This window comes from Streptomyces sp. NPDC003720, from assembly GCF_042875075.1.
Classification (GTDB): Bacteria; Actinomycetota; Actinomycetes; order Streptomycetales; family Streptomycetaceae; genus Streptomyces.
The window spans coordinates 314,871-371,584 of record NZ_JBIANZ010000003.1 but is presented as its reverse complement, the minus strand read 5'-3'; the positions used below and the strand labels follow the sequence as shown (position 1 = coordinate 371,584).

Annotated in this window: 52 protein-coding genes and 2 tRNA genes (2 of these 54 cut by a window edge); 15 read left to right on the top strand and 39 right to left on the bottom strand. The window is 71.4% G+C overall.

The genetic code is table 11. From position 1 onward, the window contains the following. From obgE to ACFYU0_RS10560, 7 genes are all read right to left on the bottom strand, one after another. Positions 1-202, bottom strand: the beginning of a protein-coding gene (gene obgE / locus ACFYU0_RS10590) for a GTPase ObgE (protein ID WP_389299532.1). Its footprint begins 1,247 nt before the window's first position; the window shows 202 of its 1,449 coding nt (coding positions 1-202); the start codon lies at positions 200-202; the stop codon falls past the left edge of the window. Positions 203-318: 116 nt separating this feature from the next. Beyond that, positions 319-573 (bottom strand): 50S ribosomal protein L27, encoded by a 255-nt coding sequence (rpmA, locus tag ACFYU0_RS10585; protein ID WP_018846648.1) that lies wholly within the window; start codon positions 571-573, stop codon positions 319-321. A 14-nt stretch (positions 574-587) separates the two neighbouring features. Next, positions 588-908, bottom strand: a complete 321-nt coding sequence (gene rplU / locus ACFYU0_RS10580) for a 50S ribosomal protein L21 (protein ID WP_004931419.1) — start codon at positions 906-908, stop codon at positions 588-590. A 232-nt stretch (positions 909-1,140) separates the two neighbouring features. Then, positions 1,141-5,328, bottom strand: a complete 4,188-nt coding sequence (locus ACFYU0_RS10575) for a ribonuclease E/G (RefSeq protein ID WP_389299529.1) — start codon at positions 5,326-5,328, stop codon at positions 1,141-1,143. 262 nt (positions 5,329-5,590) lie between these two features. Beyond that, the gene (locus ACFYU0_RS10570; RefSeq protein ID WP_351659381.1) at positions 5,591-6,367 is read right to left on the bottom strand and encodes a TIGR03936 family radical SAM-associated protein; all 777 of its coding nucleotides are present in this window, start codon (positions 6,365-6,367) and stop codon (positions 5,591-5,593) included. 46 nt (positions 6,368-6,413) lie between these two features. After that, positions 6,414-7,505, bottom strand: coding sequence for a hypothetical protein (locus ACFYU0_RS10565; protein ID WP_389299526.1), 1,092 nt, complete (start codon positions 7,503-7,505; stop codon positions 6,414-6,416). Between the two features lie 36 nt (positions 7,506-7,541). Next, positions 7,542-8,141, bottom strand: a complete 600-nt coding sequence (locus ACFYU0_RS10560) for a hypothetical protein (RefSeq protein ID WP_389299524.1) — start codon at positions 8,139-8,141, stop codon at positions 7,542-7,544. A 238-nt stretch (positions 8,142-8,379) separates the two neighbouring features. On the opposite strand from ACFYU0_RS10560, the gene ACFYU0_RS10555 reads away from it, so the two are divergent. Further along, positions 8,380-8,733, top strand: a complete 354-nt coding sequence (locus ACFYU0_RS10555) for a DUF805 domain-containing protein (protein ID WP_351659373.1) — start codon at positions 8,380-8,382, stop codon at positions 8,731-8,733. A gap of 268 nt (positions 8,734-9,001) precedes the next feature. Here the strand turns inward: ACFYU0_RS10555 and ACFYU0_RS10550 are convergent, their stop codons facing one another. The 3 genes from ACFYU0_RS10550 to ACFYU0_RS10540 all read right to left on the bottom strand — a co-directional run bounded on the left by ACFYU0_RS10550 (position 9,002) and on the right by ACFYU0_RS10540 (position 12,936). Continuing rightward, positions 9,002-11,575 (bottom strand): amino acid permease, encoded by a 2,574-nt coding sequence (locus tag ACFYU0_RS10550; protein WP_389299521.1) that lies wholly within the window; start codon positions 11,573-11,575, stop codon positions 9,002-9,004. Between the two features lie 204 nt (positions 11,576-11,779). Beyond that, positions 11,780-12,055 (bottom strand): hypothetical protein, encoded by a 276-nt coding sequence (locus ACFYU0_RS10545; protein ID WP_351659367.1) that lies wholly within the window; start codon positions 12,053-12,055, stop codon positions 11,780-11,782. Positions 12,056-12,129: 74 nt separating this feature from the next. Next, a complete protein-coding gene (locus ACFYU0_RS10540) occupies positions 12,130-12,936 on the bottom strand; it encodes a hypothetical protein (protein ID WP_389299517.1) in 807 nt (268 codons plus the stop codon). Between the two features lie 479 nt (positions 12,937-13,415). Between ACFYU0_RS10540 and ACFYU0_RS10535 the strand changes: the two genes are divergently transcribed. From ACFYU0_RS10535 to ACFYU0_RS10525, 3 genes are all read left to right on the top strand, one after another. Next, complete coding sequence (locus tag ACFYU0_RS10535) at positions 13,416-13,922, top strand: hypothetical protein (protein ID WP_351659362.1); 507 nt, start codon at positions 13,416-13,418, stop codon at positions 13,920-13,922. Between the two features lie 205 nt (positions 13,923-14,127). Continuing rightward, a complete protein-coding gene (locus ACFYU0_RS10530; protein WP_351659359.1) occupies positions 14,128-14,412 on the top strand; it encodes a hypothetical protein in 285 nt (94 codons plus the stop codon). 120 nt (positions 14,413-14,532) lie between these two features. Next, positions 14,533-14,820 (top strand): hypothetical protein, encoded by a 288-nt coding sequence (locus ACFYU0_RS10525; RefSeq protein ID WP_351659356.1) that lies wholly within the window; start codon positions 14,533-14,535, stop codon positions 14,818-14,820. A 190-nt stretch (positions 14,821-15,010) separates the two neighbouring features. On the opposite strand, the gene ACFYU0_RS10520 is transcribed toward ACFYU0_RS10525, so the two are convergent. The 18 genes from ACFYU0_RS10520 to ACFYU0_RS10435 form a co-directional block, all read right to left on the bottom strand. Beyond that, positions 15,011-15,355 (bottom strand): hypothetical protein, encoded by a 345-nt coding sequence (locus ACFYU0_RS10520; protein WP_389299514.1) that lies wholly within the window; start codon positions 15,353-15,355, stop codon positions 15,011-15,013. Positions 15,356-15,578: 223 nt separating this feature from the next. After that, positions 15,579-15,881: a hypothetical protein gene (locus ACFYU0_RS10515; RefSeq protein ID WP_351659351.1), complete on the bottom strand. Its 303-nt coding sequence runs from the start codon at positions 15,879-15,881 to the stop codon at positions 15,579-15,581. A 159-nt stretch (positions 15,882-16,040) separates the two neighbouring features. Next, on the bottom strand, positions 16,041-16,385 hold the full coding sequence (locus ACFYU0_RS10510; RefSeq protein ID WP_351659348.1) for a hypothetical protein: 345 nt from the start codon (positions 16,383-16,385) through the stop codon (positions 16,041-16,043). Positions 16,386-16,439: 54 nt separating this feature from the next. Then, positions 16,440-16,682 (bottom strand): hypothetical protein, encoded by a 243-nt coding sequence (locus ACFYU0_RS10505; RefSeq protein WP_351659346.1) that lies wholly within the window; start codon positions 16,680-16,682, stop codon positions 16,440-16,442. Between the two features lie 199 nt (positions 16,683-16,881). Beyond that, a complete protein-coding gene (locus tag ACFYU0_RS10500; protein ID WP_351659343.1) occupies positions 16,882-18,294 on the bottom strand; it encodes a condensation domain-containing protein in 1,413 nt (470 codons plus the stop codon). A 208-nt stretch (positions 18,295-18,502) separates the two neighbouring features. Then, a complete protein-coding gene (locus tag ACFYU0_RS10495) occupies positions 18,503-19,048 on the bottom strand; it encodes a DoxX family protein (RefSeq protein WP_351659340.1) in 546 nt (181 codons plus the stop codon). Between the two features lie 365 nt (positions 19,049-19,413). Continuing rightward, entirely contained in the window at positions 19,414-20,331 is a 918-nt protein-coding gene (locus tag ACFYU0_RS10490; protein ID WP_351660164.1) for a DUF5996 family protein, read from the bottom strand. A gap of 90 nt (positions 20,332-20,421) precedes the next feature. Beyond that, complete coding sequence (locus tag ACFYU0_RS10485; protein WP_351659338.1) at positions 20,422-22,350, bottom strand: TIGR03960 family B12-binding radical SAM protein; 1,929 nt, start codon at positions 22,348-22,350, stop codon at positions 20,422-20,424. A 70-nt stretch (positions 22,351-22,420) separates the two neighbouring features. After that, positions 22,421-23,920 (bottom strand): CHAD domain-containing protein, encoded by a 1,500-nt coding sequence (locus ACFYU0_RS10480; protein WP_389299509.1) that lies wholly within the window; start codon positions 23,918-23,920, stop codon positions 22,421-22,423. Between the two features lie 52 nt (positions 23,921-23,972). Continuing rightward, positions 23,973-25,172 carry a rod shape-determining protein RodA gene (rodA, locus tag ACFYU0_RS10475; protein WP_351659333.1) on the bottom strand — a complete coding sequence of 400 codons (1,200 nt, stop codon included), beginning with the start codon at positions 25,170-25,172 and terminating at the stop codon, positions 23,973-23,975. After that, positions 25,169-27,421 carry a penicillin-binding protein 2 gene (mrdA, locus tag ACFYU0_RS10470; protein ID WP_389299507.1) on the bottom strand — a complete coding sequence of 751 codons (2,253 nt, stop codon included), beginning with the start codon at positions 27,419-27,421 and terminating at the stop codon, positions 25,169-25,171. The genes rodA and mrdA overlap by 4 nt, the downstream gene beginning before the upstream one ends. A gap of 116 nt (positions 27,422-27,537) precedes the next feature. Then, positions 27,538-28,212, bottom strand: coding sequence for a rod shape-determining protein MreD (mreD, locus tag ACFYU0_RS10465; protein ID WP_389299504.1), 675 nt, complete (start codon positions 28,210-28,212; stop codon positions 27,538-27,540). 13 nt (positions 28,213-28,225) lie between these two features. Then, positions 28,226-29,170: a rod shape-determining protein MreC gene (mreC, locus tag ACFYU0_RS10460; RefSeq protein ID WP_351659324.1), complete on the bottom strand. Its 945-nt coding sequence runs from the start codon at positions 29,168-29,170 to the stop codon at positions 28,226-28,228. Positions 29,171-29,357: 187 nt separating this feature from the next. Next, entirely contained in the window at positions 29,358-30,377 is a 1,020-nt protein-coding gene (locus ACFYU0_RS10455; protein WP_116151120.1) for a rod shape-determining protein, read from the bottom strand. Between the two features lie 313 nt (positions 30,378-30,690). Continuing rightward, the gene (gene ndk / locus ACFYU0_RS10450) at positions 30,691-31,104 is read right to left on the bottom strand and encodes a nucleoside-diphosphate kinase (protein WP_104780585.1); all 414 of its coding nucleotides are present in this window, start codon (positions 31,102-31,104) and stop codon (positions 30,691-30,693) included. Positions 31,105-31,167: 63 nt separating this feature from the next. Further along, entirely contained in the window at positions 31,168-31,539 is a 372-nt protein-coding gene (locus ACFYU0_RS10445; RefSeq protein WP_351659320.1) for a DUF4233 domain-containing protein, read from the bottom strand. A gap of 10 nt (positions 31,540-31,549) precedes the next feature. Continuing rightward, the gene (locus tag ACFYU0_RS10440) at positions 31,550-33,064 is read right to left on the bottom strand and encodes a folylpolyglutamate synthase/dihydrofolate synthase family protein (RefSeq protein ID WP_351659317.1); all 1,515 of its coding nucleotides are present in this window, start codon (positions 33,062-33,064) and stop codon (positions 31,550-31,552) included. A 116-nt stretch (positions 33,065-33,180) separates the two neighbouring features. Beyond that, a complete protein-coding gene (locus tag ACFYU0_RS10435; protein WP_389299499.1) occupies positions 33,181-35,811 on the bottom strand; it encodes a valine--tRNA ligase in 2,631 nt (876 codons plus the stop codon). Positions 35,812-35,948: 137 nt separating this feature from the next. On the opposite strand from ACFYU0_RS10435, the gene ACFYU0_RS10430 reads away from it, so the two are divergent. Beyond that, positions 35,949-36,914: a hypothetical protein gene (locus ACFYU0_RS10430; RefSeq protein WP_351659311.1), complete on the top strand. Its 966-nt coding sequence runs from the start codon at positions 35,949-35,951 to the stop codon at positions 36,912-36,914. A gap of 71 nt (positions 36,915-36,985) precedes the next feature. Here the strand turns inward: ACFYU0_RS10430 and clpX are convergent, their stop codons facing one another. From clpX to ACFYU0_RS10405, 5 genes are all read right to left on the bottom strand, one after another. After that, on the bottom strand, positions 36,986-38,272 hold the full coding sequence (gene clpX, locus ACFYU0_RS10425) for an ATP-dependent Clp protease ATP-binding subunit ClpX (RefSeq protein WP_389299495.1): 1,287 nt from the start codon (positions 38,270-38,272) through the stop codon (positions 36,986-36,988). Positions 38,273-38,443: 171 nt separating this feature from the next. Continuing rightward, a complete protein-coding gene (locus ACFYU0_RS10420; RefSeq protein WP_351659302.1) occupies positions 38,444-39,109 on the bottom strand; it encodes an ATP-dependent Clp protease proteolytic subunit in 666 nt (221 codons plus the stop codon). Positions 39,110-39,179: 70 nt separating this feature from the next. After that, complete coding sequence (locus ACFYU0_RS10415) at positions 39,180-39,785, bottom strand: ATP-dependent Clp protease proteolytic subunit (RefSeq protein WP_199213517.1); 606 nt, start codon at positions 39,783-39,785, stop codon at positions 39,180-39,182. Positions 39,786-40,071: 286 nt separating this feature from the next. After that, positions 40,072-41,442, bottom strand: coding sequence for a trigger factor (gene tig, locus ACFYU0_RS10410; protein ID WP_351659299.1), 1,371 nt, complete (start codon positions 41,440-41,442; stop codon positions 40,072-40,074). 179 nt (positions 41,443-41,621) lie between these two features. Beyond that, a tRNA-Pro gene (locus ACFYU0_RS10405) sits at positions 41,622-41,698 on the bottom strand. 162 nt (positions 41,699-41,860) lie between these two features. Between ACFYU0_RS10405 and ACFYU0_RS10400 the strand changes: the two genes are divergently transcribed. Then, positions 41,861-41,934, top strand: a tRNA-Gly gene (locus tag ACFYU0_RS10400). A gap of 87 nt (positions 41,935-42,021) precedes the next feature. On the opposite strand, the gene ACFYU0_RS10395 is transcribed toward ACFYU0_RS10400, so the two are convergent. Then, entirely contained in the window at positions 42,022-42,216 is a 195-nt protein-coding gene (locus ACFYU0_RS10395; protein ID WP_143632335.1) for a hypothetical protein, read from the bottom strand. Positions 42,217-42,729: 513 nt separating this feature from the next. On the opposite strand from ACFYU0_RS10395, the gene ACFYU0_RS10390 reads away from it, so the two are divergent. After that, positions 42,730-43,845 carry an acyltransferase family protein gene (locus tag ACFYU0_RS10390; RefSeq protein ID WP_389299942.1) on the top strand — a complete coding sequence of 372 codons (1,116 nt, stop codon included), beginning with the start codon at positions 42,730-42,732 and terminating at the stop codon, positions 43,843-43,845. Here the strand turns inward: ACFYU0_RS10390 and ACFYU0_RS10385 are convergent. Both ACFYU0_RS10385 and ACFYU0_RS10380 read right to left on the bottom strand, forming a co-directional pair. After that, complete coding sequence (locus tag ACFYU0_RS10385; RefSeq protein WP_389299491.1) at positions 43,842-44,324, bottom strand: HD domain-containing protein; 483 nt, start codon at positions 44,322-44,324, stop codon at positions 43,842-43,844. The genes ACFYU0_RS10390 and ACFYU0_RS10385 overlap by 4 nt on opposite strands. 41 nt (positions 44,325-44,365) lie before the next feature. Further along, positions 44,366-45,538, bottom strand: coding sequence for a PP2C family protein-serine/threonine phosphatase (locus tag ACFYU0_RS10380; protein WP_351659289.1), 1,173 nt, complete (start codon positions 45,536-45,538; stop codon positions 44,366-44,368). A gap of 175 nt (positions 45,539-45,713) precedes the next feature. Between ACFYU0_RS10380 and ACFYU0_RS10375 the strand changes: the two genes are divergently transcribed. Continuing rightward, on the top strand, positions 45,714-46,955 hold the full coding sequence (locus tag ACFYU0_RS10375) for a GNAT family N-acetyltransferase (RefSeq protein WP_389299488.1): 1,242 nt from the start codon (positions 45,714-45,716) through the stop codon (positions 46,953-46,955). A gap of 31 nt (positions 46,956-46,986) precedes the next feature. Here the strand turns inward: ACFYU0_RS10375 and ACFYU0_RS10370 are convergent, their stop codons facing one another. Further along, complete coding sequence (locus tag ACFYU0_RS10370; RefSeq protein ID WP_351659283.1) at positions 46,987-47,796, bottom strand: DNA-formamidopyrimidine glycosylase family protein; 810 nt, start codon at positions 47,794-47,796, stop codon at positions 46,987-46,989. A 94-nt stretch (positions 47,797-47,890) separates the two neighbouring features. After that, the gene (locus ACFYU0_RS10365) at positions 47,891-48,376 is read right to left on the bottom strand and encodes a ribose-5-phosphate isomerase (protein WP_389299483.1); all 486 of its coding nucleotides are present in this window, start codon (positions 48,374-48,376) and stop codon (positions 47,891-47,893) included. A 203-nt stretch (positions 48,377-48,579) separates the two neighbouring features. On the opposite strand from ACFYU0_RS10365, the gene ACFYU0_RS10360 reads away from it, so the two are divergent. Further along, positions 48,580-50,004, top strand: coding sequence for an amino acid permease (locus ACFYU0_RS10360; RefSeq protein WP_351659280.1), 1,425 nt, complete (start codon positions 48,580-48,582; stop codon positions 50,002-50,004). 85 nt (positions 50,005-50,089) lie between these two features. On the opposite strand, the gene ACFYU0_RS10355 is transcribed toward ACFYU0_RS10360, so the two are convergent. Continuing rightward, positions 50,090-50,671, bottom strand: a complete 582-nt coding sequence (locus tag ACFYU0_RS10355; RefSeq protein WP_389299480.1) for a biotin transporter BioY — start codon at positions 50,669-50,671, stop codon at positions 50,090-50,092. A gap of 430 nt (positions 50,672-51,101) precedes the next feature. On the opposite strand from ACFYU0_RS10355, the gene ACFYU0_RS10350 reads away from it, so the two are divergent. From ACFYU0_RS10350 to ACFYU0_RS10325, 6 genes are all read left to right on the top strand, one after another. Beyond that, positions 51,102-52,301: an ROK family protein gene (locus tag ACFYU0_RS10350; RefSeq protein ID WP_389299478.1), complete on the top strand. Its 1,200-nt coding sequence runs from the start codon at positions 51,102-51,104 to the stop codon at positions 52,299-52,301. Between the two features lie 241 nt (positions 52,302-52,542). Beyond that, entirely contained in the window at positions 52,543-53,610 is a 1,068-nt protein-coding gene (locus tag ACFYU0_RS10345; RefSeq protein ID WP_389299475.1) for an ABC transporter substrate-binding protein, read from the top strand. Next, positions 53,607-54,455 carry an ABC transporter permease gene (locus ACFYU0_RS10340; protein WP_389299472.1) on the top strand — a complete coding sequence of 283 codons (849 nt, stop codon included), beginning with the start codon at positions 53,607-53,609 and terminating at the stop codon, positions 54,453-54,455. The genes ACFYU0_RS10345 and ACFYU0_RS10340 overlap by 4 nt, the downstream gene beginning before the upstream one ends. Then, positions 54,431-55,165: an ABC transporter ATP-binding protein gene (locus ACFYU0_RS10335; protein ID WP_351659266.1), complete on the top strand. Its 735-nt coding sequence runs from the start codon at positions 54,431-54,433 to the stop codon at positions 55,163-55,165. The genes ACFYU0_RS10340 and ACFYU0_RS10335 overlap by 25 nt, the downstream gene beginning before the upstream one ends. Then, entirely contained in the window at positions 55,162-56,499 is a 1,338-nt protein-coding gene (locus tag ACFYU0_RS10330; RefSeq protein WP_389299469.1) for an LLM class flavin-dependent oxidoreductase, read from the top strand. The genes ACFYU0_RS10335 and ACFYU0_RS10330 overlap by 4 nt, the downstream gene beginning before the upstream one ends. 14 nt (positions 56,500-56,513) lie before the next feature. Continuing rightward, positions 56,514-56,714: the 5' portion of a TauD/TfdA dioxygenase family protein gene (locus tag ACFYU0_RS10325; RefSeq protein ID WP_389299467.1), read on the top strand. The gene runs 690 nt beyond the window's last position; the window shows 201 of its 891 coding nt (coding positions 1-201); its start codon is at positions 56,514-56,516; the stop codon falls past the right edge of the window.

The following is a 56,714-nucleotide window of genomic DNA, read 5'->3' as shown; positions in this document are numbered from 1 at the left end:
CCTTGCGGTGCGGGGAGTGGTGGTAGTCGAGCAGCGTGGTGACCGACTGGTCGACGGTCAGGATCACGTCGCCGCCACGGCCGCCGTTGCCGCCGTCCGGGCCGCCGAGCGGCTTGAACTTCTCACGGTGGACGGAGGCACAGCCGTGGCCTCCGTTACCCGCGGCGACATGCAGCTCGACGCGGTCCACGAAGGTGGTCATGGTTCATGCCTCCAGAACTACGGTGATGTCTCTTGCGTAACACGCGAAAGGCGGACCCGCCTTCCCGCTCGGGAAGTGAGGTCCGCCTCGCGAAAGGTTCGAACGGAACGCTCGGGTCAGGCGACCGGAACGACGTTCACGACCTTGCGGCCACGGTGGGTACCGAACTCCACCGCGCCGGGCTGCAGCGCGAACAGCGTGTCGTCGCCGCCACGGCCGACGCCGGCGCCCGGGTGGAAGTGGGTGCCGCGCTGGCGGACCAGGATCTCACCAGCGTTGACGACCTGACCGCCGAAGCGCTTCACGCCGAGCCGCTGGGCATTGGAGTCGCGACCGTTCCGAGTGGACGATGCGCCCTTCTTGTGTGCCATTTCTCCTCAGTCCCTTACTTCGCAGCCGCGGGGATCTCAGTGACCTTGATCGCCGTGTACTGCTGGCGGTGGCCCTGGCGACGGCGGTAGCCCGTCTTGTTCTTGTAGCGCAGAATGTCGATCTTCTGGCCCTTGTGGTGGTCCACGACCTCGGCCTGGACCTTGATGCCGGCCAGCACCCACGGGTCGCTGGTCACAGCGTCGCCGTCGACAACGAGCAGGGTCGAGAGCTCGACCGTGTCGCCAACCTTGGCGGTGGAAATCTTGTCAACCTCAACGATGTCGCCGACAGCAACCTTGTGCTGGCGACCACCGCTGCGCACGATGGCGTACACGCGGATCTCACTCTCTCGCTCGGGAACGGCACCCCCGCAGTCCAGCCGCCCGGGCATGAACACGGACAGCCTCTCCCGGCCGCCGAGGCACCCGGGAGGAAGAGGTTTACGGGGATGTGGCGTGTCAGTCGACACGCCGACGGTCAAGGTTACGGGGCCACGGCCGAAGGGGTCAAACCGGGCCCGGTGGGTGTGGGGCCGGTCACGTGGACCGGCCCCACTTCCCGGGGCGTCAGCCCTCGTCGCCGGCGGGGACCGTGGTGGTCTTCTTCGCCGTCGTCTTGGCGGCGGCCGTCTTGGCGGTCTTGGCCGCCTTCTTGGCCGTCGTCTTCTTGGCGGCCGTCTTCTTGGCCGCGGTCTTCTTGGTGGCCGCCTTCTTCGCGGTGGCCTTCTTGGCGGTCTTGCGGGCCGCCTTCTTGGCCGGAGCCGGCTCCTCGACGCCCTCCTCGGCCGCCGGAGCCTCCCCCGCCGTCTCCGCGGCGGCCGGGGCCTCCTGCGGCGCGGCCGACGGGACGACCGTCACGGCCGTCTCCTCGGACGCGGTCGGCGCGGTGGCCTTGCGCACCGCACGGCGGCGCGGGCGGGCCGGAGCGGCGCTCTCCGCCTCGGCGGCCGGCGCCGGGGCCTCGGCCTCGGGCTGCTCCACCGGGGCGGCGGGCGCGGTCTCGGACACCGTCACCACGGCGGCCTCGGCTCCCGCGGGGGAGCCGGCGGGCGCCGACACCTTCCGGGTCGCCCGGCGGCGCGTACGGCCCTTGGGCGCGGCCTCCTCGGCGGGCGCGGCCTGCGGCTCCGGGACCGTCTGGTCCTCGGCGGCCGCAGGCTCGGCCAGCGCCTCGGCGGCGGGCTCGGGACGCACCGGGCGCGCCGCCGCCTCCTCGGCGGTGACCTCCTGGGCGGTCGGCGCGGCGGCGGCCACGGCCGCCTCCGGCTCCGGAGCCTGCGCGGCCTTCTCCGCCTTCGGGGCCCGCTCCACCTTCGGCGCACCGGCCGGCGCCGAGGCCCGGCGGCTCGCGCGGCGGCGGGAGCGGCCGCGGCCGGCGGCCGCCTCCGCCTCGGCGACGCTGCTGTACAGCTCCTCGTCCGGCGCGAAGTCCGGACCGGGCAGCGCCACGGGCTCGGCGAGCTCGGCGGCCACCTCGACGGCGGTCTCCACCTCGGGCTCGACGGCCTCGCCGGTCTCCACCGCCACGGCGGCGGTCTCGTGCACGTGCTCCTGGGCGTCACCGCCCCGGCCGCGCTTCTTGCGCTTGCCGCCACCGCCACCGCCGCCGGCCGCGACCGGCTGCTCCATGTGGACGATGACACCGCGGCCGTTGCAGTGGACGCAGGTCTCGGAGAACGACTCCAGCAGGCCCTGGCCGACCCGCTTGCGGGTCATCTGCACCAGGCCCAGCGAGGTCACCTCGGCCACCTGGTGCTTGGTCCGGTCCCGGCCCAGGCACTCCAGCAGGCGCCGCAGCACCAGGTCCCGGTTGGACTCGAGCACCATGTCGATGAAGTCGATGACGATGATGCCGCCGAGGTCGCGCAGCCGGAGCTGGCGCACGATCTCCTCGGCCGCCTCCAGGTTGTTCCTGGTGACGGTCTCCTCGAGGTTGCCGCCCTGGCCGGTGAACTTGCCGGTGTTGACGTCGACGACGACCATCGCCTCGGTCCGGTCGATCACCAGCGAACCGCCGCTCGGCAGCCAGACCTTGCGGTCCAGCGCCTTGGCGAGCTGCTCGTCGATCCGGTAGGTGGCGAAGACGTCGACCTCGCTGGTCCACTTCGACAGCCGCTCGGCGAGGTCGGGCGCCACGTGCGAGACGTAGCCGTGGATGGTCTGCCACGCCTCGTCACCGCTGACGACGACCTTGGAGAAGTCCTCGTTGAAGATGTCGCGGACGACCCGGACGGTCATGTCCGGCTCGCCGTAGAGCAGCGTCGGGGCGTTGCCGCTCTTGGCCTTCTTCTGGATCTCCTCCCACTGCGCCTGGAGCCGCTCGACGTCACGGCGCAGCTCGTCCTCGCTCGCGCCCTCGGCGGCGGTGCGCACGATGACGCCCGCGTCCTCGGGGACGATCTTCTTGAGGATGGTCTTCAGCCGGGCCCGCTCGGTGTCGGGCAGCTTGCGGCTGATGCCGGTCATCGAGCCCTCGGGCACGTACACGAGGTAGCGGCCCGGGAGAGAGACCTGGCTGGTCAGACGGGCGCCCTTGTGGCCGATGGGGTCCTTCGTCACCTGGACGAGCACCGACTGGCCGGACTTGAGGGCGGCTTCGATGCGGCGCGGCCCGTTGCCCATGCCGAGCGCCCCGAAGTTGACCTCGCCGGCGTACAGGACGGCGTTGCGGCCCTTGCCGATGTCGATGAAGGCGGCCTCCATCGACGGCAGCACGTTCTGGACCTTGCCCAGGTAGACGTTGCCGACGTACGAGGTCGACTGCTCCTTGTTGACGTAGTGCTCGACGAGCACGTCGTCCTCGAGCACGCCGATCTGGGTGCGCTCGCCGTGCTGGCGCACGACCATCACGCGCTCGACGGCCTCGCGGCGGGCCAGGAACTCGGCCTCGGTGATGATCGGGACCCGGCGGCGGCCCTGCTCGCGGCCTTCGCGGCGGCGCTGCTTCTTGGCCTCCAGACGGGTCGAGCCCTTGATGGACTGCACCTCGTCGGACGGCTCGGCGGGCTTGCGGGGTTCGCGGACCTTGACGACCGTGCGCTCCGGGTCGTCGGTGGACGACTCGGCCTCGCCGCCGCTCTCACCGGCGCGGCGCCGGCGACGGCGGCGACGGCGGCTGGAGCTGGAGCCCCCGGACTCCTCGTCCCGGGCCTCCTCGGCGTCCTCGTCCTCCTGCTCGGCGGTGTCCTCGGCGTCCTGCGCCGCCTGCTCGGCGGCCAGTTCGTCGGACTCGGCGTCCGCGCCCTCACCGGCCTCGCCCTCGGCGGCGTCACCACGGCGACGGCGACGGCCGCCCCGGCGGCGACGGCGGCGCGAACCGGACTCCTCGGAGCCCTCGGCCTCATCGCCCTCGTCACCCTCGGCGAGGTCCTCGGCGGCCTCCTCGGCCTCCTCCGGTTCCTCGGTCTCGGCGGGACGCGTCTCCTCGGCGGCGGCGCCCCGGCGGCGACGGCGGCGGCGCGCGCCGGCCTCGGCGCGCTCCTCCGCGTACGCCTCGGGCTCCTCCTCAGGCTCCTCGGTCCCGGCCGCCTCGGCCGCGGCCTGGGCGGCGGCCCGCTGCGGGGTCTGGAACTGCGGCTCGGCGAACACCGGCGCCTGGAACACGGCCACGGCGGGCCGGGCCGGGCGGCGCGGCGCCCCGGCCTCGTCGGCCTCGGACTGCGCGGGCGCGGCGAAACCGGTCGCGGCCTGCCGGACGACCCGGCGACGGCGGCGCGGGGCGTCCTCCTGGGCGGGAGCCTCGGCGGCGGGTGCCTTCGGCTCCTCCGGGGCCTTGGTCTCCTCGGCGGCCGCGGGGGCCTCCTCGGCGGCGGGAGCGGCGGCACCGCGGGTGGCGCGGCGGCGGGTGCGGCGCGGAGCGGCCTCTTCGGCCGCCGGGGCGGCCGTGGGCTCCTCCACCGGGGCCTCCGCCTCGGGGGCGGGCTCGGCGGCGGCCGGTGCGACGGCCTCGGCGGTCTCGGCGGCGGCCGGGGCTCCGGTGGGCGCGGACGCACGGCGGGTCGCCCGACGGCGGGTACGGGCGGCGGGCGCGGCCTCCTCCGTCGCCTCGGGAGCCTCGGCGGCGGCCGGGGTCTCGACGGCGGGGGCGGCCTCGGCGGCAGCCGGAGCGGAGTCCGGAGCGGCTGCGGTCTCCGCGGCCTTCGGCGCACCGGCGGGCGCGGCGGCGCGCCGGGTGGCGCGGCGGCGCGGGCGGGCGGGCGCGGCGTCGTCGGGCACGGCCTCGGGCTCCACGGCTGCCTCCGCCTTCGCCTCGGTCTGTGCGGCCTCGGTCCCGGCGGCGGGCGCCACGGCCTCCGCCTCGGCCGGGGCTCCGGCGGGCGCGGACGCGCGGCGGGTCGCCCGACGGCGGGTACGGGGCGGTGCGGGTTCCTCAGCGGCCTCGGGGGCCTCAGGGGTCACGGCAGCCTCGGCCGGCGCGGCGGACCCGGCGGCCTCGGCGGCCGGTACGACCGTCTCGGCGGCCTCGGCGGCGGCCGGCGACCCGGCCGGTGCGGCGGCACGCCGGGTGGCCCGGCGGCGCGGCCGGGCGGGAGGTGCGGGCTCTTCCGCCGCGGCGGGTGCCTCGACGGCCTCCGCCTCGGCGATGTCGTCGACTTCCGCGGCCGGTATGGCCGGCACGGTGACCTCGGCGGGGGCCTCGGCCGCGCCGGGCGGGCCCGCCGGGCGGGAAGCGGCACGGCGACGCCTGCGCGGGGGCAGGGTGTCGCTCGGCGTGTTCAGTTCGGAACCCTCGTTGGGTTCGGTCGGTTCGAGCATGCGGGCGTTTCTCCCGTCAGGCTCCCGGGCGCCGCGCCTGGTCCGGTGCCGGTCCCGGGGAACCGGTCACCGTTGACGTCCGCGGTCCGCGTGATACGCGGTGACCGCCGTCCGGGGCGCGGGCGCCGCACGGGAGCACTCTGTGTCCTGTCTCGCCGGTTCCGTACGCCTTGTCGGTACGGCCTGGCGAAAGTCTTCTGGTCGGTGCGCTGCCCGACCCAGGTGGCTCCCGAGTACCAGGGCGGCGCTACGACGTCCGTCCCTACGCGGAACCTTCCGGCGTCGGCGCCGTCGCGGCGGCGGCCGGTGCGGCCGTCAGGGCCTCGGCTGCCTCGCGGTCGGGCGCGAGCGGGTCGGTCACCGTGCCGGTCTCTTCATCGAACAGCCCCTGCGCCAGCCTGGTCACCGCTGCGGGGACCGGCGGCGCCAGGTCGGCCACGGCGCGGAGACCGGACAGGACGTCGTCGGGTCGTACGGCAGGCGTCACGTGCCGAACAACCAGCCGCAGTATCGCACAGGGCTGGTCGGTCGGCCCATCAGCGCGCGAACTGTGCGTTTCCAGGTTCGCGACCGCCGGGCGTGCGTCGAAGGTGCGGACGCCGTTCTTGGTCATGCGCTGCACCTCGACGGTGTCGGCCTCGATGAAGGCCTCCACCGCGCGCCGGGCGTCGACCGGGTCGACGCCGTCCAGTCGCAGCTCCCACACGGAGGCCGTGAGCCGGTCGGCGAGTCCCGAGGTCCGCGCCTCGACCGCGTCGACGATGTCGAGCCCGGTGGGCAGCGACTCGTCGAGGAGGACGCGCAGCGTCTCGGGGTCCCGCGCCGCGGTCAGCGCGATCTCCAGGTACTCCGCCTCGCTGCCCGTGCCGGTGGGTGCGGCATTGGCGTACGACACCTTCGGATGCGGTGTGAACCCCGCCGAGTACGCCATGGGCACCTCGGCGCGGCGCAGCGCACGCTCGAAGGCGCGCTGGAAGTCACGGTGGCTGGTGAACCGGAGGCGGCCGCGCTTGGTGTAGCGCAGTCGGATGCGCTGCACCGCGGGTGCGGGCGGCGGGCCTTCGGGCTGTCGCTTGCCCAGTGTCCTAGTCCTTCGTGAGTGCGGTGGTACTCCCACCAAGAGTACGTGTCCCGCGGCCTCCGGGTTCCCGCCGGTCTCCGGCCGCCGGCGGGCCGGGTTCGCCGAGCAGCGTCCGCCTGAGGTCGGCACGGGCCTGCCGTACGGTGGCGCGCGCGGCGGCCAGCGCCTCCCGCACCCCGCGCCCCACCGCGCGCGCCGCCTCGGCGGCGGGCCGCAGCACGAGGTCCCGTACGGCGTGCCCGACGGGGGTGAGCACCGTCCGGTACACCCAGCGCACCGGCTCCACGAAGACCCACCGCAGGACGGTCCCGAGCACCCGCCCGACGGCGCGCGATATCCGTCCGGCGATCCGCCAGGCGTGCCGGAAGGCCTCCGCGGTCTCCCGGGCGACGACGGCCAGGACCCGGCCCACGGGCGCCAGCACCCAGCGCCACAGGGAGAGGGCGGGCAGCACGAGCAGGACGCGGGCCGTCCAGTGGAGGACGGCGCCGACGCCCGTGACGACGGCGGTCGCGAGCCACGCCAGCGCCCGCCCCACGGGCGCGAGCACCCATGCGAACAGCAGGCGCGCCGGGACGACCAGCAGGAACCGCGCCAGCCAGGCCACGGCGGCGAACACCCCGGCCCCGGCCGCCGCGAGCAGCAGGCCCGCGCCCTTGAGCAGCCAGGCGATCCCCCGCCCGACGGGTGCCAGCACGCGCGCGTACAGCCACCCGAGTGCGGCCCCGATCGCCCGCGCGACCTGGGCGAGCCCATGCCCGAGGGGCGTCAGCGCGTACCGGTACAGCCATCGCGCCGGTACCACGACGAGTACGTTCCCGAGCCACCCCAGCGCCTTCCCGGCGGGCACCGCGACCCACCGCCACAGCGCGAGGAACGGCCAGACGAACAGGGCCCGTCCGAGCCACCGCACAGCCCGGCCGAGCGGACGCAGCACCGTGCGGGACAGGAACCGTCCCGCGACGGTCAGCGCGTCCCACGCCAGCCGCACGGGCACCACCAGCACGAGCACGACGATCCGCACGGGAACGCGGATCGCCACGGTCAGGCAGCCTTGCGGATGCTGCGGCCGGGCGGGCGGCTTGTCGAGGTCCATACCCGGGTAGACGCGGCGGACGCCCCCGCGGATGCGCTAGACCGCGCGTGCCTTGTACGACTCCGGGTAGCGCTCGGTGAACCTGACGACCCCGACCAGCAGGACGATCGGGACGACCCAGTTGAACCAGTCGTCCATGGACGGGTTCCGGACGGCCAGCCAGGTGGAGAGCGCCATGAGGGCGAAGACGACGCCCCAGGCCGCGGTCAGCACCCGGTTGATGTGCGCGAAGACCGGCGAGTCCCAGTATTCGCGGGGCGTCTGCTGCCGGGCGTACTGCGCCGTGAAGGGATCGGCGAACAGCGACCCCAGCGCGACGACGGCCACGACGCCGTTGGAGATGACCTGGGCGTAGGTCTCCAGCCAGAGGAGCTGCGAGCGGTCCAGGGCGAGCGCCAGGACCGTGAGGACCGCGAAGAACACGATGCCGACCATGTCCAGGAGGAAGAACCTGCCCCGGAGCATGTCCTTCCCGGACAGCACGATCGCGGCGATCAGCGCGGCGAGCGCCGCGTACTCCCAGGTGCTCGGGCTCGCGACCACTCCGAAGATGATCCAGGGGGCGAACGAGAAGAACACGCCACTCGTGCCCACGGGCTTCTGCGTCGGTGCCTTCGTCGCCGTCTGCTGCGCCATCGGAGTCCTCCCGTCGGCCGTCGGGCCCCCTCCCCCATCGTCCCGTGACCGGGCGCCCGCCGCCCGTCGTGCGCGGCGGGCGGCGGGCGTCCGCCGACCCGGCCCACCAGGCCTCCTGTCACCGAACGACCACAGCCGGGTAACACATTGACCCGCGCACGCCAAAGACATGGTTTCCGGTCACCGTGACTGGTTCGATGGGGAGGACAACTGAGCTTGAGCACCTGGGGGGACAACCATGCACTGGTACATCGACGTCCTGAAGAAGTACGCCGTTTTCAGCGGCCGCGCGCGGCGGCAGGAATACTGGATGTTCTTCCTGTTCAACATCATCATCAGCATCGTGCTGGCGATCATCGACGCGGCCATCGGTTCGAGCGTCCCGGCCGTCATCTACTCGCTGGCCACCCTGCTGCCCGGCCTCGGCGTCGCCGTCCGCCGGCTGCACGACACCGGCCGCTCGGGCTGGTGGATCCTGATCGCCCTGATCCCGCTGGTCGGCACGATCATCCTGATCGTCTTCCTGGCCACCGAGGGCAAGCCGGAGACCAACCAGTACGGCCCGAACCCGAAGTACGCCCAGGCCGCCTGAGCGGACATCAGCCGTTGAAAGGCCCGCCGGAACCCTCCGGCGGGCCTTTCCCGCGTGCGGCCTCGGTGCGGCCCGGGCGAACAGCGCGGAAGCCGCCGGCGGGCAAGCCCGGTACGGCCATCGGACGCACGACACGGGACCACAACAACTGCGCGACCAGCCCGACCCCGGTCCCCGGCTGCTTCAACTGACCGGCGACGTCGGCACGGGACGCCCCGAGACGCCCCCTCTGGTCGAGAAGACGGCCGGCGGGGGCGTCCGCATCCGCTCACTCCCCCGCGGTCCCGGCCGGCCCGCCGTCCGCCGGCGGCAGGTCCTGCTCGGTCCAGAGGGTCTTGCCGGTGGGGGTGTACCGGGTGCCCCAGTGGTGGGTCATCTGGGCGATGATGAACAGGCCCCGGCCGCCCTCGTCGTCGCTCGCGGCGTGGCGCAGGTTGGGCGTGGTGTGGCCGGTGTCGGAGACCTCGCAGATCAACGTCCGGTCGCGGATCAGGCGCACCTGGATCGGGCCGCCGACGTAGCGGATGGCGTTGGTGACGAGTTCGCTGACGATGAGCTCGCTGGTGAACGCCAGGTCCTCCAGGCCCCAGTCCCGCAGCTGCTTGCCGACGGCCGTGCGGATGCCGGCCACCCCCGCCGGGTCCGGCGGCAGCTCCCACTGGGTGAACTGGCTCCGGTCGAGCAGCCGGGTGCGGGCCACGAGCAGCGTGGCGTCCACGTCCACCGGCCCGGGCAGCAGGGCGGTCACCGCGCGGTCGCACAGCTCGTCCAGCGACGCCCGGTCCTGGTCACCGGCGAGGACCCCGGAGAGCCGCGCGAGCCCGGCGGCACGGCCGGGGGCGGCCTGCAGCAGGCCGTCCGTGCACAGGGCGACGAGACTGCCCGGCGGCAGCCGCAGTTCCATGCTCTGGTAGGGCGCACCGCCGACGCCCAGCGGCGGTCCGGGCGGCAGCTCGGGATAACCGACCACTCCCGTCCCCGGTTCCACGACCGCCAGCACCGGGTTCCCGGCCCGCGCCAGGCTGCACTGCCCGGAGACCGGGTCGTACACCGCGTACAGGCAGGTCACGCCCCTGGCCTCGTCGGCCTGCGACCTCGGGGGGCCCGGGCCGCCGTGGCCGTCCCCGCGTTCGTGCGCGGTCTGCTCGACCAGGTCGTCGAGCCGGGACAGCAGCTCGTCCGGGGTCAGATCGAGCCGGGCCAGGACGCGCACGCCCGTACGCAGCCGGCCCATCGTGGCGGCGGCGCGCAGGCCGTGCCCCAGCACGTCCCCGACGACCAGGCCGACTCTGGTGCCGGACAGCGGGATCACGTCGTACCAGTCGCCGCCCACCCCGGAGCCGTTGTCGGCGGGCAGGTAGCGGCTCGCCGAGGCGAGAGCGGTGTGCGACGGCAGGCGGCGCGGCAGCAGGCTCCGCTGGAGCTTGAGGGCGACCCCGTGTCCGCGGGTGACCACCGGCATCAGCAGCAGACCGAGCAGCAGGGCGCCCAGACCGATGACGGTGACCCCGCCGGTCGGCCCGAAGAGCGGCAGGTCGACGCTGGTCGCGCCGTAGTCCGGGGCCGCGTAGACATAGGTGGCGTAGAGGAACAGGGCGAGCATGATCAGACCGCCCAGGCCCGGCAGCACGCCCTTGAAGACGAGGTCCTTGGTGCTGCGGTCGAGGATCTTGCGGTAGTACCAGAGGCAGGCGAAGCCGGTCAGGCCGTAGTGGAAGGTGATCGCGAGGCCGACCGAGTCCACCGAGTCGGCCAGCGCGTTTCCGCTGAAGGACGTCAGTAGCAGGAGGAAGGCGATCGAGACCGCGCCCATCCCGACGGTCGACCAGGTCGGGGTGAGGAACCTGCGGTGCACCCGGGCGAACCGGGCGGGGACGGCCTTGTGGACCGCCATGGAGAAGACCGTCCGGGCCAGCGGCAGGATGGTGGTCTGGGTGGACGCCAGTGCCGAGGTCAGCACCATCAGGATCAGCAGCCTGGACAGCACGAGGCCCGTGTCGCCGCTGCCGAAGACGGCCTCGCCTAGCCCGGAGAAGACGTCGTCCGAGTTGTCGGCGTTGCCGAGCCCGATCCCCGAGCCGCCGGTCCCCGCGAAGGCCTGCGCCGACGTGGACACCAGGGCGTACATGATCAGCAGCAGTACGGTGGACATGACCGCCGCGCGGCCGGGGATGCGGGTGCTGTCGACCGTCTCCTCGTTGATCGAGACCGCGGTGTCCCAGCCCCAGTAGATGAAGACCCCGGCCAGCAGACCCGAGGTGAGGGCCTTGACCGAGGTCACCTCGAAGGGGTTGAACCAGGAGGCGGAGACGTGGAGCGCGGTGGGCGGGGGGTCGGTGTAGACCCTGACCAGCGCGGCCACGGCGAAGACGACCAGCATCCCCACTTCCATGCAGAGCAACCAGCGCTGCAGGGCGGCGGAGAGCTCGATGCCGACGTAGCAGACCGTGGTCATCACCGCGATCCAGACGATGCCGGCCACGGTGGTCCACAATCGGTCCTCCGCCAGCCCGTCCTGGCCCACCAGCCGGAAGCTGTACGTGCCGGCGATCTCGGCGAGGCTCGCCATGACGATGACGTTGGCGACGACGATGCCCCAGCCGCCCATCCAGCCGGTGCGGGGGCCGAAGGCGCGGGTCGCCCAGGTGAAGGTCGTCCCGCAGTCGGCGTTGCTCGCGTTGAGTTCCCGGAAGGCGTACGCGATCAGCAGCATCGGTACGAACGACAGCATGATGACGATCGGGGCCTGCAGGCCGACCGCCGCGACGATCAGGCCCAGGGTGGCGGCGAGGCTGTAGGCGGGGGCGGTGGAGGCAAGCCCGATGACCACCGAGGAGAACATGCCGAGCGCGTCGTTCTTGAGCCCTTTGCGGCCGGCGCCCGTCCCGGGAGCGGGGCGGCCGGCGGACTCTGCGCCGCCAAAATGCCACACACTCGATTCCAACGCCGGGCCACAGACCCCGCAACAGCGCGGGGCGCCCGCGGATCCCTGATCCGCGGGCGCCCTCCGGCCGGTTCGAGCCGGTCCGCCGCTGGGCGGGGCCGGTCAGAACGCCTGGTTGTTGCAGCCCATGTCCGAGCCGAGGTGGCTCTGCTGCGCGCCCGGGTTGCCCTCGCCGTTCAGCAGGTTGCCCGCGAGGCCGGTGAGGGCGCCGACGCTGCCGAGCACCTCGATGTTCATGTCGTGCGAACGGCACTCGACACCCTGCGTGACGTCGATGTCGTGGCCGGGCTCACCGTGTGCGGACGCGGTGGTGGCGCCGAACGAGCCGACGGTGCCGAGCATGGCGCCGACGAGGACGGCCTTGTGGAGCTTGCGCATGGGTTCTCCGTTGTTTCGGGGGGATCTACGACGGGAGTGGATCGGTGGCGCCGCGGGCGTCCGCGGCGGGGCGGTCAGCCGAGCCGGGGAAGCCCGAGCTGGCCGACCGGCGGCGCCGCGACCTGACCGAGGCCGACCGGAGACAGCCCAGGGCCGCTCGGGGGCGCGATGATCGGGTTGACGAGCGGGTTCACCTGCGGGTTGACCTGGGGGTTCACCTGCGGGGCGACATGCGCCGGGGGCTCCTGGGCGGCCTGGGGCATGGCCACCTGCGGGGCGACCTGGGGCATCACCTGGGGCATGACCTGCGGGACGACCTGCGCCGGCTGCGCGGGAGCGGCCTGCTGGTACGGCGCCGGCTGCTGGTACGGCTGCTGCTGCGGGTACGGCGCCGGCTGCGCGTACGGCTGCTGCGGGTACTGCTGCGGCGCGTACGGCGCCGCCGTGGCCTGGGCCGAGCCCTGCGACACGGCCGACGCCGAGGCGTACCCGGTCTGGGGCGCCTGCGGAGCCGGGGCCGGGGCGTAGACCTGGGGGGCCGGCTGCGGAGCCGGGGCAGGGGCGGGAGCGTAGGCCTGCGGTGCCGGCTGCGGGGCCGGGGCGGGTGCGTACGCCTGAGGCGCCGGCTGCGGGGCCGGGGCGGGAGCGTACGCCTGAGGCGCCGGCTGCGGGGCCGGAGCGGGCGCCGGCGCGTAGACCTGCGGCGCCGGCTGTGGAGCGGGGGCCGGGGCGTAGCCCTGCGGGGCCTGCTGATCGGGACCCGGCGCCGGTGCGGCGCTGCCCTGCCCGACTGGGGAATCGGCATGGCTGACGCCTACGCCGATGACGGACAGACCGCCGGCCGCCGCTACAACGAGCGCGGCCTTGTGAAGCTTGCGCATGAAACCCTCGGCCCTTCGATACCTGAAAAGGGAAAGCAATTGCGTTCGGTGCCGTCACGCGCATAATCGGTGCGATATTCACACCGCACCGTCAGCAGCGTTGCTCCTGATCGGCACGCGGACGCCGTGTGAAGCGGGCAGCGAAATTCCTCGCCCTTAGAGAGTCCACCTCGCTGCCCTCTCCCCGTCGGAACGAGAATTCCCACGCCGTGGTCACGGGTGCCGGAAGGCCTGTCACCCATTTGCCACATCCCGGTGAGAGGCGTCACGGCACATTGCGGCCTGCGCCTTTGCGTCGAATGGGTGACCCCCGGCCCGCGGCCGTGTCCGCGGCCGTTTTCGCCTCGTTCCCCACGGGCCGGACGCGACGGTCCATCGCAGCCGTCGGCCGCGCCGGGCAGCGGGACAGCGAAGGCCGTTCCGCCCCGTCACCGTTTCACCAGGTTCCGCGCACAGGTCAACGAAGGGCCGAGGATTCCATGCGCAAGCTTCAGCACGTCGCGCTCGTCATCGCAGCTGCGGGCGGTCTGTCCGCCGTCGGCGCCGGCCCGAGCTCCGCCGCCCCCGCCACCTACAACGGGACCGTTCCGCCACCCGTGTCACAGCCGGACGCCCAGGCCGCGTCGGCCACCTCCTCCCAGGCGACCGCGCAGACCTACGGCTCGCCGGCCCCGCGGCAGGCGGCCGCCGCCCCGGAGCGCGGCGCCGAGGTCGCCCCCCAGCTCAACCCGCAGCTGAACCCGCAGATCAGTCCCCAGATCTCGCCCCAGGCCCAGCAGAGCCCGCAGGGCGCCCCGCAGACGGTCAACCAGGGCGGTGCGGTGAGCCAGAGCAACCTGTTCCGCCCGTACCAGGAGTGCAGCCCGCAGAACCTGCTCGACGCGAACGTCCCGGTCGCCCTGCTGGCAGCCGCGCAGACCCGTGGCGTCGACTGCACCCAGGCCAACAGCCAGTCGAACTCCCTGGCCAGCGCCCAGCAGTACTGACAGCCGGACGCCCCCGTCCGGGCCCGGCCCGGACGGCACGCGATCCGACGGTCCGTCATATCCGCTGCACGGTACGGGTTTCTCCGAGGGGCGTGATCAAAGAACGGCGCGTCGTTGCCCGTTTTGGGATATTACGCACTAATGTCCCGTAACTGTAAAACGTCGATCTGCCACAGATCGCACCCCCCACTCCACCGGAGATGACATGCGCAAGCTTCGCAATGTTGCCGTCCTGGTCGCCGCCATCGGCAGCCTCGGACTCGTCGGCGGCACGGCCCACGCCGCGGGCGGCAAGGGCGGCGACCACGGTGACAGGTTCAACATCACGCAGAGCTCGAACTGCAAGTCGCACGACCTGAACCTGGACCTGCTCGGTGAGGTCGGCCTGCTCGACGGCGTGCTGGGCAACGGCCTGAACGGCGAGGGCAGCCCGGGCGCCCAGAACACCCACATCGGCTCGACCATGGGCTGCAACAACAGCGCCTTCTGAGCCCCGCTCCGGCGCACCGACGCCGGAGTGTGATCGGTCCCGGCACCGCGGCCCGCGCCCGGTGCCGGGACCGATGACGTTCCCCACGGACCTCACCCCCCTCACTCCTCGGGAGATCACATGCGCAAGCTCCGCACGACCGCCCTCCTCATCGCCACCATCGCCGGCGCCGGGTTCTTCGGGGCGGGCGCCGCCCACGCCGGCGAAGGCTGGGGCGGCAAGAGCGGCGACGAGTTCAACATCCAGCAGAGCAGCACCTGCCGCTCGCACGACCTCAACGCCGACGTCCTCGGCGAGGTCGGCATCGCCAACGGCCTCGGCGGCAACCTGCTGAACGGCGAGGGCAACCCCGGCGCGCAGGCCACCAAGATCGGCTCGACCATGGGCTGCAACAACACCGCCTTCTGAGCCCCGCTCCGGCGCACCGGCGCCGTGCAGCGAATGGTCCCGGCACCGCGGCCCACGCCCGGCGCCGGGACCATCGGCGTTCTCGACCCCGGCCCCTGACGGGCCGCACGGCGAGCCCCGGTGTCCCGACCCGCGGTCGGGACACCGGGGCTCGCCGCTTTCCGCGGCGGTCCGCCCGTGCCGGCGGCCTTCAGAAGTCGAGGTGCGGCTTCTTGAAACCCTTGGGCAGCTCCGCCGTGTTGGAGCAGTCCACGACCTGGCCGGTGCTCGCGGACTCCTCGCCGGTGGCCTCGTCCCCCGAGAACATCACGTGCGGACGGTCGGCCGTCGAGCAGTCCTGCTTCTGCTGGACGATGTGCGTGCCGTCCTTGTCGACCCGGGAGTCGTTCTTCCGGACGCACACGGTGCCGCCCTGCGCGGTGCTCTGGCAGCCGCCCGGGAGCCCGGCCGCCTGCGCCTGGCCGCCGCCGAGGCAGAGCGCGGCGAGGCTCCCCACGAGCCCCGAGACCGTGGCGATCTTCCTTGCGTTGAACATGTGTGGTGTCCCCTTTCTCAAAACGGCAGGCCCGGACGCCTCGCCTGTGACCGGCGTGCGTCCGGGCCGATGTTCCTGAACACCGCCCCCGGCGGCCGGACTTGTCGTCCGGCACATCCGACGGCGGAATGGACGCAGCCCGGGCGCGTGCCGTTACGGCCGGCGCGCGCCCGGGCTGTCTTCGCCACGGTGTCACCAGGACACCGGTGGACGGAGTACGTCGTTACTGGTCCTCGCCGTGCTCGCCGTGCTCGCCGTAGCCCTGCTCGGGCTCGTCGTTCTTCTGCTCCTCCTGCGGCGGCTGGGCCTGCTCCTCCTGCGGCTGGGCCTGCGGCTGCTCCTCCGGCTGGCCCTGCGGCTGGACGTAGTAGCCGCCACCGACGGCGACGGCGTTGGCCGAGGAGTTGGCCACCGCACTGATCGCCGGAGGCGCGTCGTTCTCGCCGGCGAAGCTGGCTCCGGCCCCGAGCATGGACAGTCCGGCCACCGCCGCCGCTACGATTGCAGCGCGCTGAAACTTACGCATGGAATGACCCTTTCTTACCCGGGCGAGCGCCCGGATCGACTACGTGGTGTGAGGATATACACACTCTCCGTAGTTGCCGAGGATCTACACTCCCCATGTCGTATCCGCAACTCCAGCGGCGGCGGTCCGGCGGGGCCGGACGGCCGGGCCTCCCGGCGCTCAGGACATGAGGCCGAACAACCCCTTCTCGCCGTCGCTCTCTTCGGGTGGCACGCCCGTCGTCGCCGGATCACAGGTGACCTCGGGTCCGAGCCGGGTGACCCCGGCGCCGAGGGCGGCGGGCAGCCTCACGGGCTGCACCGGCACGCAGGTCTCCCGGTGGGGCATGACGCCGCCCTCGGGCACCTCACCCGTGATCCGCTGCGTACAGCTGATGTTGCCCTGGAGGTCGGGAGTACAGGGCGTCGGACCTGCCGCGGCGAACGCCGGGGTGATGCCGGCGCAGGCCACGGTGAGGCCGCCGACGAGCCCCGAGACGGCCGCGATCTTCATCCTGCTGAACATGTGCTGCGTCTTTCTCTGCGAGGGCGCCCGGGAACCGGTCGCGCCGGGCCGGACTCAGCCGTTGAAGGCGGTGTTGTACTGACCGCAGGTGGTGTCCAGGGTGCCGGCGATGCCGAGCACGCCGACCGGGATGCTGTTCTCGGCCACCGTCTGCGGGCTGCACTCCTGGTAGGGGCGGTAGGAGTCGGACACCTTCGGCCCGTTGTCGGAGGTGACGGCGGCCGCCGTGCCGACGCCGACGGCGGACAGTCCACCGGCCGCCACTGCTGCGATCACGACCTGCTGAAACTTGCGCATGGAACCCTCGGTCCTTTACCTGAACAACGAAACTGATTGCCTAGCGTGACGGGCCAGACACTAGCAGTAGCGATATGGCACATTCCACATCGCCGGTCCGGCCGGGGGCCGGACAACCCCGCAGAGGTCACCGCGGGGACGCCAATTGACCGCACACGGCGTCGTGTTGCCGAACTCCGGTGCGGTGGGCGGAAGTTCGTCAGAGGAAAGCCGGCTCCGCGACCCGCAGGCGACCGTGCGCGGGCACGGAGAGGATCAGGTCGCGCAGCGCCTCCACGTACAGCCGTACGTTCTTGTACGCGACCTCGGTGTCCGGGTACCGGCAGGCGAACCACAGGCCCTCGTGCAGCCGGTTGACCCAGGCGCACACCTGGTCGCCGTACGACACCCGGATCAGCCCGAACGCGTTCTGCTCGGCCCAGCGGGCCGATCCGGGCGTGGGGCGGGCGTCCACGTACGAGATGATCGAGTACATGTCGGGCGAGGTCGGGCGGAAGTCCGTGCCCAGCAGCCGCAGTACGCGGGCCAGCGGAATGCGCGCCAGCGACCGGTTGGCCCTCAGCTCGGCACGGACCGTGGCGAGCGCGCCCTCGAGGTCCCGCGCGGCGGGCACCTCGATCGGGGCGCCGCCGACGTACCAGCCGACCGAGTCCGACCACGCGGACTTCAGCCGGGTGTGGAACGGCACGACCGTGCGGTAGACCGGCTGCCCGCCCAGCTCGTGGACGATCAGGCTGGTCGCGGCCAGGACGCCCACCAGGCTGCCGCCGTAGGGCCTGCAGTACGCCTCGAACGCGGCGGCCGCGTCCGCGTCGACGAGGGGCTCGCACACCAGCTTCTGGGTGGGCAGCGGGTCACCGGGCCGCAGCCCGAGGTCGACGGGGAACTCCGGAAGCCGTCCGTCGCACCGGCCGATGAACTCCCGCCACCGGTCGACGATCGCGTGGGTGTCGTCGATCCCGTCCGCGCTCGTCCGCTCCTGCTCGCAGAAGTCGACGTAGCTGCCGGGAGGCGTGCCGGCCGCGGGCCGCCCCGTGACGTCCGCGGTGTACAACTCGCGGATCTCGTCGGGGATGCGCTGGAGCGAGTAGGCGTCGACGTTGGTGTGGTCGAAGGCCATGTACACACTGGTGGCGTCCTTGCGGACGACCGCGGCGTAGATGAGGTTCGGCCAGCCGAGCGCGTCCGCCGCCACGTCGAATCGGTCCTGCAGGTACCGGATCAGGGCGTTGGCGTCGGCGAAGTCGCCCACCACCTCGCGGTGCAGGGACACGTCGTCCTCGTCGAGGGTGAACCGTTGCATCTCGTCGTCGGCCAGCCGGAAGCCGCTGCGCAGCGTCTCGTGGCGCAACGTCCAGGCGCGCAGCGCCCGTTCCAGCGCGTCGAGGTCGGCCGGCCCCGGCAGGTCGAACGCGGTGCCCAGCCAGGTGGGTACGAACAGTCCGTCCTCCCGCACCGAACGGGCCGTCCGGATGTGCGACTCCTGGATGTACGCCGGCGGCCGCGGGTCCGGCGGCAGCACCGCCGCGGCCTCGACGGTCGCAGGGCTGAACGTCCACTCGACGAGTCGTCCGGGCCGGACCTCGCAGCGCTGGATGTCAGAAATTCGCACGGTGGCGTCTCCTTCGCAGAAGACACCAGCTTGATGAAGGGGGAGCCGCGCGCGAGCGGCGGCCGCCGTGTCGCCGCCATTTCAGCGGGACGTGTGACGCGTCGAACGGCGAAGCGATCATGCGGAGTTAACGCTCCGCCGTGCCTGACCTGTGGGTTCCCGGCGGCTCGGGTGTTCCGCCGGGTCGCGGGCCGCGGCCGGTGCGGGTTCACAGGAGGCTCAGCGTGATCGCGGCGCCGAGACCGCCCAGGCCGAGGGCGAACGCGGCCGCCTTCCAGCCGCCCCCTCCCCAGGCGAAGAAGCGGTCGGCCGCCAGCCGGCCGGGACCGATGGCGGCCACGGCCAGCGCGACGACCGCGATGCAGACGCTGTACTCGACACCTCCGTCCGCCTCCCACAGACCGTGGGCGCCGGTGACCGTGGCCATCGCGTTGATCATGACCCCGATCAGGGCGGCGGCGGCCAGCGGCGTCAGCAGTCCGAGAGCCAGGCCCAGTCCGCCGAGGAACTCGGACAGACCTCCGATCACGGCGTAGAGCCGTCCCGGTCGGTAGCCGAGCCCCGCGAAGCCCTTGCCGGTCGCGGTGAGGCCCGGGCCCCCGAAGAGCCCGAAGAGTTTCTGGGCCCCGTGGGCGGCCATCAGCAGGCCGAAGGCCAGCCTGATGAGCAGCAGGCCGGCGTCGGCGGCGGTGACGGGACGCGCCACCGATTCCCCGGAACGGGCGGGGCGGTTCAGGATGCGCTTGGTCAACATGGCAGTGCTCCGGTCGGAACGCCGGAACGGGCGTCTTCCCCCAGCTCGGGCGGACGCCGAGCAACCGGTGGCGGGCCGGGCCCCGCAGGGACGGCGGAGCACCTGCTCCACACACGATCCTTGCGCCGGGAACGGCATCGGGCATCCGGACGCCGTGATCCGGACGACTTGCCCCGCGGCGCGAGGCGACACTTCGCCGGTGTGCGGGCGATATACGCCAGGACTAGGCTTTTTCCCGACAGGGTCAGTGCCGGCCCCGCCTGGTCACCGACCCCCCGCCGTACCGCCGCGGCCCCATCCACCTGCGGGTCGCACGGCAAGCGGGCTGACCGGGCGCGGGTTCGAGCCGGCCCGCCCGGCCGGGGTCAGGTTCGCCGGACCGCGTCCGTGACGCCTCCGGGGCACGCGAGCGTCGCGATGTCCCACTCGGCGCGTCCGGCCCCGGCCCGGTAGGCGCTCTCGTAGAAGGCGAGGACGGCGGCACGGGGATCGGGCTCGGCGCGGGCCGCGTCGTAGGGCAGCACCGCCAGGTGGCTCTCGCCGCGCGTGACCCACCGCGCGGACGCGGGGCTGAGCGGCTCCCCGGCCAGGCCGGCGGGCTCGGGGGCGGTGTAGGAGTAGAAGGCGGGCTCGGTGAAGGTGTCGTCGCCGAACCAGAAGCCGAAGCTGATCACTTCCCTGGAGTACGCCTCCCGGGTGACCGGGTCGGCCTGCCGGGGCTGGTCGGTCCGCCGCCCGGAGAACCGGCTGTGGGCGATGTCGAAGGTGTGCCAGAAGTGGTGCACCGGGCTGCTCTTTCCCGAGTAGCCCGCCGCGAACTCCTCCAGCACGGACGCCACCTGGCTCAGGATCCGCCAGTAGCGGTTGGCGGCCTGCGGATCGTAGGTCGCGTGCTCGGTGTCCTCGGCGAACGGCCGGCCGGCGTCGGGCAGGTCGAAGGGCCTGGGAAGGGCGATGTCCGCCCGGACGCCCAGCGCGGCCAGAGCGGCCAGGGTCGCGTCGTGGAAGGACGCGACGGACTGGCCCGTGAGCGGGAAGGACCGCTCCTCGCCGTCCAGCGTCGCGACGACGAGCCGGTGGTCGACGAAGTCGAAGTCGATCGTGAAGATCGGATTCCCGTCGACCTGACCCATCGGGCGCGTGGTGATGCCCCGTCCCGTGAGATGGAAGGGGACGTTCCACCAGTGGTTCCGCCTGGCGCTCGATGCCAGGCGGATCTTGCCGACGATCTGCTCGAAGCGGTGCAGGGTCTCTTTGGTGTCCCGCCACTCCGCCAACGGCATCGGTGGGAATAGCTCCGTCACGGTCCCATGATGACCTCGTGGACGGCGTCCGGCATCCGCGCCGGAGCCGAGCCCACGAGGTCCGGTCGGCTACTTGTTGACCACGGTCAGAGGCAGGAGCTTCTTGCCGGTCGGGCCGATCTGGATGCTCGTGTCCATCTGGGGGCAGACGCCGCAGTCGAAGCAGGGGGTCCAGCGGCAGTCCTCGACCTCGGTCTCGTCGAGGGCGTCCTGCCAGTCCTCCCAGAGCCAGTCCTTGTCCAGGCCGGAGTCGAGGTGGTCCCAGGGGAGGACCTCCTCGTAGGTGCGCTCGCGAGTGGTGTACCAGTCGACGTCCACGCCGAAGGGGGCGAGCGCCTTGTCCGCGCACGCCATCCAGCGGTCGTAGGAGAAGTGCTCGCGCCAGCCGTCGAAGCGGCCGCCGTCCTCGTAGACCGCGCGGATGACGGCGCCGATGCGGCGGTCGCCGCGGGAGAGCAGGCCCTCGACGATGCCGGGCTTGCCGTCGTGGTAGCGGAAGCCGATCGAGCGGCCGTACTTCTTGTCGCCGCGGATCTTGTCGCGGAGCTTCTCCAGGCGGGCGTCGGTCTCCTCGGCGGAGAGCTGCGGCGCCCACTGGAAGGGGGTGTGGGGCTTGGGGACGAAGCCGCCGATCGAGACCGTGCAGCGGATGTCGTTCGACCGGGAGACCTCGCGGCCCTTCTGGATCACGTGCGTCGCCATGTCGGCGATCTGCAGGACGTCGTCGTCGGTCTCCGTCGGCAGGCCGCACATGAAGTACAGCTTCACCTGGCGCCAGCCGTTGCCGTAGGCGGTGGAGACGGTCCGGATCAGGTCCTCTTCCGAGACCATCTTGTTGATGACCTTGCGGATGCGCTCCGAGCCGCCCTCAGGGGCGAAGGTGAGGCCGGAGCGGCGGCCGTTGCGGGTCAGCTCGTTCGCCAGGTCGATGTTGAAGGCGTCGACACGGGTGGACGGCAGGGAGAGGCCGATCTTGTCGTCCTCGTAGCGGTCGGCCAGGCCCTGGGCGATGTCGCCGATCTCCGAGTGGTCCGCCGAGGACAGCGAGAGGAGGCCGACCTCCTCGAAGCCCGTGGCCTTGAGGCCCTTGTCGACCATGTCGCCGATGCCGGTGATCGAACGCTCGCGCACCGGGCGGGTGATCATGCCGGCCTGGCAGAAGCGGCAGCCGCGGGTGCAGCCGCGGAAGATCTCGACCGACATCCGCTCGTGCACCGTCTCGGCCAGCGGGACCAGGGGCTGCTTGGGGTAGGGCCACTCGTCCAGGTCCATGACCGTGTGCTTGGAGACACGCCACGGGACGCCGGACCGGTTGGGGACCACACGCCCGATCCGGCCGTCGGGGAGGTACTCCACGTCGTAGAACGCGGGGATGTAGACGCCGCCCGTCTTCGCCAGGCGGAGCAGGACCTCCTCGCGGCCGCCGGGGCGGCCCTGCGCCTTCCACTCGCGGATGATGCGGGTCATGTCGAGGACGGCCTGCTCGCCGTCGCCGATGACCGCCGCGTCGATGAAGTCGGCGATCGGCTCCGGGTTGAAGGCCGCGTGGCCGCCGGCCAGCACGATGGGATCGTCGATCGTGCGCTCGCGGGATTCCAGCGGGATACCCGCCAGGTCCAGGGCGGTGAGCATGTTCGTGTAGCCCAGCTCCGTGGAGAAGCTGAGGCCGAACACGTCGAACGACTTCACCGGGCGGTGGGTGTCCACGGTGAACTGCGGGACGCCGTGCTCCCGCATCAGCGCCTCGAGGTCCGGCCACACGCTGTAGGTGCGCTCGGCGAGGACGCCCTCCTGCTCGTTGAGTACCTCGTAGAGGATCATGACGCCCTGGTTGGGCAGTCCGACCTCGTAGGCGTCCGGGTACATGAGCGCCCAGCGGACGTCGCACTCGTCCCAGTCCTTGACGGTGGAGTTGAGCTCACCGCCGACGTACTGGATCGGCTTCTGCACGTGGGGGAGCAGAGCTTCGAGCTGCGGAAAAACCGACTCGACAGGCATCTCGCGAACCTTCATGAGCTGACAGGGGTGACCATTCAGCCTAACCCGCTCCGGGGGCTGCCCCGTACGCTCAGACGGACGCCTCCGATTCGATCTTCGCCCACAGGCCGGGCAGCTCGGCCTCCGCCGCTGCCGCCCGCCGCTCCTCCCGGCCGTACAGCAGGCCGTAGGTGAAGGTGCTCTCCCCCGCCGCGTGGGCGACCGCGGCGAACTCGCGCAGGGTGTGGCGGGCCATGACGCTGTCCTGGTGGTCGCCCAGCAGGGAGGTGAGGGACTTCATCGACTTGGCCAGGGCGGTGGCCGGGGAGCCCAGGGCGGGGATGGCGGCCTCGGCGGCGTAGCGGGTGCGCTTGGCCTTCTTGCGGGCCTCGTGCAGGGCGACGTCGCGTTCCTGGCCGGGCGGCAGGTCGAGCGCGTGGGTGATCAGGCGGGCGACCTTGGCGAGGTCCTTGCGCACGGCCTTGGCGAGCACCTTGGCGGGCTTCCGGGCGGCTTTGCCGCGCAGGGGCGGGTCGGCGAGAAGGGCGTCGAGGGTGTCGAGCAGCGCCTGGTGGCGGGCGGAGTCGAGGATGGCGAGGAGGTGGCCGCGGGTGCTGCCGTGCCGGGCCTCGGCCCAGGCGGCGACGCGCTGGGGCACGGGGCCGAGGACCAGTTCGCCCGGGAGTTCGTCCAGGGCGTTGGTGAGGCGCTCGGCCAGCACTTCCTGGTCGCGGTCGGCGCCCAGCTCGCGGGCCAGCCACTTCAGCTCGGCGGCGACGGGGGTGGTGACGGCGGGATCGAGGACCGTCCGGAAGGTGCGGAAGGTGCTGCGCATGCGGCGGGTCGCCACGCGCATCTTGTGCACCGAGTCCGGGATGTCCCTGCGTACGGCCGGGTCGCGGTCGAGGATCTCGTCGCGTTGCTCGCGCAGGTAGGCGAGGACGTGGTCGCCGGCGGTCACGGGGGGTGCGGGCTTGGCGGAGCGGGTCCGGATGCCGCCGGTCCGCTCCAGCGCACGGGCCAGCTTGGACGGTGAGGTGGACGGCCGTACGCCCGCCTTGCGCAGGCGTTTGTCGACCTTGTCGAGGAGGGCCGGGTCGGCGCCTTCGGCCAGTTCCACCTCGATCTCGGTCCACCGGGTGGTGCCGCCGGCCCGGTTGAGCCGTTCGGCGGTGACCGTGTCCACGCTGGCCTCGGCCAGCAGCGCGCCGTCCGCGTCGACCAGGTGCCGTACGTCCCGGGCGGAGCGGAGCCGGACGACGGGGACCAGTTCGGCGCCCCGGACCCGGGAGCGGACCAGGGCGGCGAGTTCCTCGGGCACGGTGTCGGACAGGGGCGCCCTGATCTCGTCGCGGACGCCGGGGGCGACCGGGAACTTCAGGTGCCAGCCGGCGTCCGAGCCGCCGGTGCGGCGGCGCAGGGTCAGGGCGGCGGCGGCCAGGCGTTCGTCGGCGGTGTCGTAGTAGGTGGCGTCCAGCTCGACCAGGCCCTCGTCGAGGACGTCCGCCACCTTGCCGGCACCCGTCAGGTCGGGCAGCCCGTTCTCTTCGGCTTCGTACTTGCGCTCGATCTCGCGTTTCGTATCCGCCATGAACAGAATCTAGCCGCGATACGCCTGCTCAGTCCCCTTTCGTGCGGTTCGGTTATGCGGACATCGGACGTTGCACCTTGATGGACTGCAGGAGGCCGACTGCGATCCACACCGCGAACATCGACGTGCCGCCGTAGGACACGAAGGGCAGGGGCAGGCCGGTGACGGGCATGATGCCGAGCGTCATGCCGATGTTCTCGAAGGCCTGGAAGGCGAACCAGGCGATGATGCCGGCGGCGACGATCGTGCCGTACAGCTCGGTGGAGTCGCGGGCGATGCGGCAGGCGCGCCACAGGACGACGCCGAGGAGGAGGATTATCAGGCCGGCGCCGACGAAGCCGAGCTCCTCCCCGGCGACCGTGAAGACGAAGTCCGTCTGCTGCTCGGGGACGAACTGGCCGGTGGTCTGCGAGCCGTGGAAGAGGCCGGCGCCGGTGAGGCCGCCGGAGCCGATGGCGATGCGGGCCTGGTTGGTGTTGTAGCCGACGCCGGCCGGGTCGAGGTCGGGGTTGGCGAAGGCGGCGAAGCGGGCGATCTGGTACTCGTCCAGGATGTGCAGCTGCCAGACGGCGATGGCGCCGACGGTGCCGGCGGTGATCAGGCCGAAGACCCAGCGGTTGGAGGCGCCGGAGGCGAGCAGCACGCCGAGGATGATGACCACCATGACCATGACCGATCCGAGGTCGGGCATCAGCAGCACGATGAGGATGGGTACGGCGGCCAGGCCCAGGGACTGCAGGACCGTGCGGTGGTCGGGGTACTTCTTGTCGCCGGCGTCGACCCGGGCCGCGAGCAGCATGGCCATGCCCAGGATGATCGTGATCTTCACGAACTCCGAGGGCTGCAGCGAGAAGCCGCCGCCGAGCACGATCCAGGAGTGGGCGCCGTTGACGGTGGAGCCGAGCGGGGTCAGCACGGCGAGGATGCCGAAGACGGACAGGCCGTAGAGGATCGGCACGGCGTTGCGCAGGGCGCGGTGGCCGAGCCAGAGCGTGCCGATCATCAGGGCGAGCCCGATGCCGGTGTTCATCAGGTGCCGGAGCAGGAAGTAGTACGGGTCGCCCTGGTTGATCTCGGTGCGGTTGCGGGTGGCCGAGTAGACCAGCAGGGAGCCGATGCCGGAGAGGGCGAGTGCCGACAGCAGCATCGGCCAGTCGAGCCGGCGGGCCAGTGAGTCGCGGGCGAAGAGCCGGGTCCAGCCGGCCCGCTCGGGTCCGTAGCCGGAGACGGAGAAGCTGTTCGGGCTGGTCATGTGAGCGTCCTCCGGCTCCCCCGCCTGCGGTGGCGCCTTCGGGTGTCGCGGTTGCCCGTGGTGGGCGAGGGCGAGGTGGCCGGGGTCTGGCCGCCGTCGTCGTTGCTGGGGTTGTCCTGCTGGGAGGCCTCGACGTCCTTGGCCGGGTCGCCGGTGATCTTCGGGGAGGCGATGGTGCCGTCGGCGCGGACCTTGGGCAGGCTCTTCTGCGGTTCGGGCAGCAGGGCCCTCTTCTTGTCGATGGAGCCGTCGCCGCCGACGCCGTACATCGCGCTGTAGATGTTGCGCACGGCCTCACCGGAGGCTCCGGAACCCGTACCGGCCTGGGCGATCGTCATGATCACCGTGTAGTCCTTGGAGTAGGTGGCGAGCCAGGAGGTGGTCTGCTTGCCGTAGACCTCGGCGGTGCCGGTCTTGGCGTGCAGCGGGATCTTGTCCTGGGGCCAGCCGCCGAACTTCCAGGCGGCGGTACCGCGGGTGATGACGCCGGCGAAGGCGTCGTTCATGCCCGCGAGGGTGGCCTTGGAGACCGGCAGCCGGCCGTTCTTCCTCGGCTTGATCTCCGTGACCTTCTTGCCGTCCGCGCTGACGATCGCCTTGCCGATGGTGGGCTGGTACATGGTGCCGCCGTTGGCGACGGCGCCGTAGATCGCGGCCTCCTGGATGGGGGTGACCAGGGTGTCGCCCTGTCCGATGGAGTAGTTGATCGAGTCGCCCTCGCGCATCTTGTTGCCCTCGAGGCAGTTCTCGTACGCGATCTTCTCGACGTAGGTGCCGTCCTTCTTGCCGGACTTGCACCAGGCGTCCTTGTTGGCCTTCCAGTAGTCCAGCTTCCACTGGCGGTCCGGGACGCGGCCGGTGACCTCGTTGGGCAGGTCGACGCCGGTCTCCTTGCCGAGGCCGAACTGGTGGGCGGCCTTGTAGAAGTAGTCCTTCGGCTTGCCCTTCTTGGGGTTGATGCCGCCGTCGCGCTTCCACTCCCTGTCGGCGAGACCGTAGAAGACGGTGTCGCAGGAGACCTCCAGGGCCCGGCCCAGGGAGATGGGGCCGAAGTTCTCGCCCTCGAAGTTCTTGAAGACCTGGCTGCCGACGGAGTAGGAGCTGGTGCAGGGGTAGCGGCCGTCGAAGGGGTAGCCGGCCTCGACCGCGGCGGCCGTGGAGACCACCTTGAAGGTCGAGCCGGGCGCGGCCTGGCCCTGGATGGCCCGGTTGAGCAGGGGGTAGTCCGAGTCCTTGCCGGTGAGGGCCTTGTAGTCCTTGGCGGAGATGCCGCCGACCCAGACGTTCGGGTCGTAGGTCGGGGCGGAGGCCATGGCGACTATCCGGCCGGTTTTGGCCTCCATGACCACGACGGCGCCGGAGTCCGCCTTGTAGTTCTCGCCGGTGATCTTGTCGTACTGCTGGCGGGCGACCTTCATCGCCTTGTCCAGCTCGTACTCGGCGACGCGCTGCACCCGGGAGTCGATGCTGGTGACCAGGTTGGAGCCGGACTCGGCCGCGTCGGACTGGGCCTTGCCGATGACCCGGCCGAGGTTGTCCACCTCGTAGCGGGTGACGCCGGCCTTGCCGCGCAGCACCTTGTCGTACTGCCGCTCGAGGCCGGAGCGGCCGACCATGTCGGAGCGCAGGTAGGGCGAGTCGGTGTCCTTGGCCTTCTGGATCTCCTCGTCGGTGACCGGCGAGAGGTAGCCGAGGACCTGGGAGGTGTTGGACTTGCCCGGGCCCGGGTAGCGGCGCACAGCCTCCGGCTCGGCGGTGATGCCGGGGAAGTCCTCGGCGCGCTCGCGGATCTGCAGGGCCTGCTTGGCGGTGGCCTCGTCGGTGATCGGGATGGGCTGGTAGGGCGAGCCGTTCCAGCAGGGCTGCGGGGTCTCGGCGTCGCACAGCCGGACCTTGCGCATGACGTCGGCGGGCTTCATGCCGAGGACGCCGGCCAGCTTGGTGAGGACGGCCTTGCCGTCATCCGCCTGCTTGAGCAGGTCGGTGCGGGAGGCGGAGACGACCAGGCGGGTCTCGTTGTCGGCGAGCGGCACGCCGCGGGCGTCGAGGATGTCTCCGCGCACGGCGGGATCGACGACCTGCTGGACGTGGTTGCCGGAGGCCTCCTTCTGGTACGCGGCGCCCTCGCGGATCTGCAGGTACCACAGGCGGCCGCCCAGGGTGCCGAGAAGGGAGAGCACGAGGATCTGGATGACGACGAGGCGGATCTGGACCCGTGGGGTCCGTCCGGTCTCGGGAATGTTGGTCACTGCGGCTGTCTCCCCCTCTCAGTGCGCTGACGTGTGTGCGCGGACGAATGATGAACGATCGGCCTGTGCGCCGCCGTTCCGCCGCGATTGCCCCGTTCGGGTGAACTCTGGTGCGTTCACAGCCGTTTGACCCCCTTGATGCGGCCGACCCTGGTGGAGCGGGTGCGGGCCTTGGCCTTCAGGGTGCCGAGGCGGCGCCGGTTGCCGACGCTCAGTCCGGTGCCGGAGGAGAGCCAGCCGGAGGAGATGTCCCCGGCCTTGGCTGCGGGGCTGGTCTCGGCGAGTGGGTCGTTGTCGGAGCGGCGCGCCAGCCACATGATCCCGGGGACCACGAAGGGGGCCAGCAGCAGGTCGTACAGGGCGGCCGAGAACAGCAGTCCGGGCAGGCCGACATGGCGGGCGGCGGTGTCGCCGACCAGGGCGCCGACGGCCGCGTACAGCAGGGTGGAGCCGACGGCGGCGGCGACCACGACGGCCATCGGGCCGGTGGCGGACTTCAGCCGGCCGTTCTCCGGCCTGATGAGCCCGGCGAAGTAGCCGATGACGCACAGCACCAGGGCGTAGCGGCCGGCCGCGTGGTCGGCGGGCGGGGCGAGGTCGGCGAGCAGTCCGGCGCCGAAGCCGACGAGGGCGCCGCCGACGTGGCCGTAGACCATGGCGAGGCCGAGGACGGTGAGCAGCAGCAGGTCGGGGACGGCGCCGGGCAGGTGCAGGCGGGCGAGGACGCTCACCTGGATCACCAGGGCGACGACGACCAGCGCGATCGAGAGCAGGATCCGGTTGAGGCGCATGGGGATTCCGCTCCTACTGCTGCTCGTTGGTGTCGGACGCGCCGGCCGAGGCCGACGGACTGACCGTGACGGTCACGGTCGGCGTCGGGGTCGGCTTGGGCTTGGCCGGCAGGACCTCGTCGCGCGGGTCCCGCTTCGGGCCCTGGACGACCACGCCGACGACGTCCAGCTTGGTGAAGCCGACGTACGGCGTGACGTAGAGGGTGCGGGTGAGGCCGCTGCCGGAGGGGTCGATCCGGGAGACCACGCCGACCGGGACGCCGGGCACGAAGGGCTTGTCCGCCTGCGAGCCGAAGGTGACGAGCCGGTCGCCCTTCTTCACCTCGGCCTTGCCGTTGAGGAGTTCCACCCGCAGCGGGCGGTCGCCCTGGCCGCTGGCGAAACCGAGTTCGTCGCTGTTCTCCATGCGGGTGCCGACGGTGAAGTCGGGATCGTTGGCGAGCAGGACGGTGGAGGTGTCCGGGCCGACGGTGGTGACGCGGCCGACGAGTCCGTCGCCGTTCAGCACGGTCATGTCCCGCTCGATGCCGTCGTTGGCGCCCGCGTCGATGGTGATGGTCCAGGAGAAGCCCTGCGCCGACCCTATGGCGATGACCTGGGCGCCCTTGATGCCGTACTGGCCCTCGCCGGCGATCTTCAGCATTCTGTCGAGCTGGTTCAGGCGGCTGCGGTTGCGGTCGTCGCTGCCGAGCTTCGCCTTGAGGGCCGCGTTCTCCTTCTCCAGCGTGGCGAGCCGGTCGTGGCGGGTGCCGGAGTCACGGACGGCGGAGACGGCGTCGCCGACCGGGTTCACCGCCGAGGACAGCCCGTTCTCGATCGGGCCGAACGCCGCCGCGGCGGCCTGCCGGGCTCCGTCGACGGGGGAGTTCCGGCCCCCTCGGATGTCCACCGTGATCAGCGCGAACGCGATGGCGACCAGCAGGACCAGGAGCAGCCGGCTCTCTTTCGTGTCCCTCACGTGCGGCGGCCGTGCCCTTCCTCGAGTGGAATTGGGGGACCCCCGGTGGTGCGCCGATGGTGGAGCGCCGAGCCTGGGGGTCTGTATGCGGGAGCTTGTGCCTATGTCAACGACCCGCCGTACGAGAGGGATCGTCTCGTACGGCGGAGTCCCGGAGCCGCCCGTTCGGCGGATCCGGGGAGCCCGCTCATCGGCGGGGCTGGGCGTCCAGTACCTGCTGCAGCGCCTCGAACTCCTCGACGCACTTGCCGGAGCCGAGCGCCACGCTGTCCAGCGGGTCCTCGGCGATGTGGATCGGCATTCCGGTCTCGCGCCGCAGCCGCTCGTCCAGACCGCGCAGCAGGGCGCCGCCGCCGGTCAGCACGATTCCCCGGTCCATGATGTCGCCGGACAGCTCCGGCGGGCACTTGTCGAGGGTGGTCTTGACGGCGTCGACGATGGCGTTGACCGGTTCCTCGATGGCCTTGCGGACCTCGGCGGCGGAGATGACCACGGTCTTCGGCAGCCCGGAGACCAGGTCGCGGCCGCGCACCTCGGTGTGCTCGTCGGCGTCGAGTTCGTACGCGGAACCGATCGTGATCTTGATCTGCTCGGCCGTGCGCTCGCCCAGCAGCAGGCTGTACTCCTTCTTGATGTACTGGATGATCGCGTTGTCCAGTTCGTCGCCCGCGACCCGGATGGACTGGGCGGTGACGATGCCGCCGAGCGAGATGACCGCGACCTCCGTGGTGCCGCCGCCGATGTCCACGACCATGTTGCCGGTGGCCTCGTGGACCGGCAGGCCGGAGCCGATGGCGGCCGCCATGGGCTCCTCGATGATGTGCACCTGGCGGGCGCCGGCCTGGGAGGACGCCTCGATGACGGCGCGGCGCTCGACGCCCGTGATGCCCGAGGGCACGCAGACCACGACGCGCGGACGGGCGAGGTAACGCCGCTTGTGGATCTTGAGGATGAAGTAGCGCAGCATGCGCTCGGTGATCTCGAAGTCGGCGATCACGCCGTCCTTCAGCGGGCGTACGGCGACGATGTTGCCCGGCGTGCGGCCGATCATCTTCTTCGCCTCGGCGCCGACCGCGAGGATGCCGCCGGTGTTGGTGTTGATGGCGACGACGGACGGCTCGTTGAGCACGATGCCGCGACCCCTGACGTACACCAGCGTGTTGGCGGTCCCGAGGTCGACAGCCATGTCACGGCCGATGAACGACATTGAGTTCCCCATCCGGATTCATCTGGCCTTCCTGGGCTTTTGAGGGCATATCAGGTCGGCGAGGCGGGTGCTGTGACGTGAAGGCTTCCATCGTAAACGCGCCTGCACGAACACTGCGCGAGGGTCTCCGCCATTGTCATCAGATGGCGGGCCGCCCCGCTTCTGGAGACGGCCCATCGGGGGCACACGTTCCCCCGATCGGCAACGCATATGCCGAAGGACGGCCGAAAAGGTACGGCCGTCCCTGGTCAGGGCTCCGAGCGGACCTGACGGCCCATCAGGAAAAATCGCGGAAATTCCGCCAGGTGGGGGCTCAGGCGCGGCCCGGGAAGAAGATCTTCACCTCGCGTTCGGCGGACTCCTCCGAGTCCGACGCGTGGATCAGGTTCTCCCGGACGATCACGCCGTAGTCGCCCCGGATGGAGCCGGGCGCGGCGGCGATCGGGTCGGTCGGGCCGGCCAGCGCGCGCAGCCCCTCGATGACCCGCTCGCCCTCGACGATCAGCGCCACGACCGGGCCGGAGGCCATGAACTCCACCAGCGGCTCGTAGAAGGGCTTGCCCTTGTGCTCGCCGTAGTGCTGCTCCAGCGTGTCCTGGTCCAGGGTGCGCAGCTCCAGCGCGGTGATCTGCCAGCCGGCCTTGCGCTCGATACGGCTGATGATCTCGCCGGTCAGGCCGCGACGGACGGCGTCGGGCTTGAGGAGGACGAGGGTGCGCTGGCTCACGAAGGGCTCCTTACGACTGACATGTGCGGTGGCTCGAGGTTACAGGGCGTGTCCGCGCCGCCGTCACGCAGCGTCAGGTGTAGAGGGGCCGGACTCGGCCGGCTCCCCCTGGGCCGCGAACCTGGCCTTCGCCTCGTCGACCTTCCGCCCGTAGTGGACCGAGGCCCACCACAGGGCCGCGAACACCGCGCCCATGAAGTACATGGTCGGGACGAAGACACCGGAGGCGATCAGGGCGAGCTGGAGCGCCCAGCCGAGGGCGACGCCGCCCGGCCGGGTCACCACGCCGCACAGCAGCACGCACAGGACCATGGCGATGCCGCTGACCAGCCATACCGTGGACGTGGACAGGTCCGGGTCCTTCATGGCCACGAGGGCGGCGAACCCGATGACGAAGAACTCGCCGATCAGGGTCGATGAACAGAGCGTACGCACGACGGACTCCTCAGCCCTTTCCCAGGAGCAGGCGGGCCTCGCCCACCGTGATGACCGAGCCGGTGACCAGCACCCCGCCGCCCGCGAACTCGCCCTCCTCCTCGGCCAGCGTGATCGCGGCCTCCAGGGCCTCCGGCAGCCGCGGCTCGACCTGGACGCGGTCCTCGCCGAACACCTCGACGGCGATCGCGGCCAGCTCGTCCGCGTCCATGGCGCGGTGGCTGGAGTTCTGGGTGACGACGACCTCGGCGAAGATCGGCTCGAAGGCCTCCAGCAGGCCGCGGACGTTCTTGTCGCCGCTCGCCCCGACCACGCCGATCAGCCTGCTGAAGTCGAAGGCCTCCCGCACGGCCTCGGCGGCGGCCTCGGCGCCCGGCGGGTTGTGGGCGGCGTCCAGGACGACGGTGGGAGAGCGCCGTACGATCTCCAGGCGCCCCGGCGAGGAGACGGCCGCGAAGGCCCTGCGCACCGCGTCGATGTCCAGCCGCTCCGCGCGCTGCGCGCCGACCCCGAAGAACGCCTCCACGGCGGCGAGCGCGACGGCCGCGTTGTGCGCCTGGTGGGCGCCGTGCAGCGGGAGGTAGACCTCCTCGTACTCACCGCCCAGGCCGCGCAGGGTGAGGAGCTGGCCGCCGACGGCGATCTGCCGGGCGGTCACGCCGAACTCCAGGCCCTCGCGGGCCACGGTGGCGTCGACCTCGACGGCCTTCTTCAGCAGCACCTGCGCCGCGTCCACCGGCTGCTGCGCGAGGATCACGGTCGCGCCCTGCTTGATGACGCCGCCCTTCTCCCCCGCGATCTCCCCCGGCGTGTTCCCGAGCCGGTCGGTGTGGTCGAGCCCGATGGGGGTGATCACGGCGACGTCGCCGTCGATCACGTTGGTGGCGTCCCAGGAGCCGCCCATGCCCACTTCCACCACGGCCACGTCGACCGGGGCGTCGGCGAAGGCCGCGTAGGCCATTCCGGTGAGCACCTCGAAGAAGGACAGCCGGTACTCCTGCGAGGCGTCGACCATCTCGATGTACGGCTTGATGTCCCGGTACGTCTCGATGAACCGCTCGGCGGCGATCGGCGCTCCGTCCAGGCTGATCCGCTCGGTGATCGACTGCACGTGCGGGCTCGTGTAGCGCCCGGTGCGCAGCTCGAAGGCGCCGAGCAGGGCCTCGATCATGCGGGCCGTGGAGGTCTTGCCGTTGGTCCCGGTGATGTGGATCGAGGGGTACGAGCGCTGGGGCTCGCCGAGGACGTCCATCAGGGCGGCGATCCGGCTGACGGACGGCTCCAGCTTGGTCTCGCCCCAGCGGGTGGCCAGCTCCGTCTCGACCTCGCGCAGGGCCCTGTCGACCTCGGGGTCCTCCGGCCGGGCCGGTACGTCGGCCTCGGGCGGGCCGCCCTGGGTGCGCAGGGTGCGGCTGCCGGCCTCGATCACGGCGAGGTCGGGGTCGCGGGTGGTCTCGGCCTCGATGATCTCGTCGAAGCCGTCGAGGGGGTCGGGGGTGTCGCTGGTGCCGGGGTGGTCGCTCACGCTGCCAGTCTACGGAGGCGCGGTGACATGGGTGGGCGAAGGCCCCCGGAGCCGTGGAGCTCCGGGGGCCTTCGGCCGCCGTTCACGCGGGTCCCGCGCCCGCGCGGGCCGCGGCGCTAGCCCTGCGGGAGCCTGTCCAGCTGGGCCTGGATGCGGGCGATGTCCTCATCAGCCTTGGCGAGGCGGGTGCGGATCTTGTCGACCACGTTCTCCGGGGCCTTCGCCAGGAAGGCCTCATTGCCGAGCTTGGCGGTGGACTGGGCCTTCTCCTTCTCGGCGGCGGCCAGGTCCTTCGCCAGGCGCTTGCGCTCGGCGGCCACGTCGATGGTGCCGGAGAGGTCGAGGGCGACCTCGGCGCCGGCGACCGGCAGGGTGGCCGTGGCCGTGAAGGACTCGCCCTCCGGCTGCAGGCGCAGCAGCTGGCGGATGGCGGCCTCGTGCGGGGCCAGCGCCGTGCCGTCCAGGGCCAGCCGGGCCGGGACCCGCTGCCCCGGCTGGAGGCCCTGGTCGGCGCGGAAGCGGCGGACCTCGGTGATGACGGACTGGAGGGTCTCGATCTCCCGCTCGGCGGCCGCGTCGCGGAAGCCGCTGTCCTTCGGCCAGTCGGCGATGACGACCGACTCGCCGCCCGTGAGGGTGGTCCACAGGGTCTCGGTGACGAACGGGACGACCGGGTGCAGCAGCCGGAGCGTGACGTCGAGGACCTCGCCCAGGACGCGCTTGGAGACCTCGGCCGCCTCGCCGCCCGCCTGGAACGTGGTCTTGGACAGCTCGACGTACCAGTCGAAGACCTCGTCCCACGCGAAGTGGAAGAGGGCGTCGGACAGCTTGGCGAACTGGAAGTCGTCGTAGAAGGCGTCGACTTCGGCGACGACCGAGTTGAGGCGGGAGAGGATCCAGCGGTCGGTGGCGGACATCTTCGCCGCGTCCGGCAGCGGGCCGTCCACCGTCGCGCCGTTCATCAGCGCGAAGCGGGTGGCGTTCCAGATCTTGTTGGCGAAGTTGCGCGAGCCCTGGACCCAGTCCTCGCCGATGGGCACGTCGACACCGGGGTTGGCGCCGCGGGCGAGGGTGAAGCGCAGGGCGTCCGAGCCGTACTTGTCCATCCAGTCCAGCGGGTTGACCGCGTTGCCGAAGGACTTCGACATCTTCTTGCCGAACTGGTCGCGCACCATGCCGTGCAGGGCGATGGTGTGGAACGGCGGGGTGCCGTCCATCGCGTACAGGCCGAACATCATCATCCGGGCGACCCAGAAGAAGAGGATGTCGTAGCCGGTGACCAGGACGGAGTTCGGGTAGAACTTCGCGAGGCTCTCGGTCTGTTCGGGCCAGCCGAGGGTGGAGAACGGCCACAGGCCGGAGGAGAACCAGGTGTCGAGGACGTCGGTGTCCTGCTTCCAGCCCTCCGCCTCGGTGCCGGGCGGCCGCTCGTCGGGGCCGACGCAGACGACCTCGCCGTTCGGGCCGTACCAGACCGGGATGCGGTGGCCCCACCACAGCTGCCGCGAGATGCACCAGTCGTGGAGGTTGTCGACCCAGTCGAAGTAGCGCTTCTCCATCTCCTGCGGATGGATCTTGACCTTGCCGTCGCGGACGGCGTCGCCGGCGGCCTTGGCCAGCGGGCCGACCTTGACCCACCACTGCATGGACAGGCGCGGCTCGATGGTGGTCTTGCAGCGCGAGCAGTGGCCGACGGAGTGGACGTAGGGGCGCTTCTCGGCGACGATCCGGCCCTCGGCGCGCAGCGCGGCGACGATGGCGGAGCGGGCCTCGAGGCGGTCCAGGCCCTGGAAGGGGCCGTGCGCGGTGATGACGGCGTGCTCGTCCATCACGGTGAGGGACGGCAGGTCGTGCCGCTGGCCGATCTCGAAGTCGTTCGGGTCGTGGGCCGGGGTGACCTTGACCGCGCCGGTGCCGAACTCGGGGTCGACGTGCTCGTCCGCGACGACCGGGATGGACCGGTCGGTGAGCGGGAGCCTGATGAGCTTGCCGACGAGGTGCTTGTACCGCTCGTCGTCTGGGTGGACCGCGACGGCGGTGTCACCGAGCATGGTCTCGGCACGGGTGGTGGCGACGACGATGGTGTCGTCCCCCTCCCCGTACTTCATGGAGACCAGCTCGCCGTCGTCGTCCTGGTACTCGACCTCGATGTCCGAGATCGCGGTGAGGCAGCGCGGGCACCAGTTGATGATGCGCTCGGCGCGGTAGATCAGCTCGTCGTCGTAGAGGCGCTTGAAGATGGTCTGGACGGCCTGCGAGAGGCCCTCGTCCATGGTGAAGCGCTCACGCGACCAGGCGACGCCGTCGCCGAGGCGGCGCATCTGGCCGGAGATCTGGCCGCCGGACTCGCCCTTCCACTGCCAGACGCGCTCGACGAACGCCTCGCGGCCGAGGTCGTGGCGGGACTTGCCCTCCTTGCCCAGCTCGCGCTCGACGACGTTCTGGGTGGCGATGCCGGCGTGGTCCATGCCCGGCTGCCACAGCGTCTCGAAGCCCTGCATGCGCTTGCGGCGGGTCAGGGCGTCGATGAGCGTGTGCTCGAAGGCGTGGCCCAGGTGGAGGCTGCCGGTGACGTTCGGCGGCGGGATGACGATCGTGTACGGCGGCTTGTCGCTCTTCGCGTCCGCCTCGAAGTAACCCCGCTCCACCCAGCGCTCGTACAGCGGCCCCTCTACATCGGCCGGCGCGTACTGGGTCGGCAGTTCGGTGTCGGGCGCGGGTGGCTGCTGCTGAGCGTTCTCGGTCACGGGGGTCAGTTTAGGGGTGTCACGGGGTGGTCCCGAAACGCGTTTGTTCTGTAACGGTGCGGCCCCCGGTGCCGTAGGCCCCCGCCACCTGGGACAGGATGTCAGGAACACATAAGCATCTGAGGGGGAACCCAGAAATGAGCAACAACCAGCCGGGCCCGTACGGCCAGCAGCCGCCTTCCGGTCAGCCGGGGCAGCCCGGTCCCTACGGCCAGCCGGGACCCTACGGCCAGCAGCCGCAGGCACCCCAGCCCCAGCCCGGCTACGGCTACCCCCAGCAGGCTCCCCCGGCCCCGCCGCAGCCCGGCTACGGCTACCCCCAGCAGGGCGGTGTGCCGCAGCAGCCGAACCCGTACGGTCAGCAGCCGGGCGCCTACCCCCAGCAGCCCTACGGCGTGCCGCAGCCGCCGGCCCCGAGCGACGGCAAGAAGAAGACGGGCCTGATCATCGGCGCGGTGGCGGTCGTCGCGGCGATCGCGGTGGGCGCGTACTTCGTGCTGGGCGGCAGCGGCGGCTCGGACGTCGCGGACGACGGCCCCCACAAGCTGACGACGCCGGCGACCGTGCTGGGCGACTACAAGAAGTCGGCCGCCCAGGACAGCGGCGGCTTCGACGAGAACGATGTCAAAGACGCCGAGAAGCACGGCGTGAAGAACGCCGAGGACGTTCACGCCGGCTACCAGTCCGGCGACAAGAGCAATCCGCTCGCCGGCAAGGTCATCAACTTCATGGGCGTATACGGCGACATCGAGAACCCCGAGGCCGTCGTGGACGGCATGTTCGCCGAGATGAAGAAGAGCGCCGCGAAGGACGGGAAAGAGGGCCAGGTCATCGGCAGCCCACAGTCCTTCTCGCCCAGCGGGCTCGACGGCGCGATCCTCAAGTGCCAGGAGATCAAGTACAAGAGCGACTCGTCCACCGGATCCTCGTCCGGCGGCCCCAGCGCGATCAGCATGCCGGTCTGCATCTGGGGCGACCACAGCACGATGGGCGCGATCATCAGCCTCGAGATGGCGGACGCGATGGCGGGCAAGAGCGCCGATCTCGCCGGTGCGGCCGAGCTGACGGCCAAGTTCCGCAAGGAGGTCCGCGTCAAGGCCTGACGCGCGGCGCGGAACACGCGAAGGGGCCCCGGTCGGTGACCGGGGCCCCTTCGCGTATTCCGCCGCGGCGGCTACGCCGTCTTCTGCTCGCCGGTGCCCCGGCCGCGGGCGTCCCGGGGGATCAGGGTGGGGTTGACGTTGGAGTGGACGACGTCGGCCGTGATGACGACGCGGGCGACGTCCTTGCGGGACGGGACCTCGTACATCACCGACATGAGGACCTCCTCCATGATGGCGCGCAGGCCGCGGGCGCCGGTCTGGCGGAGGATGGCCTGGTCGGCGATGGCCTCCAGCGCCTCGCGCTCGAAGTCCAGCTCCACGCCGTCGAGTTCGAAGAGGCGCTGGTACTGCTTGACCAGGGCGTTGCGGGGCTCGACCAGGATCTGGAGCAGGGCCTCGCGGTCCAGGTTGTGCACGGAGGTGATCACCGGCAGGCGGCCGATGAACTCGGGGATCATGCCGAACTTGACCAGGTCCTCGGGCATGACGTCCTCGAACTGGTCCTTGGCCTCCAGCTCGCGCTTGGAGTGGATCGTGGCGCCGAAGCCGATGCCCTTGGCGCCCGCCCGGGACTCGATGATCTTCTCCAGGCCGGCGAAGGCGCCGCCCACGATGAACAGGACGTTCGTCGTGTCGATCTGGATGAACTCCTGGTGCGGGTGCTTGCGGCCGCCCTGCGGCGGAACCGAGGCCGTGGTGCCCTCGAGGATCTTCAGCAGGGCCTGCTGGACGCCCTCGCCGGAGACGTCGCGGGTGATCGACGGGTTCTCGCTCTTGCGGGCCACCTTGTCGATCTCGTCGATGTAGATGATCCCGGTCTCGGCCTTCTTGACGTCGTAGTCGGCCGCCTGGATCAGCTTGAGGAGGATGTTCTCCACGTCCTCGCCGACGTAGCCCGCCTCGGTCAGCGCCGTGGCGTCGGCGATCGCGAAGGGCACGTTCAGCATGCGGGCCAGGGTCTGCGCCAGGAGCGTCTTGCCCGAGCCCGTGGGGCCGAGCAGCAGGATGTTGGACTTCGCCAGCTCGATGGCGTCCTCACGGCTCTGGGCGCCGCCGTTCTCGCCCGCCTGGACCCGCTTGTAGTGGTTGTACACCGCGACGGAGAGGGCCTTCTTGGCGGCCTCCTGGCCGACCACGTAGCCCTCGAGGAACTCGTAGATCTCGCGGGGCTTGGGAAGCTCCTCCCAGCGCACCTCGCTGGTCTCCGCGAGCTCCTCCTCGATGATCTCGTTGCAGAGATCGATGCACTCGTCGCAGATGTACACACCGGGCCCTGCGATGAGCTTCTTGACCTGCTTCTGGCTCTTGCCGCAGAACGAGCACTTGAGCAGATCGCCGCCGTCACCGATGCGTGCCACGGTGTGCTTCCCCTTCGCCTGGGAGACGACTGGACGCTTTCGAGTCCAGCGGCTCCTGGTGCTGCCTTATGTCCGACGGTACCTTGCCGGGCCCCGTGTTCGGGTCCCCCTTGGCAGGGTTCACTTTGACGTGAGTCCTGCCAAGGGGGCCTGAGCGTACGCCGCCCTGGGTCAGCGGACCGCTTCGTTGTTCATCTTCCGGGTGGAGATGATCTGGTCGACGATGCCGTACTCGAGCGCTTCCTCGGCGGTGAGGATCTTGTCGCGCTCGATGTCCTCGCGGACCTGCTCGATCGCCCGGTTGGAGTGCTTGGCCAGCATGTTCTCCAGCTGCTCACGCATCCGGGTGAACTCGTTGGCGATGATCTCCAGGTCGGAGAGCTGGCCGCGGCCGGTGGAGCCGGCCGGCTGGTGGATCAGCACGCGCGAGTTCGGCAGCGCCATGCGCTTGCCCGGGGTGCCGGCGGCGAGCAGGATGGCCGCGGCGGAGGCCGCCTGGCCCATGCACACCGTCTGGATGTCCGGCTTCACGAACTGCATGGTGTCGTAGATGGCCGTGAGGGCCGTCATGTCGCCACCGGGGCTGTTGATGTAGATCGAGATGTCCCGGTCGGGGTCCATCGACTCCAGGCACAGGAGCTGCGCCATGACGTCGTTGGCCGAGGCGTCGTCGATCTGGACGCCCAGGAAGATCACGCGCTCCTCGAAGAGCTTCGCGTACGGGTCGTACTCGCGGATGCCCTGGGAGGTGCGCTCGACGAAGCGCGGGATGACATAGCGGCTGTCGGGCCGGGGCCCTTCGTACATGCCGCTGGCGGCGCCGGGGAAGTTGCTCATGAGGGTGTTCACCGTCCTGGTGGCGTTCGGGGGGCTGGTTTCTCGGCGGTGCGTGGCGTGGCCGGGCCGGTCAGGCACCGGTGCCGCCGCCTCCCGGAACACCCGAGGCGTTCCTGATGATCTCGTCGATGAGACCGTACTCCTTGGCCTCTTCCGGGGTGAACCAGCGGTCGCGGTCGGCGTCGCGGAGGATCGTCTCCACCGACTGGCCGGAGTGCAACGCGGTCAGCTCGGTCATGGTCTTCTTGGTGCGCAGCAGGTACTGGGCCTGGATCTTGATGTCCGAGACCGTACCGCCCAGGCCCGCGGAGCCCTGGTGCATCATGATGTCCGTGTGCGGCAGGGCGAAGCGCTTGCCCGCGGTGCCGCCGGTGAGCAGGAACTGGCCCATCGAGGCCGCCATGCCCATGCCGATCGTGACCACGTCGTTCGGGATGAACTGCATGGTGTCGTAGATCGCCATGCCGGCCGTCACCGAGCCGCCCGGGCTGTTGATGTAGAGGTAGATGTCCTTGTCGGGGTCCGCGGCGAGGAGCAGCAGCTGTGCGGTGATCTTGTTGGCGATGTCGTCGTCGACCTGCTGACCGAGGAAGATGATCCGCTCGTTGAGCAGCCGGTTGTAGACCTGGTCGCCGAGGCCACCACCGATGGAAGGCTCGCCGGCGGCTGAAGGCATCAGATTCGTCACGTATCCACCTGCTCGTCTTACGACGGCGCCGGGCCGTCTCACGTCGTCCTGCCGGAGGCTTGGCTGGGGTCTCAGGAGACTCCCCTGCCCCCGTATTCAAGGACCCTAACGCTCAGGTCCCCTCGGGGAATCCCGGAGATGACAGTGTTCGCCGGGGGCGTAGCGGCCGCGCCGCCGGGGCGGGCGCGGATCCCGGGGCCGAACGGCACGGGCCCCCGGGAAGCACACTCCCCGGGGGCCCGTCCTACGCGCTTGGAAGGCGCCGTGGTGGCGCTCAGCCCTCGGCGTTCTCCTCGGAGGTCTCCGACGCCTCGACGGCCTCGGTCTCCTCCTCCTCGTCGTCCAGGTCGACGACCTCGCCGTTGGTGTCCTTCACCGTGGCGGCCTCGACCACGACGGCCAGGGCCTTGCCGCGGGCGACCTCGCCGACCAGGAGCGGCACCTGGCCGCCCTCGACGACGGCCTGGGCGAACTGGTCGGGGGACATGCCGGAGGAGGCCGCGCGCCGCATGAGGTGCTCGGTGAGCTCCTCCTGGTTGACGTTGAGGTTCTCCTTCTTGACCAGCTCGTCGAGGACGAACTGGGTCTTGATGCCCTTGACCGCGGCTTCGCGGGTCTCGGCGTCGAACTCCTCGGCGGTCTTGCCCTGGATCTCCAGGTACTTGTCGAGGTCGAGGCCCATCTGGCCGAGCTGGTGGTGCTCCAGGTTGTGCTTGCGGGTGTTGATCTCGTCCTCGAGCAGCTTCTCGGGGACCGGGACCTCGACCAGCTCGAGGAGCTTCTCCAGCACGCGCTCCTGGGCCTGGGTGGCCTGGTCGTACTGCTTCATGTCGGCCAGGCGCTTGCGGCTGTCGGCCTTCAGCTCGTCCAGGGTGTCGAACTCGGAGGCGAGCTGCGCGAACTCGTCGTCCAGCTCGGGCAGTTCGCGGGCGGCCACCTGGGTGACCTTGACGGTGACCTCGGCCTCCTTGCCCGCGGCGGAGCCGCCCTTCAGCTCGGAGGTGAAGGTGCCCTCCTCGCCGGCGGACAGGCCCTTGACGGCGTCGTCGATGCCGTCCAGCAGCTCGCCCGAGCCGATGGTGTAGGAGACGCCGTCGGCGACGCCGTCCTCGAGGACCTCGCCGTCCACCTTGGCCTGCAGGTCGATGGTGACGACGTCGCCGTCCTGGGCGGCGCGCTCCACCGGGGAGGTGGAGGCGAAGCGCTCGCGGAGCTGCTCGACGGACTTCTCGACGTCCTCGTCGGTGACCTCGACGGCGTCGACCTCGACCTCGATGCCGGAGTAGTCCGGGATCTCCAGGGCCGGGCGGACGTCGACCTCGGCCGTGAAGTTCAGCGTCTCGCCGTCCTTCAGGTCGGTGATGTCGACCTCGGGCTGGCCCAGCGGGCTGAGCTCGGCCTCGTTGACCGCCTCGGTGTAGAACTTCGGAAGCGCGTCGTTGACGGCCTCCTCCAGCACCGCACCGCGGCCGAACCGCTGGTCGATGACGCGGGCCGGGATCTTGCCCTTGCGGAAGCCCTTCACCGTGACCTGCTGGTTGATCTTCTTGTACGCCGCGTCGAGGCTGTCCTTGAGCTCCTCGAAGGGCACCTCGACAGTGAGCCGAACCCGGGTCGGGTTCAGGGTCTCCACGGCGCTCTTCACGGTTCGGTCTCCTTGTGGCTGACTTCTTGGTTTCTGCCGGAGCCAGACTGGTCCGGCGGATTTCGCCGCCCGGAGGAGTTCGTAGGCCGAGTGGGCCGGGACACACGGGCGCGCAGCTTGCATAGTAACCGCAGCCGGTCAGCGCCCCAAAAGGCGATCATCAGGATGCCGCGAGCCGGTGGTCGGGGTGGCGGGATTTGAACCCACGGCCTTCCGCTCCCAAAGCGGACGCGCTACCAAGCTGCGCCACACCCCGTCTGGTGCGACACGTAGGGTACATGTCCCGGCCGGTTCCGTCGGCCGGTTTCACCACCGCCGCGCACACGACATCGCCGCAGTCCAACACGTTGGCCTCCGCGGCGGGCGACCCGCTACGATGCTCTCCAGTGCCACGGTCGCAGACCGGCGGCGCCTTGTCGCGGGCGTAGCTCAATGGTAGAGCCCTAGTCTTCCAAACTAGCTACGCGGGTTCGATTCCCGTCGCCCGCTCCACACGGTCCAGGGCCGGGTCGAGGATCACTCCTCCGCTCGGCCCTGATCGTTTCCCGCGGAGCCGCCGCCACTCGGAAGCGGAGCGGCTCAGAAGCTGATCTGGTTGATCGTCTCCGCTATCGAGTTCATGAAGCGGTTGATCGACGGCGCCATGCCGGTGGAGGCGAGGAAGAAGCCGAAGAGGACGGCGACGATGGCCGGGCCGGCCTTGATGTTCCCCCCTCGGATCAGCACCACAAGGATGATCGCCAACAGCAGCACCACGGACAGTGAAATGGCCACAACTGATCACACCTTCGGTCGGTCCGCTCTCCCGGCCCTGGGATGCGGCCCCGCGCACCCCAGCCAGAACCATCGTGCCACCAACCCGGCCCTTGTATGCGGGTCGTGACGCAACGTCGGGCGGCGGACCGCCGCCCGCGAGACCCCGCACAGTAATTCGACGCGCACACCGGCACCTGCGGCACAGGGAATTGCGCAGCTTGGTTTCCATGTCCACACATCACGTGCGCAGGTAATTCGAATTGATGACACACGGGCGACGTATGCCCCAGTTGGTCACGATGAATCGGGACATCAGGGGTCAACGAGGGGTACCGCTGTGCCCACCATCACGTGGACAGCGGAGGCAAGTTATGAAAATCAGGGGGTACCCGGACGGGATAACCAGGAATAACAGGCGGGGTTTTACGGAATCCCACCGTCGACGCTAGGGTGCCTGAGATGTTTGAAGCCGCCTCGTCCCCCGGCCAGAACCGCAGACCACTCCCCCCGGCGCAGTCGCCGGCCGACGGAGTGCCCGGTCCGCGTACCCCAGTGAGCGAACAGAAGGGGCGGACGGCGGCGGACAGACCGGGCAGACAGCGCGACTCGTTCTTCGACAACGCCAAGTACCTGGCCATCGTGCTCGTCGCGATGGGCCACGCCTGGGAGCCGCTGAAGGGCGACAGCCGCATCCTGGAAGGCCTCTACACGGTCGTGTACACCTTCCACATGCCGGCGTTCATCATCATCTCCGGCTTCTTCTCCCGCAGTTTCGACATGCGCCCGGACCGGCTGAAGCGGCTGATCACCGGTGTGGCCGTGCCGTACGTCCTCTTCGAGACGGCGTACCCGCTCTTCAAGAACGCCGTCGACCACTCCCACGAGGAGATCAGCCTCCTCGACCCCTGGTACCTGACCTGGTTCCTGGTCGCCCTGTTCGTCTGGCGGCTCACCACGCCCGTGTGGAAGCTGGTGCGCTGGCCGCTCCCCGTCGCCATCGGCATCGCCATGCTGGCCAGCGTCAGCCCGAGCATCGGCGACGACCTCGACCTCCAGCGCGTGCTGCAGTTCCTGCCGTACTTCGTGCTCGGCCTGTGCATGAAGCCCGAGCACTTCCACATGGTGCGCCGGCGCTGGGTGCGGATCGCCTCGGTGCCGGTGTTCGCGGCCGCGCTCGCGTTCGGCTGGTGGGCGGTGCCGCGCATGAACACGGCGTGGTTCTACCACCGTGACTCCGCGCAGGAGCTGGGCGCGCCGTGGTGGATCGGCCCGGTGATGGTGCTCGCGATGATGGGCTGCTCGCTGCTGCTGACGGCCTGCTTCTTCGCCTGGGTGCCGCGCCGCCGGATGTGGTTCACGGCGCTGGGCGCGGGCACGCTCTACGGCTACCTGCTGCACGGCTTCCTGGTGAAGTTCGCCGACTACCGGGGCTGGTTCGACCACCCCGGGCTGCACCACCCGCTCGGCGAGATCCTGGTGACCGCCGTCGCGGCCGCCGTCGTCACCCTGCTGTGCACCGCCCCGGTGCGGCGGGTGTTCCGCTTCGCGATGGAGCCGAGGATGGCCTGGGCGTTCAAGCAGGACGCGGCCGAACTGGCCCGCGAGCGGCAGCAGAAGGAGCGCGAGCGCGAGAAGGTCAGCGCCTAGGACTCCGCCCTCTCGGCACCCGGCCCCGCCTGGCCCAGACCGAGAAGTGCCCGCATCCGCGCGTACTTCTCGGTCAGTCGTTTCCGGGTCGTCTCGTCCAGGAGCGCCAGCCGGGCCGGATCGGCGTTGTGCGCCAGGTCGGCCTCCTTCACCAGCAGCGCGCCCGGAGTGGCGAGGATGCGCCGGGCGTACTCGCCGGGTTCCTCACCGGCCCGCTTGGTGACGGCGCGCACGACGGCCTTGGTGCGCTCCGTCAGGGCGGCCGACTCGAGCCACTCCTCGCTCAGCGCGCCGTCCTCCACGGCGTCGTGCAGCCAGGCCGCCGCGATCTGCTCATCGTCCCCGCCCCGGGCCCGTACCCCCTCGGCGACGGCGGCGAGGTGTTCGGCGTAGGGCCGTCCCGCCTTGTCGGTCTGTCCTTCGTGCGCGGCCCGCGCGAGGCTCTCCACCTCGCCGGGGCCGAGTGGCGTCCCGTTCATCGCCCCAGTGTCCCCGGTGCGCGGGGCTCCGGGTAGCCCGGTCAGCGGGGAGCCGAGGTGGCCTCGCGGCAGATCAGCAGCAGGGCCCGGTCGTCGTTGACGTCCTTGGCCACCGCCTCGATCAGGTGCCAGGCGGCGCCGTGGAAGCCGCCGGCGACATAGCGGTCGGCTTCGCCGGTGAGGCGGTCGATGCCCTCGACGATGTCCCGGTCGGAGGTCTCCACCAGGCCGTCCGTGAAGAGCATGAGCACGTCGCCGGGCCGCAGCGAGCCCTTGGTGGAGTCGAACTGGGCGCCGTCGTACACCCCGAGCAGCGGGCCCTCGGCGGCCTTCTCCTCCCAGCGGCCGCTGCCCGCGCTGAGCTGGAGCCCCGGCGGATGCCCGGCGGAGTACAGCTCGTAGTCGCCGGAGTCCAGGTCCAGGACCAGGTGGATGGAGGTGGCGAAGCCCTCGTCCCAGTCCTGGCGGAGCAGGTAGCCGTTGGCCGCCGGGAGGAAGGCGTGCGGCGGCAGGGAGCCGAGCAGGCCGCCGAAGGCGCCGGACAGCAGCAGGGCCCGCGAGCCGGCGTCCATGCCCTTGCCGGAGACGTCCGTGAGGACGACCTCCAGGGTGCGGCCCCCGTTGGTGCGGGCCGCGACCACGAAGTCGCCCGAGAAGGACTGGCCGCCCGCCGGGCGCAGTGCCATCTCGTGGTGCCAGCCCTGCGGCAGCTTCGGCAGCGTGCTCTGCACCCGGATCCGCTCGCGCAGGTCGAACAGCATGGTGCCGCCGCGCCGCCAGGGCACGCCGACCCGGCTGCGGAACTGGGCGGTGAGGAGCCCGAAGAAGCCGCACGCGGCGACCACCAGGACCACGCCCGGGGTGACCCGCGAGGGCCCCTCCGTGTACGGGCCGAGCCGCACCGACTCCACGATCAGCGCGGTGGCCGCGGCGGCGTAGAGGCCGAGCAGGCTGGCCGGGCGCAGCACCAGGCCGCCCGCGACGATCGGCAGCACCAGCGCGCCCGGCGAGAACCACACCGAGTTGCCGAGTGTCAGGGCCGCGAGGACGGGAATGGTGAGCAGCAGGCCGACGAGCGCGATCCAGTCCGAGCCGTCGCCGCGGAAGTAGTCCACGGCGCTTCTGCGCAGGCCGATGCGGACCCGGTGCCACTGCATCTTCCACCGGGCCGTGAACGTCTCGGCCTTCGAGCGCCGCTCTCGTCCTGCTGCCATCAGTTCGGGACCCTATCCATCGGACCAGCCACTTGGCACGGGAGGTCCCACTTGTCCCCCGTGCGAGGCTCCGCTTCGCGGTTGGACTTCACAGTGAACGGCACTCGGGGCCGTCGCGCCCCCGCCTGGGAGAAATTCGCTGGCTCGTCCCGGGAGGCGCTGGTAGGCATGGCTCATGGCGACCGAGCGTGTGACCGAGCTGACAGTGCTGCGCCCCGAGGAGTGGGACGGGTGGTTCGACCACCTGATCCGCGCCTTCGGCGCCGGTGAGGCCTCCGCGGAGGAGCGCGAACTGGATCGGTCGGTCACGGAGTTCGACCGTTCCCTGGCCGCCCGGGACGGGGACACGCTCGTGGGGACGGCCGGGGCCTTCAGCTTCCGGATGACCGTCCCCGGCGGCGCGCGGGTGCCCACCGCGGGCGTCACCATGGTGAGCGTGGCCGCCACGCACCGGCGGCGCGGGGTGCTGACCTCGATGATGCGCCGGCAGCTCGACGACGTGCGCGCGCTCGGTGAGCCGCTGGCGGCGCTGACCGCCTCCGAGCCGGCGATCTACGGCCGGTTCGGGTACGGCGCGGCGACCTTCCAGTTGCAGGCGGAGATCGACACGAGCCGGGTGGCCCTGGCCCCGGTCGCCGGCGCCGGGGAGGTGCGGCTGCGGTACGCGGAGCCCGCCGAGGTGCTGGCCGAGTGCGAGGCGGTGTACGCGGCGCTGGTGCCCCGCAGGCCCGGGATGCTGGTCCGGCAGCCGAACTGGGAGCGGGCCGGCCTGGTCGACCCGCCGGGCGACCGGGACGGCGCGTCGGCGCTGCAGTGCGTGGTGGCCGAGCGGGACGGCGCGGTCACCGGGTTCGCCCGGTTCCGCACCAAGCTCGGCTGGGGTCCGAGCGGGCACGACGGCACGGTGACGCTGGAGGAGCTGGCCGCGCTCGACCCGGCGACCGACGCGGCGCTGTGGCGCTTCCTGTTCGACATCGACCTGATGACGACCCTGAACCTGCGCGGGCGGCCGGTCGACGACGCCTGGCAGTATCTGGTCTCCGACATCCGGCGCTGCCGGCCCCGCTTCCGGGACGCGTGCCATCTCCGGCTGGTCGAGGTCGGGGCGGCGCTGTCGGCCCGCACCTACCAGGCGCCGGTGGACGTCGTGTTCGACGTGGAGGACGCCTTCTGCCCCTGGAACGCGGGGCGTTGGCGGCTGACCGGCGACGCGAAGGGCGCGTCCTGCGAGCGCACCCGGGACCCCGCGGACCTGGAGCTGTCCGTGCGGGAGCTGGGGGCGGCGTACCTGGGCGGGGTGTCGCTGCTGTCGCTGGCGGCGGCCGGGCGGGTGCGGGAGCTGCGGCCGGGGGCGCTCGCGGAGGCGGCGGTGGCGTTCGGCTCGCCGGTGGCGCCGTGGCTGCCGCACGGCTTCTGACGCGGCTCGCCGGGCCCTTCCGGCCGCCTGGTCAGTGGTCCTGGCAGGTGGGGCACCAGAAGAGGTTGCGGGCGGCCAGCCCGGCGGTGCGGATGCCGGTGCCGCAGATGTGGCAGGGCTGGGCGGCCCGGCGGTAGACGTACACCTCGCCGCCGTGGTCGTCCACGCGGGGCGGGCGGCCCATGGCCTCGGGGGTGTGCTCGGGGCGGACGGTGTCGATGCGGTTGTGGCGCACGCCCTCGCGCATGAGCGCGACCAGGTCGGCCCAGATCGCCTCCCACTCGGCCGGGGTGAGGTCCCGGCCCGCGCGGTAGGGGTCGATGCCGTGCCGGAAGAGGACCTCGGCCCGGTAGACGTTGCCGACGCCCGCGATGACCTTCTGGTCCATCAGCAGCGCGGCGACGGTCGTACGGCTGCGGGAGATCCTTCGGTACGCGGCGCCCGGGTCGGCGTCCGCGCGGAGCGGGTCGGGGCCGAGCCGGTCGTGCACCGCGCGCTTCTCGGCGTCGGTGACGAGCGCGCAGGTGGTGGGGCCGCGCAGGTCGACGTACCCGGTGTCGCCGGCGAGCCGGAGCCGGACGGTGTCGGTGGGCGGGGGCGCGGGGGCCGGGCCGAAGGCGACCTTGCCGAAGAGGCCGAGGTGGATGTGGACCCAGTCGGCGTCGCGGAACCGGAGGAAGAGGTGCTTGCCGTGGGCCTCGGTGCCGGTCAGGAGGGCTCCGTCCAGCAGGTCCGCCGCGTCGGAGAACTTGCCCTGGGGACTGGTCACCCGGGGGGCGGTGCCCTGGAAGCGCTCGGCGTAGTCCTGGGCCAGCCGGTGGATGGTGTGCCCTTCTGGCACGGCTGAGGTGTCCTTTCCTGCCGCTTCCGGCCGGCCCGTCCCGGCCGGTGGAGAGGCTGCGGGGGCCCGGTACCGGTCCGGGCCCCCGGGGGTGCTACTGCTGCGGGTGGTGGGCCGGGAGCGGGGGCAGGTCGCCGGTCGTCTCGTAGCCGGCGAGCATGTCGATGCGGCGGATGTGACGCTCGTCACCGGAGAACGGGGTGTTGAGGAACACCTCGACGAACTTCGTCGCCTCCTCCGTGCTGTGCATGCGCGCGCCCACCGCCACGACGTTGGCGTCGTTGTGCTGGCGGCCGAGGCCGGCCGTCTCCTCGCTCCAGGCCAGCGCCGCGCGCACGCCCTTCACCTTGTTGGCGGCGATCTGCTCCCCGTTGCCGGAGCCGCCGATCACGATGCCGAGCGCGTCGGGGTCGGCGGCGGTCCGCTCGGCCGCGCGCAGGCAGAAGGGCGGGTAGTCGTCCTGGGCGTCGTAGATGTGGGGCCCGCAGTCGACGGGCTCGTGCCCCGCCGCCTTGAGCCAGTCGACGAGGTGGTTCTTGAGTTCGTAGCCCGCATGGTCGGAGCCGAGATACACGCGCATGGGACGAGTGTGACACGCCGGTTTCGGGGCAGCAGCCGCGGGTGTGACATCGGTCGAATGTGAATCGGGCCATAGATCCTCAAGAGAACCTCAAGTAACAATCCGGATTCAGAGGTTCCTGAATTCGTTCACCTCGGATTCACTGGACCGGCTCGTACACCGCTCGTGCGGGCAGCTCCACCTGGCGTAAAGGAAATCCGTCCATGACCCCTGGTTCGGGCCTTCAAGCAGGACTGAAAAACCGCCACCTGACGATGATCGCGATCGGTGGCGTCATCGGAGCCGGCCTCTTCGTCGGCTCCAGTACCGGTATCGCTACCGCGGGACCGGGCATCCTTCTGTCGTACGCCCTCGTCGGCACGCTCGTGGTGCTGGTGATGCGCATGCTCGGCGAGATGTCCGCCGCCAACCCCACCTCCGGTTCGTTCTCCGCGCACGCCGACCGCGCGCTGGGTCCCTGGGCCGGCTTCTCCATCGGCTGGCTCTACTGGTTCTTCTGGGTCGTCGTGCTGGCCGTGGAGGCCACGGCCGGCGCGAAGATCCTGGAGGGCTGGATACCGGCCGTGCCGCAATGGGGCTGGGCGCTCATCGTGATGACCGTCCTGACCGCGACCAACCTGATCTCGGTCGGCTCCTACGGCGAGTTCGAGTTCTGGTTCGCCGGCATCAAGGTCGTGGCGATCGGCGCGTTCATCGTCGTCGGCCTGCTGGCCGTGTTCGGCGTGCTGCCCGGCGCGCACACCGACAAGGCGAGTTTCGCCAATCTGACCTCGCACGGCGGCTTCCTGCCGCACGGCCCGGGCTCGATCCTCACGGGTGTGCTGCTGGTCGTCTTCTCCTTCATGGGAAGCGAGATCGCCACCCTGGCGGCCGGCGAGTCGGAGGACCCGCGGCGCGCCGTCACCAAGTCCACCAACAGCATCATCTGGCGTATCGGCGTCTTCTACCTCGGCTCGATCCTGATCGTCGTGACCCTGCTGCCGTGGAACGACCCGGCCATCGCGAAGGACGGCTCGTACGTCGCCGCCCTCGGCTCCCTGGGCATCCCGCACGCCGGCGAGGTCATGAACTTCATCGTCCTGACGTCGGTGCTGTCCTGCCTGAACTCCGGTCTGTACACGGCCTCCCGGATGGCGTTCTCGCTCGGCCAGCGCGGTGACGCGCCCAAGGCGTTCGCGCGGACCACGTCCCGCGGTGTGCCGCGGGCCGCGATCCTCTCGTCCGTGGCCTTCGGCTTCGCCGCCGTCTTCTTCAACTACAAGTTCCCGGACACGGTCTTCCTCTTCCTGCTCAACAGCAGTGGCGCGGTGGCCCTGTTCGTGTGGCTGGCGATCTGCTTCTCGCAGCTGCGGATGCGGCGCATCATCCAGCGGGAGGCGCCGGAGAAGCTCGTCGTGAAGATGTGGCTGTACCCGTACCTGACCTGGGCGACGGCCATTCTGATCATCGGCATCTTCGGTTACATGCTGACCGACACCGAGGGCGAGAGCAGCGGTCGCACGACCGTCGAGCTCTCCCTGCTGGTGGCCGCCCTGGTGATCGCGGCCTCCCTGATCAAGCAGAAGATCGCGGGCAGTCGGCCGGCCCCGGCCGTGGAGGACACGGCGGAGAAGGTGTCCGTCGGCTGATCCCGCCCGGCCCACCGGCATGACGAAGGGGAGGGAGTCCCACGGGACTCCCTCCCCTTCGTCATGCGTTCGCCCGCCCGGGGCGTCAGCGCCGGCCGGTGAGCTTCCAGGCGGCGGGCAGCACGCCCATGGCCAGGGCGGCCTTCAGGGCGTCGCCGATCAGGAACGGAGTGAGGCCGGCGGCGACGGCCTGGGAGAAGGACAGGTGGGCGGCCAGGGCCAGGTACGGCACGCCGACGGCGTAGATGACCGCCTCGCCGAGGACCATCGTGCCCGCCATGCGCAGCGGGGAGCGGTCGGCGCCGCGGCGGGCCAGGGCGCCGACGGCGGCGGAGGCGAGCAGCATGCCGAGGACGTAACCGAAGGAGACGGCGCCCGCGCCGGAGCCGCCCTCCGCGAACCACGGCAGACCGGCCACGCCCGCGAGCGCGTACAGGGCGAGGGAGAGGAAGCCGCGGCGGGCGCCGAGGGCGGTGCCGACGAGCAGCGCGGCGAAGGTCTGGCCGGTCACCGGCACCGGGGAGCCGGGCACGGGCACCGCGATCTGGGCCGCGATGCCGGTGAGCACGGCACCGCCGAGCACCAGCGCGATGTCGCGGGTCCGCGAAGCGGGCAGCAGGTCGGCGAGGACTTCACCGGGGCGGACGATTGCGGTGGCGGTGCTCATGGGGACTCCGCGGGAGGTGGGGACGGCTGGGACACCGTGACGCTATCCCGGCGGCCTCGCGGTGATCACCGTCAGCGGTCGACAAAGGGGGGAACGAGGGCTTGGTGGGCTCCCGACAAATGATGGTGGTTACACCCGGTACGGCGTGACAACGGTCACTGAGGCGGGGATGCGCAGCTCACTCGGGGGGCCGTCGGCGGAACTGTGGGACCCCGCCAACGAACCCTAGTGGACTGGTCGGATTCCCCCTTTCTGCCCTACGCTTCCGGCATGGTTGCCCAGGCCCGGTACTTCACGTCGCGTCGCTACGTCGACCTGCGACGGCAGGGCACGGCCACCTGTCGCCGTCCGGGATAGGGCGCACCCCGGCGCGCCCTCGCCCTCCGAGAGGCTCCGAGACGTGTCGGCCCCGTTCCCGAGGACGGCCCCCATGCCCCGTACCGCGGCATCCACCCTTGCCTCCCCCGTTCCCCGCGCCGCCGACAGCGACCGGCGGCGCACCAGCGCCAGTGTCGTGCTGCGGTCCGTGCTGGAGCACGGCCCGGTGGCGCGCAGCACCGTCGCCCGGCTGACCGGGCTGTCCCCCGCGGCCGTGACCGAGCACTGCGCCCGGCTGGCCGGACTCGGGCTGCTCCGTGAGGAGACGGCCCCGCGCCGCTCGAACGGCGTGGGCCGGCCGCACGTCCCCGTAGACCTCGACACCGGACGGTTCGTGGTCGGCGGGGTGCACGTGGCCGTGCCGTACACGACGGTGGCGCTGCTCGATCTGCGCGGCCGGGTGCTCGCCCGATGCGAGCTGAAGCACGAACGGCCGGATCCGGGACGGGTGCTGGCCCGCGCCGCCGACGCGCTGGGGGCGCTGCTCGCGCGGGCGCCGGAGCGCCGCCCGCTGGGGGTCGGTGTCGCCGCCGGCGGCTGGGTGGACCGGGAGTCCGGCACCGTCGTGGAGCACGAACTCCTGGGCTGGCGCGAGGTGCCGGTGCGGGAGCTGCTCGCGGACCGCACCGGTCTGCCCGTCCACGTCGACGGGCACGCGCGGGGGCTGGTGAGCGGTGAGCGGCTGTTCGGGCGGGCCCGGGGCAGCCGGAGCGTGCTGCACGTGTTCGTCGGCAACATGGTCGACGCGGCGTTCGCCACGGGGGACGAGGTGCACCACGGGCCCCGCTCGCAGGCCGGCGCGATCGCCCACCTCCCGGTGCCGGGCGGCACCGAGCCCTGCGTCTGCGGCCGTACGGGCTGCCTGCAGGCCGAGTTGAGCGAGCGGACGCTGTGCCGCCGGGCCCGCGCGGCCGGCGTCACCGGCTCGGGCAACCCGATGCACGTGGTGGCCGCGGCGGCGGCCGGCGACGCGGTGGCCCGGCGGCTGCTGGTGGAGCGGGCCCGGGCCACGGGACGGGCGGCCGGGCTGCTGCTGGACGTGCTCAACCCGGAGACGGTCGTGGTCACCGAGGTGGGCACGATGCGCTTCGACGACTGCCTGACCGCGCTGCGGGAAGCGGCCGGGGAGCGACGCGCGGCGTCCGTGCTGCCGACGAGTTTCCCCGATTCGGTGCTCGCGGTCGCGGGCGGCTCGGTGATGCTGGACGTGCTGTTCCGGGATCCACTGGGCGCATCACCAGAGACTATTTAATTCAGAAACTCGGAATGTTGACAGGGGGCGGCGATGGCGACGAACATGCTGGTCATGAACCCGCTCACGAGTTGTCGCACCCTCTGTTGCTGACATGTTGCCGCGCATGAAGCGCGTGTTTCCGTCTGCGTGAGTTCTCTTTCCACAAGCTCTTCCATGAGCTTTTCTTCCGGCATTCCGCCGGAAATTCCGGCTGCCTTCCGGCCTGCCTTTCCGCTGTGCGTACCCAGGGAGTCCCCCCATGTCTGCTCCGCCCGTCACCGGTCTCGACCGCCGCCTGTTCCTGACCTCCCTGCTCGGCGCGTCCGCCGCCGTCGCGGGTCTCAGCGGCTGCGCGGACGGCAGCGCCGCCGCCGACACCGAGGGCGCCCTCACCCGCCCCCTCGCCGCCAAGGTCCCGGCCGGCACCAGCCTGAAGATCTCCTCCTACCAGAACGTCCAGCAGCTCCAGTTCAAGCTGGCCAAGCTGCCCCCGCTGCCGTTCGAGGTGTCCGACTGGCTCAACATCGGGGCCGGCCCGGACGTCATCAACGCCTTCCGCGCCAAGTCCCTCGACCTCGCCAACAACGCGGGCATACCGCCGATCCAGGCGCACTACCAGGGCTTCGACGCGAAGATCGTGGCGATCAACGTGACCCGCAAGCCCAACTACCTCTTCGCCACCAAGCCCGGCAGCGACATCCGCACGGTCGAGGACTTCCGCGGCAGGAAGATCGCCTTCTCGCAGGGCCAGGCCCAGGGTGTCGTGCTGCTGCGGGCGCTGAAGAAGGCGGGTCTGAAGTACGACCAGGTGAAGCTGGTCCCGCTGACCAGCAACCAGTTCCTGACCGCCCTGCAGTCCGGCCAGGTCGACGTGGCCCCGCTCGGCAACAGCCAGGCGCCCGCCTACCTCAAGCAGTACGGGGGCAAGGGCGCCCGCGTCATCAAGACCGACGTGGTCGACCTGCTCAGCCTGCTGTGGGCACCGCGGTCCGTGCTCGCCGACCCGGCCAAGGCCGCCGCGGTCGCCGCGTACATCCCGCACTGGGCCAAGGGACTGGTGTGGCAGTACGAGCACCCGGACGTGTGGAACGAGGAGTTCTACGTCAAGACGCAGAACCTGACCCTGGACCAGGCGAAGTCCATCACCGAGCTCGCCAACAAGCCGCTTTTCCCGCCGAGCTGGGACGAGGCGGTCAGGTGGGAGCAGGAGACGGCCGACCTGCTCGCCGAGGGCGGCTTCGTGAAGAAGTTCGACGTCTCCTCGCTCTTCGACCACCGCTTCGAGGCCATCGCCGCCCGGGCCGTCCCGGCGGAGTACCGGAGGTGAGCGCCGTGACCACGACCACGACCGCCGTGGCGGCACCGGCCGCCGCGGAACCGCCCCAGGTCCGCCGGCGCCGGCGGCTCTCCCCCGGGCGCCGGCTGCCCGCGGCCCGGCTCACCGGACCGCTCCTGGTGCTCGTCCTGTGGGCCGCCGCCTCGGCCGCCGGCGCCCTCGACCCGGGCGCGATACCGGCGCCCTGGACGGTGCTGCGGACCGCCGGCCACCTGTGGACCGACGGCACGCTGCCCACCGACGTGCTCACCTCGCTCCGCAGGGCCGCCTACGGCTTCGCGATCGGCCTGACCGCCGGGGTGCTGCTCGCGCTGGTCTCCGGGCTCAGCCGGGCCGGGGAGGCGCTGATCGACGGGACCGTGCAGCTCAACCGGGCGATCCCGACCCTCGGCCTGATCCCGCTGTTCATCCTCTGGCTGGGCATCGGCGAGACCTTCAAGATCGCCATCATCGCGATCGTCGTCTACATCCCCATCTACCTGAACACGCACGCCGCGCTGTCCGGCATCGACACCCGGTTCGTCGAACTCGCCGAGGTGCAGGGGCTGTCGAGGTTCGCCTTCGTCCGGCGGGTGGTGATCCCCGGGGCGCTGCCCGGATTCTTCGTGGGTCTCCGGCTCGGCGTCACCGGCTCCTGGCTGGGTCTGGTGGTCCTGGAGCAGATCAACGCCACCAGCGGCCTCGGCTACCTGATGTTCCAGGCGCAGAACTACGGCCAGAGCGACGTCATCCTGGTCGGCCTGCTGATCTACGGCGTCTTCGGCCTGATCTCCGACAGCGTGGTCCGTCTCGTCGAACGGAGGGTGCTGTCATGGCGCCGCACACTGAGCAACTGACCCGGCCCGCCGTCCGGCTGCGCGAGCTGACGAGGTCGTTCGACGGCCGCACGGTCCTCGACGGCATCGACCTGGATCTGCCCGCCGGCCAGTTCACGGCCCTGCTCGGGCACAGCGGCTCGGGCAAGTCCACCCTGCTGCGGGCCGTCGCCGGACTCGATCACGGAGTCGCCGGCAGCGGTCGGCTCAGCGCCCCCGAGCGGGTGTCGGTGGTCTTCCAGGACTCCCGGCTGCTGCCCTGGGCCCGGGTGCTGGACAACGTCCTGCTCGGCACCGAGGGCAAGGAAGCCGAGCGGCGCGGCCGGGCGGCCCTGGAGGAGGTGGGGCTGGGGGGCCGCGAACGGGCCTGGCCGGGCGAGCTGTCCGGGGGCGAGGCGCAGCGCGCCGCGCTCGCCCGCTCCCTGGTCCGCGAGCCCGAACTGCTGCTGGCCGACGAGCCGTTCGGCGCGCTTGACGCACTGACCCGCATCAAGATGCACAACCTGCTGCGCGAGCTGTGGAAGCGGCACCGGCCGTCGGTACTGCTCGTCACCCACGACGTGGACGAGGCGATCGTGCTCGCCGACCGGGTCCTCGTCCTGGACCGGGGCCGCATCGGCCTGGACCTGACCATCGACCGTCCCCACCCGCGCTCCTACCGGGAGCCGGTGCTGGGCGAGTACCGCGAGCGGCTGCTGGCCGCACTCGGTGTCACGGAGGACCACGAGTGACCACGAGAGAACTGCACCTCAACGCGTTCCTGATGAACACCGGCCACCACGAGGCGTCGTGGCGGCTGCCGGAGAGCGACCCGTACGCGCACGTCGACCTCGCCCACTACGTGCGGCTGGCCCGCATCGCCGAGCGCGGCACCTTCGACTCGCTCTTCCTCGCCGACGGCCCGCAGCTCTGGAGCAACCTCGCCCAGCGTCCGGCCGGCGCCCTGGAGCCGCTCACCCTGCTCACCGCGCTGGCGACGGCCACCGAGCACATCGGGCTGATCGCCACCGCCTCCACCTCCTACAACTCCCCCTACAACCTGGCCCGCCGGTTCGCCTCGCTGGACATCGTCAGCGGCGGCCGGGCCGGCTGGAACATCGTCACCACCGCGGGCCGGGAGGCCGCCCGGAACTTCGGCCTGGACGCCGAGCCCGCGCACGCCGAGCGGTACGCCCGCGCCGCCGAGTTCCTCGACGTGTCCCTCAAGCTCTGGGACAGCTGGGAGGACGACGCGATCGTCGCCGACAAGGCGGCCGGCGTCTGGGGCGACGACCGCAAGATCCACCCGCCCCGGCACAAGGGGACGTACTTCGCCGTCGAGGGCGCCCTCAACGTGCCGCGCTCCCCGCAGGGCTACCCGCTGCTGGTGCAGGCCGGCTCCTCCAGGGACGGCAAGGCCTTCGCCGCCCGGTACGCGGAGGCGGTCTTCACCGCCCAGCAGACCCTCGCGGACGCCCAGGCCTTCTACGCCGACCTGAAGTCGCTCACGGCCGGGGCCGGACGGGACCCGGAGCACATCAAGGTGCTGCCCGGCATCGTCCCGGTGCTCGGCGCGACCGAGGCCGAGGCGCGGGCGAACGAGCGGGTGCTGGAGGACCACATCGTCCCCGAGCACGGCCGGGCCCGGCTGGAGAGCCTGCTGCACCTGGAGCCCGGCGCCCTCGACCTGGACCGGGAGCTGCCCGGGGACCTGCCGCCGGAGTCCGCCATCGAGGGCGCCAAGAGCCGCTACACCCTGGTGGTGGAGCTGGCCCGGCGCGAGCGGCTGACCGTACGGCAGCTCATCGGCCGTCTCGGCGGCGGACGCGGCCACCTCACCTTCGCCGGGACGCCCGAGCAGGTCGCCGGCCAGATAGAGACCTGGTTCACCCAGGGCGCCGCCGACGGCTTCAACATCATGCCCGCCGTGCTGCCCTCCGGTCTGGAGGCCTTCGTCGAGCACGTCGTGCCGCTCCTGCGCCGGCGCGGCCTGCTGCGCGACGCGTACGGCCCCCGCCGGACCCTGCGGGAGCGCTACGGCCTGCCCCGCCCCGCCAACCAGTACCTCACCCCCGCCCTCGTCTGAAAGGACCACCGCACATGTCCCTCGAGATCACCAAGGTCACCGCCCGCATCGGCGCCCGTGTCTCCGGCGTCGACGTCTCCCGGCCGCTCGCCGCCGAACAGGTCGCCGGCATCCGCGAGGCGCTGAACGCCCACAAGGCGCTCGTCTTCGACGACGTGCACCTCGACGACGCCGGACAGCAGGCCTTCGTCCGCCACCTCGGCGACCTCACCACC

Bases quoted from the DNA above. Each gene is read 5' to 3' on its own strand.
- rpmA (WP_018846648.1), bottom strand. From the start codon at position 573: ATGGCACACAAGAAGGGCGCATCGTCCACTCGGAACGGTCGCGACTCC.
- ACFYU0_RS10575 (WP_389299529.1), bottom strand. From the start codon at position 5,328: ATGCTCGAACCGACCGAACCCAACGAGGGTTCCGAACTGAACACGCCG.
- ACFYU0_RS10565 (WP_389299526.1), bottom strand. From the start codon at position 7,505: ATGGACCTCGACAAGCCGCCCGCCCGGCCGCAGCATCCGCAAGGCTGC.
- ACFYU0_RS10560 (WP_389299524.1), bottom strand. From the start codon at position 8,141: ATGGCGCAGCAGACGGCGACGAAGGCACCGACGCAGAAGCCCGTGGGC.
- ACFYU0_RS10555 (WP_351659373.1), top strand. From the start codon at position 8,380: ATGCACTGGTACATCGACGTCCTGAAGAAGTACGCCGTTTTCAGCGGC.
- ACFYU0_RS10550 (WP_389299521.1), bottom strand. From the start codon at position 11,575: ATGTTCTCCTCGGTGGTCATCGGGCTTGCCTCCACCGCCCCCGCCTAC.
- ACFYU0_RS10545 (WP_351659367.1), bottom strand. From the start codon at position 12,055: ATGCGCAAGCTCCACAAGGCCGTCCTCGTCGGCGCCATGCTCGGCACC.
- ACFYU0_RS10540 (WP_389299517.1), bottom strand. From the start codon at position 12,936: ATGCGCAAGCTTCACAAGGCCGCGCTCGTTGTAGCGGCGGCCGGCGGT.
- ACFYU0_RS10535 (WP_351659362.1), top strand. From the start codon at position 13,416: ATGCGCAAGCTTCAGCACGTCGCGCTCGTCATCGCAGCTGCGGGCGGT.
- ACFYU0_RS10530 (WP_351659359.1), top strand. From the start codon at position 14,128: ATGCGCAAGCTTCGCAATGTTGCCGTCCTGGTCGCCGCCATCGGCAGC.
- ACFYU0_RS10525 (WP_351659356.1), top strand. From the start codon at position 14,533: ATGCGCAAGCTCCGCACGACCGCCCTCCTCATCGCCACCATCGCCGGC.
- ACFYU0_RS10520 (WP_389299514.1), bottom strand. From the start codon at position 15,355: ATGTTCAACGCAAGGAAGATCGCCACGGTCTCGGGGCTCGTGGGGAGC.
- ACFYU0_RS10515 (WP_351659351.1), bottom strand. From the start codon at position 15,881: ATGCGTAAGTTTCAGCGCGCTGCAATCGTAGCGGCGGCGGTGGCCGGA.
- ACFYU0_RS10510 (WP_351659348.1), bottom strand. From the start codon at position 16,385: ATGTTCAGCAGGATGAAGATCGCGGCCGTCTCGGGGCTCGTCGGCGGC.
- ACFYU0_RS10505 (WP_351659346.1), bottom strand. From the start codon at position 16,682: ATGCGCAAGTTTCAGCAGGTCGTGATCGCAGCAGTGGCGGCCGGTGGA.
- ACFYU0_RS10495 (WP_351659340.1), bottom strand. From the start codon at position 19,048: ATGTTGACCAAGCGCATCCTGAACCGCCCCGCCCGTTCCGGGGAATCG.
- ACFYU0_RS10490 (WP_351660164.1), bottom strand. From the start codon at position 20,331: ATGCCGTTGGCGGAGTGGCGGGACACCAAAGAGACCCTGCACCGCTTC.
- ACFYU0_RS10485 (WP_351659338.1), bottom strand. From the start codon at position 22,350: ATGCCTGTCGAGTCGGTTTTTCCGCAGCTCGAAGCTCTGCTCCCCCAC.
- ACFYU0_RS10480 (WP_389299509.1), bottom strand. From the start codon at position 23,920: ATGGCGGATACGAAACGCGAGATCGAGCGCAAGTACGAAGCCGAAGAG.
- rodA (WP_351659333.1), bottom strand. From the start codon at position 25,172: ATGACCAGCCCGAACAGCTTCTCCGTCTCCGGCTACGGACCCGAGCGG.
- mreD (WP_389299504.1), bottom strand. From the start codon at position 28,212: ATGCGCCTCAACCGGATCCTGCTCTCGATCGCGCTGGTCGTCGTCGCC.
- ACFYU0_RS10455 (WP_116151120.1), bottom strand. From the start codon at position 30,377: ATGTCGTTCATCGGCCGTGACATGGCTGTCGACCTCGGGACCGCCAAC.
- ACFYU0_RS10430 (WP_351659311.1), top strand. From the start codon at position 35,949: ATGAGCAACAACCAGCCGGGCCCGTACGGCCAGCAGCCGCCTTCCGGT.
- ACFYU0_RS10420 (WP_351659302.1), bottom strand. From the start codon at position 39,109: ATGAGCAACTTCCCCGGCGCCGCCAGCGGCATGTACGAAGGGCCCCGG.
- ACFYU0_RS10415 (WP_199213517.1), bottom strand. From the start codon at position 39,785: ATGCCTTCAGCCGCCGGCGAGCCTTCCATCGGTGGTGGCCTCGGCGAC.
- ACFYU0_RS10385 (WP_389299491.1), bottom strand. From the start codon at position 44,324: ATGAACGGGACGCCACTCGGCCCCGGCGAGGTGGAGAGCCTCGCGCGG.
- ACFYU0_RS10380 (WP_351659289.1), bottom strand. From the start codon at position 45,538: ATGGCAGCAGGACGAGAGCGGCGCTCGAAGGCCGAGACGTTCACGGCC.
- ACFYU0_RS10375 (WP_389299488.1), top strand. From the start codon at position 45,714: ATGGCGACCGAGCGTGTGACCGAGCTGACAGTGCTGCGCCCCGAGGAG.
- ACFYU0_RS10365 (WP_389299483.1), bottom strand. From the start codon at position 48,376: ATGCGCGTGTATCTCGGCTCCGACCATGCGGGCTACGAACTCAAGAAC.
- ACFYU0_RS10360 (WP_351659280.1), top strand. From the start codon at position 48,580: ATGACCCCTGGTTCGGGCCTTCAAGCAGGACTGAAAAACCGCCACCTG.
- ACFYU0_RS10355 (WP_389299480.1), bottom strand. From the start codon at position 50,671: ATGAGCACCGCCACCGCAATCGTCCGCCCCGGTGAAGTCCTCGCCGAC.
- ACFYU0_RS10350 (WP_389299478.1), top strand. From the start codon at position 51,102: ATGCCCCGTACCGCGGCATCCACCCTTGCCTCCCCCGTTCCCCGCGCC.
- ACFYU0_RS10345 (WP_389299475.1), top strand. From the start codon at position 52,543: ATGTCTGCTCCGCCCGTCACCGGTCTCGACCGCCGCCTGTTCCTGACC.
- ACFYU0_RS10335 (WP_351659266.1), top strand. From the start codon at position 54,431: ATGGCGCCGCACACTGAGCAACTGACCCGGCCCGCCGTCCGGCTGCGC.